Source organism: Pseudoalteromonas sp. AWH4_217 (assembly GCF_056161105.1).
Genome location: NZ_JBSWYM010000004.1, coordinates 173,014 through 230,684, shown reverse-complemented (window position 1 = coordinate 230,684; position 57,671 = coordinate 173,014). Strand labels below are relative to the sequence as shown.

The 57,671-nt window shown below is 44.2% G+C and carries 45 protein-coding genes, 1 other RNA gene and 4 pseudogenes (2 of these 50 only partly in view); 40 read left to right on the top strand and 10 right to left on the bottom strand.

Annotated features, from left to right (window positions below):
* The 9 genes from lpxD to ACXAH1_RS06185 all read left to right on the top strand — a co-directional run.
* A protein-coding gene (lpxD, locus tag ACXAH1_RS06225) for a UDP-3-O-(3-hydroxymyristoyl)glucosamine N-acyltransferase (RefSeq protein ID WP_475194885.1) crosses the window boundary here: on the top strand, nt 1-103 show its 3' end. Its footprint begins 938 nt before the window's first position; the window shows 103 of its 1,041 coding nt (coding positions 939-1,041); its start codon lies beyond the left edge, outside the window; the stop codon is at nt 101-103.
* A gap of 11 nt (nt 104-114) precedes the next feature.
* Nucleotides 115-567: a 3-hydroxyacyl-ACP dehydratase FabZ gene (fabZ, locus tag ACXAH1_RS06220; protein ID WP_054015673.1), complete on the top strand. Its 453-nt coding sequence runs from the start codon at nt 115-117 to the stop codon at nt 565-567.
* A 2-nt stretch (nt 568-569) separates the two neighbouring features.
* Nucleotides 570-1,340, top strand: coding sequence for an acyl-ACP--UDP-N-acetylglucosamine O-acyltransferase (gene lpxA / locus ACXAH1_RS06215; protein ID WP_475194880.1), 771 nt, complete (start codon nt 570-572; stop codon nt 1,338-1,340).
* A 100-nt stretch (nt 1,341-1,440) separates the two neighbouring features.
* The gene (gene lpxB / locus ACXAH1_RS06210) at nt 1,441-2,595 is read left to right on the top strand and encodes a lipid-A-disaccharide synthase (protein ID WP_475194878.1); all 1,155 of its coding nucleotides are present in this window, start codon (nt 1,441-1,443) and stop codon (nt 2,593-2,595) included.
* Nucleotides 2,585-3,178 carry a ribonuclease HII gene (rnhB, locus tag ACXAH1_RS06205; RefSeq protein ID WP_253048816.1) on the top strand — a complete coding sequence of 198 codons (594 nt, stop codon included), beginning with the start codon at nt 2,585-2,587 and terminating at the stop codon, nt 3,176-3,178. Before lpxB ends, rnhB begins: the two co-directional genes overlap by 11 nt.
* A 2-nt stretch (nt 3,179-3,180) precedes the next feature.
* The gene (dnaE, locus tag ACXAH1_RS06200) at nt 3,181-6,672 is read left to right on the top strand and encodes a DNA polymerase III subunit alpha (protein WP_475194874.1); all 3,492 of its coding nucleotides are present in this window, start codon (nt 3,181-3,183) and stop codon (nt 6,670-6,672) included.
* A 16-nt stretch (nt 6,673-6,688) separates the two neighbouring features.
* On the top strand, nt 6,689-7,645 hold the full coding sequence (accA, locus tag ACXAH1_RS06195; RefSeq protein WP_138546296.1) for an acetyl-CoA carboxylase carboxyl transferase subunit alpha: 957 nt from the start codon (nt 6,689-6,691) through the stop codon (nt 7,643-7,645).
* A gap of 101 nt (nt 7,646-7,746) precedes the next feature.
* Nucleotides 7,747-9,102, top strand: coding sequence for a tRNA lysidine(34) synthetase TilS (gene tilS / locus ACXAH1_RS06190; protein WP_475194866.1), 1,356 nt, complete (start codon nt 7,747-7,749; stop codon nt 9,100-9,102).
* Entirely contained in the window at nt 9,077-9,418 is a 342-nt protein-coding gene (locus ACXAH1_RS06185) for a hypothetical protein (RefSeq protein ID WP_475194864.1), read from the top strand. Before tilS ends, ACXAH1_RS06185 begins: the two co-directional genes overlap by 26 nt.
* Nucleotides 9,419-9,464: 46 nt before the next feature.
* Here ACXAH1_RS06185 and ACXAH1_RS06180 read toward each other — a convergent pair whose 3' ends face one another.
* Nucleotides 9,465-10,361: a GGDEF domain-containing protein gene (locus ACXAH1_RS06180; protein ID WP_138546299.1), complete on the bottom strand. Its 897-nt coding sequence runs from the start codon at nt 10,359-10,361 to the stop codon at nt 9,465-9,467.
* Nucleotides 10,362-10,567: 206 nt separating this feature from the next.
* Here ACXAH1_RS06180 and ACXAH1_RS06175 point away from each other — a divergent pair, with 206 nt between their 5' ends.
* Nucleotides 10,568-12,568, top strand: coding sequence for a monovalent cation:proton antiporter family protein (locus tag ACXAH1_RS06175; RefSeq protein ID WP_138550070.1), 2,001 nt, complete (start codon nt 10,568-10,570; stop codon nt 12,566-12,568).
* 5 nt (nt 12,569-12,573) lie between these two features.
* Here ACXAH1_RS06175 and ACXAH1_RS06170 read toward each other — a convergent pair whose 3' ends face one another.
* Nucleotides 12,574-13,719, bottom strand: coding sequence for a patatin-like phospholipase family protein (locus ACXAH1_RS06170; protein WP_475194860.1), 1,146 nt, complete (start codon nt 13,717-13,719; stop codon nt 12,574-12,576).
* Nucleotides 13,720-14,321: 602 nt separating this feature from the next.
* Here ACXAH1_RS06170 and ACXAH1_RS06165 point away from each other — a divergent pair.
* The 8 genes from ACXAH1_RS06165 to ACXAH1_RS06130 all read left to right on the top strand — a co-directional run bounded on the left by ACXAH1_RS06165 (nt 14,322) and on the right by ACXAH1_RS06130 (nt 24,733).
* Nucleotides 14,322-15,221, top strand: a complete 900-nt coding sequence (locus ACXAH1_RS06165) for a DUF3014 domain-containing protein (RefSeq protein ID WP_475194856.1) — start codon at nt 14,322-14,324, stop codon at nt 15,219-15,221.
* 158 nt (nt 15,222-15,379) lie between these two features.
* Nucleotides 15,380-15,476, top strand: an RNA gene (ffs, locus tag ACXAH1_RS06160) — signal recognition particle sRNA small type.
* 213 nt (nt 15,477-15,689) lie between these two features.
* A complete protein-coding gene (locus tag ACXAH1_RS06155; protein ID WP_475194854.1) occupies nt 15,690-16,238 on the top strand; it encodes a TnsA endonuclease N-terminal domain-containing protein in 549 nt (182 codons plus the stop codon).
* Nucleotides 16,228-18,069, top strand: coding sequence for a Mu transposase C-terminal domain-containing protein (locus ACXAH1_RS06150; protein ID WP_475194852.1), 1,842 nt, complete (start codon nt 16,228-16,230; stop codon nt 18,067-18,069). The genes ACXAH1_RS06155 and ACXAH1_RS06150 overlap by 11 nt, the downstream gene beginning before the upstream one ends.
* A 2-nt stretch (nt 18,070-18,071) precedes the next feature.
* Entirely contained in the window at nt 18,072-19,085 is a 1,014-nt protein-coding gene (locus tag ACXAH1_RS06145; RefSeq protein WP_475194850.1) for a TniB family NTP-binding protein, read from the top strand.
* A gap of 126 nt (nt 19,086-19,211) precedes the next feature.
* Nucleotides 19,212-23,531, top strand: a complete 4,320-nt coding sequence (locus tag ACXAH1_RS06140) for an NACHT domain-containing protein (RefSeq protein WP_475194848.1) — start codon at nt 19,212-19,214, stop codon at nt 23,529-23,531.
* Nucleotides 23,532-24,185, top strand: coding sequence for a hypothetical protein (locus ACXAH1_RS06135; protein ID WP_475194845.1), 654 nt, complete (start codon nt 23,532-23,534; stop codon nt 24,183-24,185).
* 233 nt (nt 24,186-24,418) lie between these two features.
* Nucleotides 24,419-24,733, top strand: coding sequence for a helix-turn-helix domain-containing protein (locus ACXAH1_RS06130; RefSeq protein ID WP_017216068.1), 315 nt, complete (start codon nt 24,419-24,421; stop codon nt 24,731-24,733).
* An 8-nt stretch (nt 24,734-24,741) separates the two neighbouring features.
* Here ACXAH1_RS06130 and ACXAH1_RS06125 read toward each other — a convergent pair whose 3' ends face one another.
* Nucleotides 24,742-25,428, bottom strand: coding sequence for a DNA-methyltransferase (locus tag ACXAH1_RS06125; protein WP_475194842.1), 687 nt, complete (start codon nt 25,426-25,428; stop codon nt 24,742-24,744).
* A gap of 455 nt (nt 25,429-25,883) precedes the next feature.
* Here ACXAH1_RS06125 and ACXAH1_RS06120 point away from each other — a divergent pair, with 455 nt between their 5' ends.
* From ACXAH1_RS06120 to ACXAH1_RS06075, 10 genes are all read left to right on the top strand, one after another.
* A complete protein-coding gene (locus tag ACXAH1_RS06120; RefSeq protein WP_475194838.1) occupies nt 25,884-27,062 on the top strand; it encodes a TniQ family protein in 1,179 nt (392 codons plus the stop codon).
* Nucleotides 27,063-27,065: 3 nt separating this feature from the next.
* The gene (locus tag ACXAH1_RS06115) at nt 27,066-29,117 is read left to right on the top strand and encodes a type I-F CRISPR-associated protein Csy2 (protein ID WP_475194832.1); all 2,052 of its coding nucleotides are present in this window, start codon (nt 27,066-27,068) and stop codon (nt 29,115-29,117) included.
* Complete coding sequence (csy3, locus tag ACXAH1_RS06110) at nt 29,117-30,139, top strand: type I-F CRISPR-associated protein Csy3 (RefSeq protein ID WP_475194827.1); 1,023 nt, start codon at nt 29,117-29,119, stop codon at nt 30,137-30,139. The genes ACXAH1_RS06115 and csy3 overlap by 1 nt, the downstream gene beginning before the upstream one ends.
* Nucleotides 30,136-30,738, top strand: a complete 603-nt coding sequence (cas6f, locus tag ACXAH1_RS06105) for a type I-F CRISPR-associated endoribonuclease Cas6/Csy4 (protein WP_475194825.1) — start codon at nt 30,136-30,138, stop codon at nt 30,736-30,738. Before csy3 ends, cas6f begins: the two co-directional genes overlap by 4 nt.
* Before the next feature lie 694 nt (nt 30,739-31,432).
* The gene (locus ACXAH1_RS06100; protein ID WP_475194822.1) at nt 31,433-35,137 is read left to right on the top strand and encodes an ATP-binding protein; all 3,705 of its coding nucleotides are present in this window, start codon (nt 31,433-31,435) and stop codon (nt 35,135-35,137) included.
* Nucleotides 35,130-35,780 carry a hypothetical protein gene (locus ACXAH1_RS06095; protein WP_475194820.1) on the top strand — a complete coding sequence of 217 codons (651 nt, stop codon included), beginning with the start codon at nt 35,130-35,132 and terminating at the stop codon, nt 35,778-35,780. The genes ACXAH1_RS06100 and ACXAH1_RS06095 overlap by 8 nt, the downstream gene beginning before the upstream one ends.
* A complete protein-coding gene (locus ACXAH1_RS06090) occupies nt 35,777-37,024 on the top strand; it encodes a hypothetical protein (RefSeq protein WP_475194817.1) in 1,248 nt (415 codons plus the stop codon). The genes ACXAH1_RS06095 and ACXAH1_RS06090 overlap by 4 nt, the downstream gene beginning before the upstream one ends.
* Complete coding sequence (locus tag ACXAH1_RS06085; protein WP_475194815.1) at nt 37,021-37,896, top strand: DUF7281 domain-containing protein; 876 nt, start codon at nt 37,021-37,023, stop codon at nt 37,894-37,896. Before ACXAH1_RS06090 ends, ACXAH1_RS06085 begins: the two co-directional genes overlap by 4 nt.
* A gap of 8 nt (nt 37,897-37,904) precedes the next feature.
* Nucleotides 37,905-38,744 (top strand): BrxR family helix-turn-helix transcriptional regulator, encoded by an 840-nt coding sequence (locus ACXAH1_RS06080; RefSeq protein WP_475194812.1) that lies wholly within the window; start codon nt 37,905-37,907, stop codon nt 38,742-38,744.
* 137 nt (nt 38,745-38,881) lie between these two features.
* On the top strand, nt 38,882-39,658 hold the full coding sequence (locus ACXAH1_RS06075; RefSeq protein WP_475194809.1) for an endonuclease domain-containing protein: 777 nt from the start codon (nt 38,882-38,884) through the stop codon (nt 39,656-39,658).
* Nucleotides 39,659-39,723: 65 nt separating this feature from the next.
* Here the strand turns inward: ACXAH1_RS06075 and ACXAH1_RS06070 are convergent, their stop codons facing one another.
* The 5 genes and pseudogenes from ACXAH1_RS06070 to ACXAH1_RS06050 all read right to left on the bottom strand — a co-directional run bounded on the left by ACXAH1_RS06070 (nt 39,724) and on the right by ACXAH1_RS06050 (nt 45,856).
* Nucleotides 39,724-40,569: a hypothetical protein gene (locus ACXAH1_RS06070; RefSeq protein WP_475194807.1), complete on the bottom strand. Its 846-nt coding sequence runs from the start codon at nt 40,567-40,569 to the stop codon at nt 39,724-39,726.
* 269 nt (nt 40,570-40,838) lie between these two features.
* The gene (locus ACXAH1_RS06065; protein ID WP_475195125.1) at nt 40,839-41,255 is read right to left on the bottom strand and encodes a HEPN domain-containing protein; all 417 of its coding nucleotides are present in this window, start codon (nt 41,253-41,255) and stop codon (nt 40,839-40,841) included.
* Between the two features lie 147 nt (nt 41,256-41,402).
* Nucleotides 41,403-42,017 (bottom strand): annotated as a pseudogene (locus ACXAH1_RS06060) (HEPN/Toprim-associated domain-containing protein); the annotation flags it as partial.
* Nucleotides 42,018-42,034: 17 nt separating this feature from the next.
* Complete coding sequence (locus tag ACXAH1_RS06055) at nt 42,035-44,077, bottom strand: hypothetical protein (RefSeq protein WP_475194802.1); 2,043 nt, start codon at nt 44,075-44,077, stop codon at nt 42,035-42,037.
* Nucleotides 44,078-44,959: 882 nt separating this feature from the next.
* Nucleotides 44,960-45,856 carry a hypothetical protein gene (locus tag ACXAH1_RS06050; protein ID WP_475194799.1) on the bottom strand — a complete coding sequence of 299 codons (897 nt, stop codon included), beginning with the start codon at nt 45,854-45,856 and terminating at the stop codon, nt 44,960-44,962.
* Between the two features lie 535 nt (nt 45,857-46,391).
* On the opposite strand from ACXAH1_RS06050, the gene ACXAH1_RS06045 reads away from it, so the two are divergent.
* From ACXAH1_RS06045 to ACXAH1_RS06035, 3 genes are all read left to right on the top strand, one after another.
* Complete coding sequence (locus ACXAH1_RS06045) at nt 46,392-47,390, top strand: sphingomyelin phosphodiesterase (protein ID WP_475194794.1); 999 nt, start codon at nt 46,392-46,394, stop codon at nt 47,388-47,390.
* A 1,042-nt stretch (nt 47,391-48,432) separates the two neighbouring features.
* A complete protein-coding gene (locus tag ACXAH1_RS06040; protein WP_475194792.1) occupies nt 48,433-48,909 on the top strand; it encodes a hypothetical protein in 477 nt (158 codons plus the stop codon).
* Between the two features lie 514 nt (nt 48,910-49,423).
* Nucleotides 49,424-49,807: a hypothetical protein gene (locus ACXAH1_RS06035; RefSeq protein ID WP_475194791.1), complete on the top strand. Its 384-nt coding sequence runs from the start codon at nt 49,424-49,426 to the stop codon at nt 49,805-49,807.
* Nucleotides 49,808-50,068: 261 nt separating this feature from the next.
* Here ACXAH1_RS06035 and ACXAH1_RS06030 read toward each other — a convergent pair.
* Nucleotides 50,069-50,268 (bottom strand): annotated as a pseudogene (locus tag ACXAH1_RS06030) (IS4 family transposase); the annotation flags it as partial.
* Nucleotides 50,269-50,883: 615 nt separating this feature from the next.
* Between ACXAH1_RS06030 and ACXAH1_RS06025 the strand changes: the two are divergent.
* Together ACXAH1_RS06025 and ACXAH1_RS06020 are read left to right on the top strand one after the other, a co-directional pair.
* Complete coding sequence (locus ACXAH1_RS06025; RefSeq protein WP_475194788.1) at nt 50,884-51,276, top strand: hypothetical protein; 393 nt, start codon at nt 50,884-50,886, stop codon at nt 51,274-51,276.
* A gap of 254 nt (nt 51,277-51,530) precedes the next feature.
* Nucleotides 51,531-51,938: a hypothetical protein gene (locus tag ACXAH1_RS06020; protein WP_475194786.1), complete on the top strand. Its 408-nt coding sequence runs from the start codon at nt 51,531-51,533 to the stop codon at nt 51,936-51,938.
* Nucleotides 51,939-52,044: 106 nt separating this feature from the next.
* On the opposite strand, the pseudogene ACXAH1_RS06015 reads toward ACXAH1_RS06020, so the two are convergent.
* Nucleotides 52,045-52,604: pseudogene (locus ACXAH1_RS06015) on the bottom strand (hypothetical protein).
* A gap of 124 nt (nt 52,605-52,728) precedes the next feature.
* Here ACXAH1_RS06015 and ACXAH1_RS06010 point away from each other — a divergent pair.
* The 7 genes and pseudogenes from ACXAH1_RS06010 to ACXAH1_RS05980 form a co-directional block, all read left to right on the top strand.
* Nucleotides 52,729-53,076, top strand: a complete 348-nt coding sequence (locus tag ACXAH1_RS06010) for a hypothetical protein (RefSeq protein WP_475194784.1) — start codon at nt 52,729-52,731, stop codon at nt 53,074-53,076.
* Nucleotides 53,077-53,519: 443 nt separating this feature from the next.
* A complete protein-coding gene (locus ACXAH1_RS06005; protein WP_475194781.1) occupies nt 53,520-54,290 on the top strand; it encodes a L,D-transpeptidase family protein in 771 nt (256 codons plus the stop codon).
* A gap of 93 nt (nt 54,291-54,383) precedes the next feature.
* Nucleotides 54,384-55,004: a hypothetical protein gene (locus tag ACXAH1_RS06000; protein WP_475194778.1), complete on the top strand. Its 621-nt coding sequence runs from the start codon at nt 54,384-54,386 to the stop codon at nt 55,002-55,004.
* 613 nt (nt 55,005-55,617) lie between these two features.
* On the top strand, nt 55,618-55,938 hold the full coding sequence (locus ACXAH1_RS05995) for a hypothetical protein (RefSeq protein WP_475194776.1): 321 nt from the start codon (nt 55,618-55,620) through the stop codon (nt 55,936-55,938).
* Between the two features lie 112 nt (nt 55,939-56,050).
* Complete coding sequence (locus tag ACXAH1_RS05990) at nt 56,051-56,581, top strand: hypothetical protein (protein WP_475194774.1); 531 nt, start codon at nt 56,051-56,053, stop codon at nt 56,579-56,581.
* Nucleotides 56,582-56,626: 45 nt separating this feature from the next.
* A pseudogene (locus ACXAH1_RS05985) lies at nt 56,627-57,112 on the top strand (DUF2947 family protein).
* 495 nt (nt 57,113-57,607) lie between these two features.
* Nucleotides 57,608-57,671, top strand: the 5' end (the start) of a protein-coding gene (locus ACXAH1_RS05980) for a hypothetical protein (RefSeq protein ID WP_253111266.1). Its footprint extends 254 nt past the window's final position; 64 of the gene's 318 nt are visible here — the first part of the coding sequence; its start codon is at nt 57,608-57,610; its stop codon lies beyond the right edge, outside the window.

The window sequence follows — 57,671 nt, the reverse complement described above, 5'->3', positions numbered from 1 at the left end:
GTGGCGTAAAAATATTGCTCACCTACGCAATCTTTCTGATTTTAAAGCGCGACTGAAAGCGCTGGAAAGCCTCACTGAACAGCTTAAACATACTGATAACTAAAGGATGTTATTTTGGCCAACGAATTAAATAGCTTCGATATTCAAGAAATCCTCAAGCTGCTACCACATCGTTACCCGATGTTGCTGGTAGACAAGGTCATTGACCACAAACCAGGTGAATACTTACACGCAGTTAAAAATGTGACTGCCAATGAGCCTATCTTTACTGGTCATTTCCCTGATCAGCCAATCTTCCCTGGCGTGATGATTTTAGAAGCACTGGCTCAGGCGACTGGCCTTCTGGGTTTTAAGACAGTCGAGAACCGCGGCGATAATGAACTATACTTGTTTGCAGCGATAGATAATGCGCGCTTCAAACAACCTGTTGTGCCTGGTGACACCATGCATTTACATGTTGAATTTGTTAAAGAGCGCCGCAATATTTGGAAATTTTCTGGTGTTGCTAAGGTCGACGGTAAGGTCGTATGTAGCGCTGAAATAATGTGTGCAAGAAGAGAGTTTTAAGTGTGATCCATCCTACTGCAATTATTGAGTCAGGTGCTCAGCTGGGCGAAAACGTATCGGTTGGTCCGTATAGCTATATCGGCAACGATGTGGTTATCGGGGATAACTGTAAAATTGAATCTCACGTGGTGATTAAAGGACCCAGCGTGATTGGTTCAGGCAACCACATTTTTCAGTTCGCGTCAGTGGGCGAAGCCTGTCAAGATAAAAAGTACAAGGATGAACCAACGAAACTCGTGATTGGTGATAACAACATTATTCGCGAGTGTGCCACTATTCATAGGGGTACGATTCAGGACAAGGGTATTACCCAGATTGGCAGCAATAATTTGTTTATGGCGTACACCCATGTTGCGCATGATGCTGTCATTGGCAGCAACGTGATTTTTGCTAATAACGCCAGTGTGGCTGGGCATGTTCATGTGGGCGACTTTGTCATTCTGGCCGGTAACTCCGGGGTACATCAGTTCTGTAAAATCGGCGCACATGCTTTTGTTGGCATGTACAGCGGCGTAAATCAGGATGTGCCGCCATTTGTTACAACCACGGGTACACCGGCCCGACCTGCCGCGATTAACTCAGAAGGGTTAAAGCGCCGAGGATATGAGTCGGATGAGATCATGGCTATTCGCCGGGCGTATAAAACGCTATTCCGTAAAGGGCTTAAGCTGGACGAAGCATTGGAAGCAATGCGTGAGGACGCAGCTAAGTTTGCTGGTGTACAGCAAATGATTGACTTTATTGCGACCTCAGAAAGAGGCCTGGTTCGTTAAATTTATATAACGGCCGATAACCTTTCTACATCGCATATCTGTATCTGATATACTAACGCCATACAGCCTGTATGGCGTTTTTTTATTCTAAAAGAATCACATGGCCAACGAAAAAGAAATTACGATAGGGATTGTTGCCGGCGAACTCTCTGGTGACATTCTAGGTGCCGGGCTAATCCATGCCCTGCGCGAACATTACCCAAATGCACGATTTATCGGTATTGCTGGTCCAAAAATGCTGGACGCGGGGTGTGAAACCTTATTCGATATGGAAGAGCTGGCCGTGATGGGCCTGGTAGAAGTACTGGGACGTTTGCCACGCTTGTTGAAAATACGCAAACAACTGGTCGAACATTTTATTGCACGTAAGCCAGATATTTACATTGGTATTGATGCGCCCGATTTTAACCTGCGTGTCGAAAAGCCTTTAAAAGCGGCCGGCATTAAAACCGTGCAATATGTGAGCCCATCAGTCTGGGCTTGGCGACAAAAGCGCATTTTTAAAATCGCAGAAGCAACCAACCTGGTGTTGTCTCTGTTGCCATTTGAAAAGGCGTTTTATGACAAGCACGACGTGCCCTGTACCTTCGTCGGCCATACACTGGCAGATGAAATTCCGCTGGATGTGGATGTGGCAGCTGCACGTGCGCAATTGGGTCTCAAAGACTCTGATACTGTTCTGGCTCTGTTGCCGGGCAGCCGCGGCTCAGAAGTGAGCCAGCTCAGTGAAACTTATCTGCTGACCGCCAAAGCGTTGGCAGACAAAATCCCAAACTTAAAAATTCTTGTCCCTTTGGTAAATGAAAAGCGCAAAGCTCAGTTTCAGGCTATTCAGGCCCAGGTAGCCCCCGAACTGAGAACGATTTTGCTGGATGGTCAGTCCTCGCTGGCTATGACCGCGGCCACTGCCGTTTTGTTGGCGTCCGGGACCGCCACGCTCGAAGCTATGCTCTATAAAAAGCCTATGGTGGTAGGATACAAGCTTAAGCCCTTAAGCTATTGGATTTTTAATACCTTTTTTACCTTCAACATTAAGCATTTTTCATTGCCAAACCTGTTAGCAGACGAAGCCCTGGTAGAAGAGTTTTTACAACAGGATTGTAACCCTGATGCACTCACGGATGCATTGCTACCTTTGCTGAAAGGAGATAACTCAGCGCTGATCCAAAGATTTTATGATATTCACCAGAATATTCGCCGTGACGCCAGTAAACAGGCGGCACTGGCCGTAGTGGAGTTAATTGATGCAAATTGAACGTCCTGATGTGCAATTTATTGCAGGCGTAGACGAAGTCGGTCGTGGTCCTTTAGTTGGTGATGTGGTGACGGCAGCCGTGATCCTGGATCCGGCCAACCCAATCGAAGGTTTGACGGATTCGAAAAAACTCACCGAGAAAAAGCGCTTGTTACTGGCACAAGAGATTAAGCAAAAAGCACTTTGCTATCATGTGGCACGTGCCACGGTCAGTGAGATTGACGAGCTTAATATTCTGCACGCCACTATGTTAGCCATGACGCGTGCCGTAGAAGGCTTAGCGGTGAAAGCGCAGTTTGTGTTTGTTGATGGCAACCGCTTACCTGAGCTGAGTGTGCCTGCGCAGGCTGTTGTTAAAGGAGACAGCCTGGTGGCTGAGATCAGTGCAGCATCTATACTTGCAAAAGTCACGCGGGATCAGGAAATGCTGGAGCTGGATAAGCAGTACCCACAATATGGCTTTGCGGCGCACAAAGGCTATCCAACGAAAGCGCACTTTGCTGCGCTGAGTGAGCATGGTGTCACACCGCACCACAGAACCAGTTTTAAACCCGTGCAGCGTATTCTGGCGGAGAAGCAGTAGTTATGGCAGTCCCTGAGTTTGTTCATTTAAGAGTACACAGTGATTTCTCGATGGTCGACGGGCTAGCGAAGACTAAGCCTATTGTGGCACGCGCCGCTGAGCTGGCCATGCCCGCATTTGCGATAACGGATCAGATGAACCTGTGTGGTCTGGTGCGGTTCTATGGCGCAGCGCATGGTGCGGGTATTAAACCGCTGGTTGGTGCCGATTTCTGGTTGAAGAGCGATCAGTTTCCGGATGAGCCCAGCCGCATCGTGGTACTGGCAAAAAACAACGAAGGCTACAAAAATCTGACGCTGCTGATCTCCGAGGCCTATTTACGGGGTCACGTATTTCACCGGCCCGTAATAGACAAAGCGTGGCTTGCAAAATACAAAGAAGGCCTGATCTTACTCTCTGGTGCCAAAGATGGTGATGTCGGTAAAGCACTACTCAAGGGCAACCCGCAATTGGTGGCCGAGACTGTAGAATTCTACGAGGCCCATTTTAGCGATCATTATTTTCTGGAGCTGCATCGCACCGGTCGCGAGCAGGAAGAAGAATACCTTCATGCAGCGGTTGCGCTTGCAGCTGAGCGAGGCTTGCCCGTTGTTGCAACCAACGAAGTGGTATTCCTGCACGAGCATGACTTTGAGCCGCACGAAATTCGCGTAGCGATCCACGACGGCTATACGCTGGAAGACAAAAACCGGCCGAGACGTTTCTCCAAAGAGCAGTATCTGAAAACCCCCGAGCAAATGCAGGAGCTATTCAGTGATATTCCGGAAGCGCTGCAAAACACGGTTGAGATAGCCAAACGCTGTAACGTCACCGTTCAGCTGGGCACCTACTTCCTGCCGGATTATCCGACCGGCGATTTAAAAATCGAAGACTTCCTGGTGAAGGTATCCCGCGATGGTCTGGAAGAGAGATTGCAGTTCTTATTCCCGGACGATGCTGAGCGAGCAGAAAAACGTGGCCCTTATGATGAGCGCCTGCAAATTGAGCTCGACGTAATCAACCAGATGGGGTTCCCTGGTTACTTCCTGATCGTAATGGAGTTCATCCAGTGGAGTAAGGATAATGATATTCCGGTGGGGCCGGGGCGGGGTTCCGGTGCAGGCTCCCTGGTGGCCTATGCACTAAAAATTACCGATCTGGATCCTCTGGAATTCGACCTGCTATTCGAACGTTTCCTTAACCCTGAACGTGTCTCGATGCCCGATTTCGACGTCGACTTCTGTATGGACCGCCGGGATGAAGTAATCGACCACGTATCTAAGCTATACGGCCGTCAGGCGGTGTCTCAGATCATTACCTTTGGTACCATGGCGGCCAAAGCGGTTATCCGAGACGTCGGCCGGGTGCTTGGTCATCCTTATGGTTTTGTAGATCGTATTTCTAAGCTTGTTCCTGGCGACCCGGGTATGACACTGGCCAAAGCATTTGAGGTGGAGCCGCGTCTGCCAGAAGTGTACGACGGCGATGAAGAAGTGCGTGAGCTGATCGACAAGTGTCGTATTCTTGAAGGTTGTACACGTAACGCTGGTAAGCACGCCGGGGGTGTCGTTATCTCGCCCACCAGTATTACCGACTTTGCAGCGCTGTATTGTGATGAAGAAGGTAAGTTCCCGGTTACCCAGTTTGATAAAAACGACGTAGAAACCGCAGGTCTGGTTAAATTCGACTTCCTCGGTCTGCGTACTTTAACCATCCTGCAGTGGGCGTTGGACATGACCAACGAGCGGCTGGTGCGCGATGGTATTGATCCGGTTGATATTGCAGCCATTCCGTTAGACGACCCGGCCAGCTTTGAAGTGCTGCTCAGAGCCGAAACCACCGCCGTTTTCCAGTTGGAATCGCGCGGGATGAAAGATCTGATCCGTCGTCTTAAGCCGGACTGTTTCGAAGATATGATAGCCTTGGTAGCCCTGTTCCGTCCGGGGCCGCTGCAATCGGGCATGGTAGATAACTTTATCGACCGTAAGCATGGTCGCGAAGACATCTCTTACCCTGATGCACAATACCAGCATGAGAGTCTGCAACCGATCCTGGAGCCGACCTACGGGATCATCCTGTATCAGGAGCAGGTAATGCAGATAGCCCAGGTTCTGGCGGGATACAGCCTGGGTGGCGCGGACTTGCTGCGTCGAGCTATGGGTAAGAAAAAGCCCGAGGAAATGGCCAAGCAGCGAACCACATTCGAAGACGGTGCGAAAGACAACGGCGTTGATGGCGAACTGGCAATGAAGATCTTCGATCTTGTAGAGAAGTTCGCGGGTTACGGCTTTAACAAATCTCACTCCGCTGCTTATGCACTGGTATCGTATCAGACGCTGTGGATGAAAACCCATTATCCGGCCGAGTTTATGGCAGCAGTAATGTCGGCGGATATGGATAACACCGATAAAATAGTCACCCTGGTGGATGAATGCGAAAACATGAAGTTGACGCTGCTGCCACCCGATGTCAATGCCGGTGTGTATAAGTTTGCGGTAAATCGCCAGGGTGAAATCGTCTATGGTATCGGCGCCATCAAAGGCGTGGGTGAAGGCCCGGTTGAAGCCATTCTCGAAGCCCGTGAACAGGGCGGCCCGTTTAAAGACTTATTCGATTTTTGTGCCCGGGTGGACCTTAAACGCCTCAACCGCAGGGTGATTGAAAAACTGATTTACGCAGGCGCACTGGACCAGTTGGGTCCGGAGAAAACCCAGCCAGGGCGTGCTACATTGCTTGCGAGCCTCAAAGATGCCATGAAGTCTGCCGAGCAGCATCACAAAGCTGAGTCTTTGGGTCAGAGCGACTTGTTTGGCCTGCTGGCGGTTGAGCCAGATGAAGTAGAGCAGGCATTTGTTAAAGCCCTTCCTCTATCGGACGATGAATGGTTGCAGGGCGAAAAAGACACGTTAGGCTTGTATCTGACCGGTCACCCCATAAATCAGTACAGAAAAGAGTTAAAAAATTACACCTCGGGTCGTCTAGTAGAATTACAGCCGACGAATCGCGATGTGCAATCGACGGCTGCTGGTTTGGTTATCAATGCAAGGGTGCTGATCAACAAAAAGGGCAAACGCTGGGGTCTGATAACTTTAGATGACAAGAGCGCACGAATTGATGTACGCTTATTCCCTGAACAGTTTGAAATGTACCAAGATATGCTGCAAATGAACCAAATCTTGGTAATATCCGGACAGGTCAGCTTTGATAACTTCTCCGGCGGCATTACAATGACCGCCAGAGAAGTCTGCACCATAGCTCAGGCCCGCGAAAAGCGGATCAGTGCGATAAGAATGACATTGAATATGGTGCAAATTGACGCGAATTTCATCGATAATCTGAAAAAAGTACTGGAACCGTATAAATTCGGTACGTGTCCGGTAAAAATCCAATATCAGCGCCCGGACGCGATAGCGGAAGTGACATTAGGTATGCAATGGTGTGTGACGCCCAGTGATGATCTCCTCAGACGGTTATCCAAGATGGCGGCGCAGGAAATAGAACTAGAATTTAATTAAACAGGTAGTTTAGAGCATGAGCCTCAATTATCTTGAATTTGAGCTTCCAATCGCAGAATTAGAAGCAAAAATCAATGAATTACAAAACGTAAGCCGCTCTGGCAGTCTTGATCTCAGCCTTGAAGAAGAGATCAGCCGCCTCAAGGAAAAAAGCGTAGAACAGACGAAAAAGATCTTCGACAATCTGGGTGCCTGGCAGGTATCTCAGCTTGCGCGTCATCCGCTTCGCCCTTATACACGCGATTATATCGAGCGTATTTTCACTGAATTTGACGAATTTGCGGGTGACCGTACATTTGCAAACGACCCGGCTATTCTGGGCGGTGTTGCACGATTAGACGACAAGCCAGTCATGGTTATCGGTCAGCAAAAAGGCCGCGACACAGCAGAAAAAATCAAGCGCAACTTTGGTATGCCGAAGCCTGAAGGCTATCGCAAAGCCTTACGCCTGATGGAAATGGCTGAGCGCTTCAAGATGCCAATCATCACCTTCATCGACACACCGGGTGCGTATCCGGGCGTTGGCGCTGAAGAGCGTGGTCAGAGTGAAGCAATTGCCCGCAACCTGAAAGTCATGGCTGCCCTGAAAGTGCCGACCATTTGTACTGTCATTGGTGAAGGTGGTTCTGGTGGCGCACTGGCGATTGGTGTGGGCGACCGCGTTAACATGCTTCAGTACAGCACTTACTCAGTGATTTCACCGGAAGGCTGTGCCTCTATCCTTTGGAAGAGTGCTGAAAAGGCACCTCTGGCCGCAGAAGCCATGGGTGTATCAGCGGCACGCGTTAAAGAGTTGGATCTCATCAATACCATCATTGATGAGCCTATGGGTGGCGCACATCGTAACTACGACACGATGGCGAAAAACCTTAAAGCTCAGCTTAAGCGCGATCTGGGCGAACTGGAAGCACTGAGCACAGAAGATATGCTGGAGCAACGTTACCAGCGTCTGATGTCATTTGGTTATTGCTAAGCCATTGTGACACAGCAAGACTGAAAAAAGCCGCATTGCGGCTTTTTTTGTACCTGCGAAATCGGGATAATACGACCTAAGTACCGACAACGTCCCTAATTATGATTCAGACCCCGCTTTATAAACGTTTTGCTGCCAGCCTGGATAAATTACTGGCTGATGAGGGAATGCACGCTACAACGCCTGCGGTAACGCGTGGCCTTACCGTTGCGCTCTCTGGTGGAGTCGATTCTGTGGTGCTGCTGCACTTATGCCGTCACTACGTGCAAGCTCATACCCATCTGACGTTACAGGCGATTTATGTTGACCATGGTTTGTCGCCTAACTCCGCTCAGTGGCGGGCATTTTGCCAGGCGCAATGCGATGCGCTGGCGGTCGACTTTACCCCAGCCTCGGTCAAAGTGGTGGCACAAAGCCGCCAAAGCCTCGAAGCGCAAGCCCGCACGGCACGCTATCAGGCACTGGATGCACAGGCATATCCACATCATGCATTAGTACTAGGGCAGCATGCGGATGATCAGGTTGAGACTTTCCTGCTGCGCCTGAAACGAGGTTCAGGTCTGAAAGGGCTGGGGGCGATGCATGCACGCACTGTGTTGCCATCCGGCCGGGTGTGTCTGAGACCTCTGTTAACCTCCCAGCGCGCTGACATAGAAGCGTTTGCGCACATGTTTGGGATCTCACATATCGAAGATGAATCTAACCTCAGCGACCGCTTTGACCGCAATTTCTTGCGTAATCAGGTATTGCCCTTGTTAAAATCCCGCTTTTCAGGGTTTGTGCCAAGCGTTATGCGCTCCGTTGAATTGTTACAGGGGCAACAGGCGCTGCTGGATGAAATCACCCAGACGGACCTGGCCTACTGTTCGAACGATAACAGCTTATGTATCGAGCGCCTTGGTGGATTTACGCTGTTGCGCCAGCAAAATCTGGTGCGAGCCTGGCTGGCGGAGCAGGGCGTTCAGATGCCTTCGCATAAGCAGCTTGAACAGATCCTCGGACAGGCACTTAACGCCAGAGCAGACGCACAAATGGCTGTTACTTTGCCTCAGGGGCAGGTTCGACGTTTCAAAGGCGCACTTTATTGGGTGATAGAACAACCAGCCTGGCGTGCAAGCCATGACATAGGTCAGACGCCGGTGGTGCTCGATGATGCCCATACTTTACAGGTGCAGCAGGGTAAAGGCGTGCGTGTACCTGCGCCAGATGAGCAAGTGTCAGTACGATTTAATTGTCTGAGCGAGAAAATTAAACCACTCGGACGAAGTGGCCGTAATACCCTGAAACACTGGCTAAAAGATTATGGTGTCCCAACCTGGGAGCGCAGCCGTGTGCCCCTGATTTACTACAACGACGAGCTGGTGCAGGTGGTGGGCTTTTTCGTTAATGAGGCGTATGCGTCGTCTCAGGGACTCAACTGGAAATTAGAAGATGCAAGAAACACAAAAGATCGGTGAATCGCTGGCGAACAAAGCTATCTGGGCAGTACTTGGCTGCGGTGCATTGTTTATAATCCTGGCGGTAAATGGTGGACTGAACATTGCCAATGTCGCGCTTAGCTTAAGTGTGGGTGGACTCAGTGCAGCACTGTTGCTGGCTTACTGGCACGGTAAAGGTGGCAGCTTTTTTATCTTTGGCCTGGGTGCGCCCATGCTGGCCATCATATTCAGTGATCTGCCAGACTTTTTGTCACTGGCCTGGGTGATCAACAGCTTCTTTGGTGGCTTTGCCCTGCTGCTGTTGCTTTACAAACTGACAGTGCTGCGCAAGTAAAGACCATATCGCGTTAGGGGACGTAATATGGTCGAGCTGTTGCAGGTTAAATTGTACGTGCGCAGTCTCGGCCTGCATCCTTGGCGCGATACAGCCCCTTATCCGCCCGCGAGAAAATCTCATTCGGACAATCCTGGCTGGTGGCCAGCGTAAAACCAATACTGGTTGTGACATCATGATTCTTCATGACAGTGCAGCACCTGACCGATGCCATAATACGTTCTGCAATTACTTTGTTGGTAGTAAAAGCTGGATCGTCAATCAGGATCGCAAACTCATCGCCGCCAAAACGGAACACAGTGTCTGTGGCCCGTACAGATGATTCCAGAATACGGGCAAACTCAATCAACACGTTGTCACCCATTTTATGGCCATAGAGGTCGTTCACTTGCTTAAAATTATCCAAATCCAACAGCATCAGGCTAAAATTGCAGTGGTGACGACGACTGCGCTCAAGTTTCTTCGCCAAAAACTCATTGAACTGGCTACGGTTTGATAATCCGGTCAGTGAGTCCTTGGTTGCCAGCTTTAACACACGCTGATACATCAGTGCATTTCTCAGCGGATACAGCAAGCAAGTGTGCAGCTGGACCAGCCTGGCCTGCAGTGCCTCACTCAGGCGATATTTACTGAAATACACAATCTGACCCAGATGCTGGTTGTTCAATTCCAGATCAAAGGTATAAGGGCTGAGCTGGTTGTTGCTCTGCTGCATTTGAAATACGCCTTCACTAGAGTGAAACTGGAGTCCGGCCAAATTTATTATACGCTTAATGTAACCAGCAAAGATGTCGAGTAGTCCATTTACATCCAGAGTTGTTTGCAGTTTTTCAGTCAGGCTCATCGGGTTTTCGGGGACATGCGACATTTGCATTTGCGCGTTAAACGGCAAAAAATCCCCGCGCGTCGGCGCCCGTTGAGTCAAAATATGGACATTTTCCATCTAATATTCCCCTAAAGTACAACATTCAGTCTGTTCTAAGCGAGTTTCATGCCAAAAATTTAAACTGGCTGAAAAACAGCTGCTTGCTATATTTAGTAGTGAATAAAAAATGCTCAACACTATTTTATTGACGCTTGGGAGGCGGTTTGCAGCAAAATTTTGCCGGGTTTTTAGGTGAGGATGTCACCAGTACATTAGTTGCCGCCCTGGAGGGTCAGTTTGCCGGGTTGATAGCGTTATTACTCTGTGCCGTTGCGCTGGTGTGGTCGTTCAAGCGTGTTGGGCTGCCGCCGATCCTGGCGTATCTGCTGACCGGCTTACTGGCAGGCAGTTATGGGTTTGGCTGGATAGACAACAGCCATGAGATCCAACTGATCGCCGAACTGGGGATCGTCTTCTTACTTTTTAGTTTGGGTCTGGAATTTTCAATTCCTAAACTGATGGCAATGCGCAGTGTGGTATTTGGTCTGGGAAGCTTACAGGTTCTGGTCACCACTGTGGTACTGGCGGTGATCTTAAAATATCTCGGCTTTAACTGGATAGAGGCACTGATCATTGCCAGTCTGATAGCCTTGTCGTCTACTGCGGTTGTGGTCAAAGAGCTTAAAGAGCGGGGCATATTAAACATACGCCGTGGCCAGCTGGCCGTAGGCGTATTACTTTTTCAGGATATTGCCGTTGTCCCTTTGCTTATCACCATTCCTTTATTAAGCCAGTCTGACAACCAGGTGCTGGTTGGGGCTTTAATCCTCGCGCTCGCTAAAGGGGCGTTTGTTTGCATGTTACTCTGGGCCATTGGAAAGTGGGTGCTGCCTAAAGTATTCAATGAAGTAGCGATGGCACGCACCGATGAATTATTCGTACTGACGACTTTGGTGGTAGCACTGTGTGCCGGGGCGCTGACCTATGCGTTTGGTCTGTCTATGGCTCTGGGCGCGTTTTTGGCCGGTATGATGCTCGGTGAGAGTCAGTACAGGCACCAGCTGGAAGCTGAAATTAGGCCGTTTCGCGATATTCTGATGGGGTTGTTCTTCGTCACTGTGGGCACGCAGTTAGATGTTTCTTATGTAATTCAGTCTTTTGTTTACATAATTCTGGTGCTTGCGTTACTCATAGTACTGAAGCTAAGCATTATTTTTCTACTTGCGCAGTTGATGGGAGAGCGCCGCAAAGATGCGTTTGCAGCGGGTATCTTGCTCTGGCAAATGGGGGAGTTTGGCTTTGTGCTGGTTGCTCTGGCCGGCAAGCATCAGCTACTCAGCGCTGAGGTAGCGTCGTTTCTGATAGCTCTGGGCGTGCTGTCTATGGCACTTACGCCATATTTGATCAGTGAAACAGACCGTCTTGTGAAGCTGCTACGCATTGACAGCGAAGGCCGGCCTGATCCGCACGAACAGGGGTTTATAACGTCAAGCAAAGTGAAAAACCATGTGGTGATTTTTGGGTATGCTCGTGTTGGTCAGACCATTGCCCGGTTTTTACGTCCGGAGGCCATTCCGTACATTGCGGTGGAGCGTAACCCGGCGATTGTACAGGAGGCCCTGACCGCCGGTGAGCCTGTGGTGTTTGGCGATCCAACCCAACAAGAGGTACTCAAGTCTGCCAATGTCAGCGAAGCCCGCCTGGTGATCATCTCACTGAATGACTTTGATAAAGCTCAGGCGGTTATTGATGCAGTGAAACGTTTTGCGCCAGAGGTAAAAATTCTCGTCAGAATGAAAGATGACACTCACCTTGAGGCCCTTAAGGAGCTGGGGGCGACAGAAGTGGTGCCCGAATCGCTGGAGGCCAGTCTGATGATGGTGTCGCATGTATTGTATATGTCGGGCGTGCCGATGCGGCGGATCCTTAAACGGGTGAGTATAGAGCGACAAAATCGCTACGAATATTTGCACGGCTTTTTTACCGGCGACAGCCAGGAAATGAAAGAATACGCAGGCCCGGAAGGCGCAAGCTACAGCTCAGACAGGCTGGAATACCTGCATGCAATCGCATTGCCAGACGACGCCTACGCTGTAGATAAGTCAATCGCAGAGCTGGACCTGGCGCGCCATAAAGTGGTGGTAAAAGCACTGCGGCGCAACGGAGAGGAAATTTCCATCCCCGATGAGGAAACCACCTTGTGCGCCAGTGATGTATTGCTGCTAAAGGGCAAGCCGCGCCGGGTAGAGCGGGCGGAACAATTCCTGTTAGACGGCCTGCCTTAGGCCCGTTAATCTAACTCCAGAAAAGCGCGTATCTCGTCTAACCTGTCTAAGCCATCCTGATAGCCATACTCAATCAACTGTCGGGTGTAGGCTTTTTCGAATAGCAGGTAACTGGTTAAACTCGACGGAGAGTGCCGTTTTACCCCGATAGAACGCAGTAACAGCTTGATGGCCATTGGCAGTTCATCGTAGTAGTGCAGCGCCAGTTCATTAAAGTTGTGAGTAGGGTTAACCACCAGAGTATTAATATGTTTGAGCTCTTTGTGTTTGTCTCTGGCAGGCAACAGGCCCACGGTGCGATTAACCCGCTCCAGTCGTTCAAGATCAGACTGCAGCGTGTCGCTGAATACACTATCAAGTAAATGACCTGCTACCACAGACATGCCCGGAAAATGCGGTTCGTAACCAATTGGCGTGGGTATTTTTGGCTGCTCCACACCAATGATAAAAATTTTTTCTGCCCCCAGATGAATTGACGGGCTGAGCGGTGACAGCTGGTGGATGGAACCGTCGCCATAGTAATGATGTCTTACTCGCACGCTGGGAAACACCATAGGAATTGCACTGGACGCCAACAGATGATCAAGCGTGATGTGATCGGGTACGCCAATACGTTTAGCGCGCTGCCAGGGGTGTGCATCTCTTGCCTGATAAAATGACACAGAGCGACCAGTCGAGTAACTGGATACAGTAACTGACAAGGCATCCAGATAACCACGCTGAATATGGCGGTCGATCCGAGAGAGATCGAGCACATCGCACAATAAATGGCGAAGAGGGGTGTTGTCGAGCAAGCTCGCTGGTGGCTGGTTAATGTATTCCGCCTGAAAACTTCGCATCATATTACCCAGAATATGGCCAAATGCCCCGATAAAACCGCTTTCATAAACCATATCGGTATGGAAGTTTTTCCAGATAGACTCCACTTTTCGAATGGCCAGATGCATATTCGAGGCATAGCAGGCAAGGCCCGCTGAGTTGATAGCGCCCGCCGATGTACCATTAATAATACGAAATGGCAGCGGTGCGGTTCTGGGCAGGCTGTGTGCCAGTGCCTTAAGTACACCAATCTGATAGGCCGCACGAGCGCCGCCACCGGTTAATAGCAGGGCCGTTTGAGGTCGTGAACGCGAGGTGTGATGTTGACTCATATGCTTCCTTAACCACTCAAATTTATTTGGCTGATTTGAGATTGCCACATCAGCCATCAAAGGTCAGACACTACTACTATAACGGTATGTTTAACTTAGTAAAACAGTAATACATCGCTTAATCGAAGCAAATTCATTGACGATTCATATTGAGCCCATATGCTCACTAACCTGTAATTGGTATTGCACCTTATCAGGGATGCGATATCTTTTACTATACTGATCCACTCAATTGAGTAGCTAGCCGGAAGGCAAGCGGGGCTCAGCGATATTCAGGCAAAAATGGCACGGCCTGATCGCAATGCATGTGAGCGTCCTGATACCGTGAGCGGCTGAGTTTATCCTCCTCATGGCGACCTGCTCATCTGGATTAGTATTGAATACTCACCAATACAGGAAGCACAGGTGAGTAGACGCGTTTAAAGATACCAAAAAAGCCACAGGTTGCAGGCGCAAAGGTCGTCAAAACGGCCATCAATAAGCTATAATCTTTTGTATATTATAGATTATTTTTGTTGTCTGGTGAGTGGCAGGCCGCTGTATCTGGTACTTTAATCACCCTAAGTGCAACAAATTCGTTTAGCAAATTTAATGGAGTTTCCATGTCAGAGCACAACTCAGCAGAATCCAGGAACAGCAAGCCTTCTAATAGCCACTTATTGCTTGCCGTAAGCGTGGTCGTGGCCCTCGTGATAGTGGCCATTTTTGTGCTTTCAAACCGGGACAATCAACAGGAAAACACAAAGTTTAAACAGGATGTTGTGGTGCCGGAGAAAACACCAATGGAAGTCGTTAATACCGCGCGCCCGGAGCCGCAGCCTCAGGTTGAAGAAGCTGTTGAGCCTGCACCGATTGTGGAGCCTGAGCCTATTCCTGAGCCAGAACCGCTGCCACAGCGCGAACCAGAGCAACCTGTTGCAACGCCGCTGCCCTCACTGGACGACAGCGACGTGGCCCTGAGCGAGCAAATTTCGAATTATCTAAGCGATACCGCAATGGATTTAGTGGTAACGGAAGACATGATCCGCCGCAGCGTGGTGTTTGTGGACAACCTGGCACAGGGTAAAGTGGCTAAAAAGCACTTCCCGGTCAGCAGGCCAACAGATAGCTTTATGGTCATTGAAGACGACATCATCATCACAGATCCAAACAGCTTTGAGCGTTATACACCTTACGTCAACATGCTAAATGCCATGAGCACAGCTCAGTTGATGCGTACTTACAACAAGTTCAGACCTCTGATCGGTGAAGCGTACGAAGAAATTGGCTACGAAGGGGGCGAGTTCGACCTGACTTTGCAAGAAGCCATAGGCGAGCTGCTGGAAACTCCAATCCCGGAAACCAGCCTGCCTTTACTACAAGAGTCAGTCACCTACAAATATGCCTATGCAGAATGGGAGCAACTGTCTGATGCACAAAAACTCTTCCTGCGTATGGGTCCGGAAAACATGAAAAAAATGAAAAAGCGCCTGCAAGACCTAAAAGCCGAGCTGGCCAAGTAACCCGAAAACAAAGTAAAAAACCCAACCAAACCAACAAAGCGCGTCTAATTGTATACTCACTATGCAGTTAGCCGGGCTTTTTAACATTTCCCCTTGCAACATGACGCGAAACTCGCGATAATCCTTCCCGCGCCAAACAAGGCCCTCAATGGTAGTCTTATTGGTCCTCTCGCAACGATAGTTCGTGAACCTGGTCAGGTCCGGAAGGAAGCAGCCACAGCGAATGACTCGTGTGCCGGGATGTGGCTGGTAAGACTGCCACCCAAACTCTCAGGTTTTGTTGTTTGAAGTGTAAGTCTGCAAATTTGTAGTAAAACCCCGCATAAAAATTGAAATATAACCCTGCATAGCCTACTTTTAAACCGTCTCACATATTCGGTGATGGTTATGATAAGGCACAAAATAAGTCGCTCCAGAGTCAAAAATCTAGTCAAGTTCGCAAGTCAAAAGAATAAAGCTACTTGCTTAGTGGAATCATTCTTAGAGTTCGATGCGTGCTTTCACTTTGAATACTCTCGTGAAATAAAAGCCTTTGAGGCTCAACCGTTAGTATTTGGATATGAATTCAATGGCAAGGTTTGCGGGTACACTCCTGATTTTTTGATAACGCATCACAAGAAGCCGCAAAAACTTATTGAAGTTAAACCCTTTAGTAAAATATCAAATCCTGAATTTAGAGCACGCTTTGCGCAAAAACAGTTAGTTGCCAAAGAGCAATTAGGCATTGAATTGATATTAGTTACCGATAAACAAATTCGTGTTTATCCAACCTTAGACAACTTAAAGTTGCTTCATCGTTACTCTGGCTTTCAGTCTTTAACCGATCTTCAGCTTTCCATCATTCAGCTACTTAATCAGTGGCGAAAACTTACCATTCAAGATTTGGTAGTAACCCTAAAAGCCTCCATCGGTGAGGTACTTGCCTCGGTATATCGTTTATTGTCTTTAGGCAGTGTTATTTCAGACTTAAACACAGAACTTACTTTAGAGTCGGTGATTTGGGCTGATGGAGTTTGAAGACGAGTTTAACTTTGAGGAAGCACCGCAAAAGTTAGCTGAAACCGCTAAAGCGGAAGAGCCTAACCCTCAACCTCGCGATTTAGAGTCACTGCCCAAGGAAGTACAGGCTGCTACACTTGCACGACTTAAATACGTTAAGTGGCTTAAACAGCGTTTAATTGGTGGTTGGACGCAGAAAAACTTAGCACCGCTACTGGCTGAAATGCCTGAATTTCAAGGGCAAGAAAAACCAAAGTGGCGCACGGTTGCTGGGTGGCACGCTGACTATATTAAAGCCGAGGAAGACATTCATGCTTTGATCCCAAAGCATCATCGCAAGGGCAACCGCCAAGCCCGCACCGACACAGACAAATTCTTTGAGCTAGCTCTAACTCGTTATTTAACCAGAGAAATGCCGTCTGTTGCGTCAGCGTATCGATACTATTGCGATCAAATTGTTTTAGAGAATGACAAAGTGTTAGGTGAGCCACTAAAGCCACTCACTTATAAAGCGTTTAAAAACCGCATTGATAACCTACCTCAGTATGAAGTGATGCTTGAACGCTATGGTAAACGCTTAGCCGATATTGAATACAATAAAGTAATGAGTCACAAAAGACCCACCAGAGTGCTTGAGCGTGTTGAAATAGACCATACACCACTGGATCTCATTCTATTGGACGATGAGCTTGATGTACCATTGGGAAGACCAACCTTAACCCTGCTCATTGATGTTTATAGTCACTGCGTTGTTGGCTTTTACCTTGGTTTTCAGAGTCCTGGTTATGATGCTGTGCGCAGAGCGATTAGCCATGCGATGAAACCCAAGAGTTACATGAAAGACGAATACCCTGATATCGTCAATGATTGGCCATGTTGCGGGAAGATAGAAACTTTAGTGGTTGATAATGGTGCCGAATTTTGGTGTCACTCATTAGAGCTTGCTTGTGAAGAGGTTGGGATAAATATTAGCTATAACCCTGTTGGCAAACCTTGGCTTAAACCCTTCGTTGAGCAGTTTTTTAAAACCATTAACGAAATGATGCTTTCGCCATTTCCCGGTAAAACATTCTCAAACATGCTCGCAAGGCATGATTATAACCCGAAAAAAGATGCCATATTGCGTTTTGGCACCTTCACTATGTTGTTTCATAAGTGGATTGTTGATGTATATCATAAAACGCCAGATGCAAGGTTTCGATACATTCCCAGTGCAGACTGGAACAAAGGGTTTGCTGCACTGCCTCCAGCCCAGTTAACGGAACAAGATGCAGACAAACTTGATGTTGTTATGTGTATGGCGAAAAAGGTCACTTTACGTAAAGGCGGAATTACCTATCTACATATCAGATATAATAGTGACGAATTAACTTTATATCGTAAACAATACACTCCTAAAAAAAGTATCAAGATAAAGGCAAAAATAAACTCAAATGACCTGTCTTATGTTTACCTCTATCTAGATTCACTAGAACATTATATTAAAGTGCCGAGCGTTGACCCAGAAGGCTATACAATAGGCTTGTCGCTGATCAGGCATAAAGTCCATCTTAAGTTTCACAGAGACTACATTCAAGGCAAAGTAGATCTACTGGGGCTTGCCAAGGCGCGTCTATTTATTGATGAGCGAGTGAAAGAAGAAGCGCGACAGCTTAAAAATGTAGGGTCAAAAACTAAGGTTACTGGCACCAAAGCAATTGCTAGGGCGCAGGGCGTGGACAATACTCAAGTCAAATCCATTGCTAAAATGTCTGAAACAAAGCAAGCCGAACCAACCCCCGCTGACACTAAGCCTAAAAACGATGATGATAACTGGGATGACTTTGTCTCAGATCTTGAAGCGTTTTAGTTATGCTGACCGAGGCTAAAAAGGCAAAACTCAATCAATTCAAATCAGTGTTTATCGAATACACTATACCAAAGACCATCATAAACGATTTCGACAAACTGCGTATGTACCATGACCTGGCAGGTGAAAAGCCATGTATGATGCTAAGTGGTGATACAGGATGTGGTAAGTCTGCATTGATTAAACATTACTATGATAACAACTCACCATATTTTGTTGATGGTAGGCGGAAAGTCCCGGTACTGCTGAGCCGAATACCGAGTAACCCATCTATTGAATCCACCTTAAAGCAGTTGCTGCACGACCTTGGACAGTTTGGTGCTAAATCTAGCAAACGACTTAAACATGGCAATGAGATAGCGCTGGCTGAAAGTTTAGTTGAGCAACTAAAGCGCTCAGGTACGGAGCTAATTATTATTGACGAGTTTCAAGAGCTTGTTGAAAACAACCTAGGTAAAAAGCGCCGAGACATTGCGAACCAGTTTAAATACATCAATGAAAAAGCGGGGATCTCCATTGTATTAGTCGGTATGCCTTGGATAGATCAAATAGCCGATGAGCCCCAGTGGTCATCACGTATTTTTATTCGCCGCTTTATTCCCTACTTTAAAATATCAGAGAAAAAAGAGCTTCAACTATTTATTCGTGTTCTTAAAGGGTTTGCAAATCGACTGCCATTTTCGGACAAACCCCGCTTTGAGGATTTGAATATTGCATTATCGCTTTTTGCCATTTCAAATGGTTGCCTTAGAAAGCTGAAAAACTTCTTAGACTCAGCACTTACTGAAGCGCTAATAAGCGATGCTGTAACCCTCAACAAGCAATGTTTAAGTTCTGCGTTTAAGGCATGGCGGCCAGAACTCGACAATGTATTTGAGATGAATGTTAATAAAATTCAAGGCTGTGAGGTGGAACAGTATTCCACGTTTAAACCCGATGGCCCTCAAGATGAAGACCCATTTATTGATACCCAGTTTTGTAAGAAAGTGCCACTGGTTCAGTTGTTGAAGAAGTGAATCATACAAACGTCAAAACGCAAAGGTTTGACTTTAGCTTAAGTAAATAAGATAACATTAAAAATCAACAGCCTTGAACTCACGAGTTAGTTTGTATTTCGCGTATATCAAAGCAGCAAGGAACTTATGGAAAACTACATAGACTTAAACAGAGCTTTTGCTTTGATACCTGAAAGTCAGGAAAGGGAATACCAAGATGAGTGGGGTTCTTTTCTTGGTAGTTCAAAGGAAAAAGGTTGGAGCGATGTACTAAAAGAATACCGTTGCGTCATACTTGCAGAGGCGGGAGCTGGCAAAACAGAAGAGTTTAGGCAACAGGCTTCCAATTTGATGAAACGAGGTGATACATCGTTTTTTATTCGTATCGAAGACATTGATAGCGACTTTGAGGATGCGTTTGAAATAGGTTCTCAGCAGGAATTTAGAGATTGGTTAGATGGTAGTGGCGAAGCTTGGTTTTTTTTAGACTCAGTCGATGAAGCTAGGTTAACAAACCCAAATGCTTTCAAAAAAGCTATTAATAGATTCGCCACATGCATCTCAAACGCTAAACACCGAGCGCATATATTTATTTCGAGTCGACCTTATGCGTGGAGGCCAAAAGAAGATAGAAGCATTGTAGATGATACATTATATCTACCTCAGTGCCAGAATACGAAAGAGTCTTCAGTCCATGATGGCTACGAGACAGAGAATGATCTTAGTGCGTTAACCGTGATGATGTTAAAGCCGCTAGATAGTGACAGAGTAAAAAGTTACTGTGAAGCGCGTGAGGCACAGAGTGTTGACTCCCTTCTAGAAGAAATAGAACGGTTAAATTTGTGGACCTTAGCAGAGCGGCCTTTCGATCTGGAAAACATTATTGATAAATGGCAAGAGGCAGGCGTTCTTGATAGTCGAATAGAGCTTTTAAAGCACAATATTAAATCAAAACTGACCGAACAGCATTCTGTTGATAGAGCCGACAGCCAACACTTGGTTTTGGAACAAGCTTTAAATGGGGCCCGTAAGCTAGCGGCAGCGGTTATACTAACTGATACCGCAGGCATTGTTATTCCAGGTTCAACATCAAAATTGAAAGGAATACAAGCCTGTGAAGTATTAAGTGACTGGGCTCCAAAAGATATTCGAGCACTTCTAGAATTGGGTATCTTCAATGATATTATTTACGATACGGTTAGATTCCGTCACAGAGAAATCAGAGAGTTATTAGCAGCAGAGTGGTTTGACTCTTTGCTGCAATCTGGAGCTGATAGAGGCTCAATCTCCGCGCTTTTTTTCAAGGAACAATACGGTGAAAAAATTATTACACCAAGGCTTCGCTCTGTTTTAAGCTGGTTAATTCTATTTGATGATAGCTTCTATCAGCAGGCAATAAGCATTGCACCAGAAATAGCTGTTGAAGGCGGCGATCCAGCCATATTACCACTACCTACACGAGAACGATTGTTAGAGAAGATTGTACTTGGAATTGCTACAAATGAAGATGACCGTGGCGCTAGAGACAATTCTTCAATAGCTAGAATTGCCAGAGAAGACTTAACACCTACAACGGTCGAATTAATAAAAGAGTATTTTGATAACGATGATGTCATTTTTTTTCTTGGGCGTTTAGTTTGGCAAGGAAAAATGGTTGATGCCTTAGTAATGTTTGAGAAGATTGCACTGGATGCTGACCGAGATATATATGCCAGAATCGCTAGCGTGAGGGCAATCGCAACATTAGCTGAACCCAACTATAGTGCAGAATTATGGGCCAAATTAAATTGCTCAGCTCATGCTATTGAGCAACGCCTATTAGCTGAACTACTGGAAGAGGCCTATCCTAATTTACACAATGTTGAACACCTACTAAATTCCCTTGAAGTAATTGAGTGTGATAAAAGAAAAAGTGACTCCTACTCTTTGCGCAATGCAATGGGTGACTTTATATGTAAAGTTACAATTGATAATAATGTTGAGGTGCTTAATAAGCTGCTAGATGGCTTTGATAGGCTGTTTAGGTGTGCACCATTCATAGACGATGAATATTGCAAGGTTTCAACCCGTTATGCTTGGTTGATTAGTTATGCTGCATTAATGTTAGAGAAATTGATCGAGTCAAAGTGCGAGCAGTTATTATCACAAAACGCTTTGTCCGTATTAATCTCTATTGCTCATGCGAAATCTTGGGGGTATAGCGAATATAGTGATTACAAGGATAGTTTGAATGCTCTAATACCGAAGTGGCCTGAATTAAATGATGCGCTTTATTGGGAGACATTGCATCAAGCTCGAACCTCTTATGAGAAAGAGGGAAAAGGGGGAGCTGAACTCTGGGGGGTGTCTAGTCACAATAGCTTTTGGGTATTTGACGAAAACTCATATTCAAGGCTATTGAAAAGTATTCCTAATTTAGAGTGCGAGGAAGAGCAGCTAGCTGCGTTAAGTACAGTGATAGATCTTTATTGGTGGCCTAATAAACCAAAGAAGATGTTAGACGATTTGAAAGTAGCAGCTCAGACTAACTCTTCCTTGCAAGGATTAATGCAAGTAAGGTTTGGTCCAACACTAACTGAAATTAGTGATACTCAAAGGCGACTTTATGCCAGCAGGAAAAGGCAAGAAGTTGTGGAAAAAAAAGAACAGCAGCAACGGCAAGAGTGGATAGAGAGGCTACGTAGTGCACCAAATCAACTCGTGGCGGAATCGCTTCTTAACAATGGTGAAATATCCAATAACATTGTATGGCTTTACTCCGAAATAGTTCAAGAAGGGCTAATTACGACAAGAGCAGGTGGAGCTGATTGGCAAAAGCTAATATCTGAGTTTGGTGAAAAAGTAGCAATGGAGTACCGAGCAATTGCTCAAAAGCTATGGCGCAGTTTCAATGTGCCTCTACAGTCAGAGCACAAATCGCATATAAATAGTCACTCTTATGCTCTTATTGTTGCCCTTGCTGGCCTTGAAATCGAATCGCGCGAGTCATCTGCATTCCCTCATAATCTTTCAGGTACTGAATTAAATCAAGCATTGAGGTTTTTAGGAAAAGAGCTCAATGGCTTCCCTAGTTGGCTTGAAGAGCTATTCAAAGTTTATCCATTAGATACGACTGAGGCGATGGCAAAAGAAGTCATCTGGGAGCTTGAATATGCCTCTAAAGATGACAAAGTGCACTACATATTAAGTAATATACTGCACCAAGCTCCATGGGTACATGAAGCTATTGCTCCCACGATATTCGACTGGCTATATGACAACCCGGAAAAAATCACTAAGTTTCCAGAGTATTGTGTTCAGATTATGGGCGGAGGGAAATATCCTAAAGGTGCACTCATCAAATTGGCAAAACGCGAAATATGCAGAGGAGTTCCCACTGAAATTAAGGCTCGTTGGTACGCCATGTGGGTCGACTGGGAAGCCGAACTCGCAATACCATGTCTTGAAATCTGGTTACAGGGATTATCTGATGAGGAAGCTAAAGTTGCCGCTGAAACTTTTGTAACTTATTTGGTTGGTGATAGAAGTGGTCGTGGGGGGATTGGCGGCATGGAATCATACATAACCCCTCAATACTTAAAACAACTTTATATTTTAGCGCATAGATTTATTCGAGCTGAAGATGATATTAATAGGCCTACAGGAGTGGCTTTTGCTAGTGGACTTCGAGACGATGCGCAAAATGCAAGAAGCCGCCTTTTCTCTCTACTATCTGAGTTACCAGGCAACGCTGCTTACAATGCAATGAAAGAGCTAGAACAAGAACATCCAGAACCTAATTACCGTCACTGGATGAAAAAGCAAGCATATAAACGAGCTGAAGCCGATGCCGAGTTAGAGCCATGGAGTTGTGAGCAAGTTTGCCAGTACGCTACCTATCAGTTGGTCACTCCTAGAACCCATAAGCAGTTGTTTGAATTGGGGGTTTTGAAACTGAAGAATATGAAAGTTTGGCTGGAGCAAGGAAACGATAGCCCATGGGAAACTTGGCAAAAGGCTGAGCAAGAAAATGAGGTACGCAACTTAGTAACTGGTTGGCTTAATCAAAATTGCCGAGAGCAATACACAACGGCTCAAGAGCCTGAGCTGGCAAATAATCAAAGAATGGACATTTGGTTGAACAGCAATTATGTCAATGCGCCAGTACCTATTGAATTAAAATTACTTGACAAAAACTGGTCAGGAAACCAATTGTGTGAGCGATTAAGAAACCAATTAGTTGGTGACTACCTCAGAGCCAATGGAGCATCTTGTGGTGTATTTCTCTTGGTTTCAGCCAATACAAATAAGAGTTGGCAAATAGATAACCAAAGTGTTTCTCTTGATGAATTACGTGATGCGCTGATGAATTATTGGACTTCAATATCCAAAGAATATCCAACAGTTAGTGCAATAGAAGTGATTGTCATAGACCTTAATCAGAGAGGGAAGGTTAGTAGTAGTGCCAAACGAATTAAAGAGGCTTAAATGAATTATAAGGAAAGAGCTGTTCATATTTTAGTAAGAAGGCTTAATTACCTATTGAAGCGCTTGGAAAACGAATTTTTTCATGTACATCCCAGTTTAGAGGAAAATAGGCAAACTACGAGCTTGGCTTTTACCTCTATTCTTAATGAAGCTGCAAACCTCCACGAGGCCGCATTTTGTAGCAGAGAATTTTGGCCTGAAATAACGAGATGGGGCAGTTCACAAGAGTGGAAATGGGAAGATATTAAGGTTCGGTTTACATATTGGCCTGTATTGGAGGTGCTAATGCCTTTTTCATTAGTTACAAATGACAAGTTGAAAATAGAAGGACGAGATGAAAACAACGCAACAAAACATCACGGGAAATTAGCATCATTTGAGGCTGCTTTAAATGCCAGCGCAGCTGCATGGTTTATTGTTTTGGAAAAGGCCCGAGAAGAAGAAGTTTTTTTGGGGGCGAGTGAAGTTGACGATTTAATGAAGCTGTTTGATTGTTATGATTTAATCACTTTTAGTGAGTCAGCTTATGGTCTTAAAGTCTCTAGACCTCTTGCTAACAAGGTGGAGTATCCAGTTGTACGCGGTTCTTCCGAAATACACCAAGCAAAAGAAGCTTTTCAAAATCGCTTTGATTTTTGGAAATCTAAACAATGAGAACAACTAAACTGAATTGATCTATGGAGATGTTGAGTTAACTCGTTTTTGAATATTACTCAAAGTGTTACAAAGGCCAGTCACTTGCTTGCCACATAGCAAACTCTCTGTTTCACAATAGCCCTCTACAATGGATATTTTTGAACATCTTACTTAACTAAGTATTCCTTAGTACCAAAGTGGCCGCTATACTAAGAGAATCTTAGCTATTGAAGTTAGTAGCTAAGGTAGTCATGGAATCACCAACGCCCTTACGTCTAAAAGAGGCCCGCAAAGCTGCTGGTTATACTCAGCAGCAACTAGGCATCGCTTTAGGTATGGAGCCCAACACGGCCAGCGCAAGAATGAACCAGTACGAAAAAGGTAAGCATGCACCAGACTTTACAACCATGAAGCGTATAGCAGATGAGTTGGGAGTGCCTGTAGCTTATTTTTATTGTGAAGAAGATGATTTGGCTGAATTGATTTGTGAGTTAGGTAAGCTCAATTCAGACTCTCGTAAAGCGCTCTTGGAGCACATTAGATTAAATAGAAATGAGGAACGCTAATCGCCAGATTATTTGCGTTCCTTTCTATCCCGCAGATAGGCATGAGCGTCATCAGAAATATCGCACCCTACACTGTTTCTATTGAGATTATTTGCTGCAATTAAGGATGCGCCAGAGCCAAAGAAAGGATCAGCAATAAGTTGGCCTTCAACACTGCTTTGTGAAACCAATACTTCAAATAAAGAAACGGGTTTTTCGGTAGGGTAACCTTTAAAAACCCTTTTATGGCAAAGTATGTCAGGGATGCTTAAGTCATTTAACTTTCGTTTTCCTTTTTCGAAAAAAAGGATGTATTCGTGACGGGCTCTATAGTGATACCCCATACCAATGGATACCTTATCCCAGATGATTGGTTTCCAAAATTTAAAGCCGACTTTTTCAGCTATTGGCTTGATAACAAACATAGTTTCTTGATCACAAAACAAATAAAAATGAGAGTTCTTCTTAAGCACGCGGTATATTTCGACAAGTAACTCTTCAAAGCGTGAATTAGGAAATATCGCAAACCAAGAATTGCTGGATGCTTTGCTATGTTTGAGCCTTGTAGTTGTTCCAACTTTGCGGTGTTTTTCTAGCGACTCATAGGGTGGGTCAGTGATAATTAAATCGACACTTTCGTTTGAAAGTGTCGATAACCATTTCACTGAATCGTTTTTATAAACTTTTAGTGATGATTTCAATTGAACGATCCGCATGTTCGCCCATTTGTGAATGCGGTTGATGCTTTACCTTTAGCTAGGTGTCGACAATCGATACAGTAGCTTTGATCGCCATCCGGATTACGAGCTGTTTTTCTCGCCGGAGTTTTTCCGAAGTTATTTGGGTAAGGGTGGTATACGTGTTCAGAACCATTAGCATCTGAGCAGTGCGGACATGATTTAAATTTTTGACCATTTTGGTCGTTTACGTGGATCATTCCACTATTTAGTTTCTTTCCACAACAATTGCAGGCCATCTAGACCTCCTTATTTTGATCTATGAGTTTTCACTAGTTTCAACCGCTTTCAATACATCCTTAGAGATAGCTAAGTTATAGCTATATTACGACTATGTAAATAATTGGGAGGTGATCTAAGTCAATAATGGTCTTTTGACAACTGGTTTTCATTCAGCTAAACCTATACTAAGTTTTCCTTAGTTTAGGTTTTAAATGCAATTCCTATCTCAAACAACTCCTTATCCCGACGAAACCATTGAAAGCTATTTGCTTCGTTTGTCACAAGACAATGGCTACCTTGGCTTTTCTGATATGGCTGATATTTTGTGGGACTGGCTGGTTACACAAGATCACGACCTGGAGGGGGCTTTTCCAAACGAGTTGCATTCGGTTGATGTGTATAAGGCATCGCAATCAAGTAACTTTCGGGTTCGTGCGCTGCGGTTGGTTGCACAGTTGTCTGGGGTTGAAGCGTCTGGGTTGCTTAATTTATGTTGGCTTCGCAGCAATACACAGTTTGGCGCTATCACGGCGGTTTCTCGTGGTGGGTTATTGGTGCCTCGTCAGTTGCTTCGCAAGTCTGGCATACCTGTTTGCACTGAATGTTTAAAGCAAGATACGCACATACCTTACCTCTGGCATTTAAGAGCCTATAAAGCTTGTCACAAGCACAATCAGCAATTAACTAGAATATGTGGGCAATGTGATGCTGAAATTGATTACAGAGCGTCTGAGGCGTTTTTAGAGTGTGAGTGTGGTGCTGCAATCAAGCAAGGCCCAAAGGCAAATCAAGCAGATTTTAAATTGGCAAATGCCCTTGCAACAAATGCCGTTGCAAAACTTGTCGGGCTTATGGCTTGGTTTAGTCAGTGGCGAGCTATTAGCTATGATGACCATGATTTTAGTGAGCTGTTTGTAAGCTACTTTTCTAACTGGCCCAGTGGATTTGAGGATGAACTAGGTAACACCGCTGAACTTGCGAAAGTAAAGCAGCTTAGGCCGTTTAACCACACACCATTTAATGATGTATTTGGTAGCTTGCTTAAAGACAGTAAACTGGCCTGCGCTGGCTCGCACGGCTACAACACGGTGCAGTTGGCCATCATTACATTTTTAACCAAGCTCGTTGAGCAAAACCCCAAGAAAAAGCACCCAAACTTGGGTGATCTTCTGCTCTCTATGCTCGGTGCCGCAGTAATTCTTGGCACAAGTACCGAGCAAGTGTTTAGGTTATACGAAGAGGGCTTTTTAGCAGCAGTTCAACCACCTAAAAAGAATACGTTTTTAAAGCCGAGCGATAGCGTGTTTTACCTCAGACAGGTCATTGAACTACAACAGTCTTTTGCACCGAACATGCCTAATAACCAACAACAATTTGTACCACCATGGTGATCAATGGAACTGCACACACTACTACAAAATACGCCAAGTAAAGAGCTTACCCAAACGCTACGAGCCGCATTTGCACCATACTCTGAACATATTGATATTACAGGGAGTGAACCTCAAGCATTGGTGATTTTAATTAACCTCACCTACAAGCGAAAAGACATTAAAGATTTAGCGAGTGTGAGTAGTGCCAAAGCTGCGCTACGCGATGAGCAACACCTTAAAACCTGTATTGATGAAGTAAAGTGGTATCACACCCATAATTTAAAATACCCCGATATTCGAGTTAGCCACCAAAGGCTAATGGCGCAAGTGGTTGATGATGGGCTTAGGGTAGTCAGTAGTAGCAGTTATCCAAGGCAATTTGGCTGGTCGCACGACAGCTCTAAAATTAATCATGCTAAGTTGTTTTTAACTGGCTTTGTTTGGCGTGGTGAATATATGTGTTTGGCGCAGCTGCTTGCAAAGCAAGAGGGTTTTTGGGTAGCGCAGTTTAGAGAGCTAGGATTACTAAAAAGAGATGTGATTGCCGTGTGTGAGCAAATAGCCGCGCAGCTCCCTAATGAAGACTTGCCCGAGCAAATTAGTAATTATACCCCTCAGTTACTTATTCCAATTGAACATGACTATTTGAGTGTATCGCCCGTTGTAAGTCATGCCGTTTTAGCTGCGCTGCAAATGGCAACTCGCAGCGGTTTGCTTAAACGCGGGGTCATTGAACACAATCGCCCTGCAAATGTTGGAGAGCTGCCAAGCGCACTGGGCGGCAGAGCGAACGTGCTTAAGTACTTTGCCAAAACCTATAGTGCGACTACCGTTAATGACTACTACAGCCAAGACGAACAACGGCTTTTTAATGTGGCGGCATTAAATAGCAAAACAGTGAGTGAGGCTTTGCTGGTGCTGTCAAAGTCAAAGCCATTTAATACGCTTAGGCAAAAGCGTTTGGCACGTATTGCTGCAACTAAGACGTTACGAACAGCACTTTATGGATGGTTAGAAAAATTTATCAAACTGGCGCAAAGTGAAGCGATAAATGATTCAGCTCCAGAGCCTGTAAAGCTTTTAGCCACGCAGGAATACAAACAATTAGAGCTTGTTTTAAGCCAAGAGCTAAACAGGCAGATGAGTGGACTTAAATACTTAAAGCGTTACGCTTATCACCCAGAACTAATGCCTATCTTAAAAGCACAACTTCGCTATGTGCTATCGCATCAAAATAACCAAGCAGATGAATTTGAGGCGGAGCATATTCAGTACGTGCATTGTCAGAAATTGCGAGTCTACAACGCCGAGGCAATGCCGAATCCTTACATAATGGGTATGCCATCAATCACCGCGCTTGAGGGTTTGGGGCATCAATTTCAACGCAAGCTGCAAAAGCTCTTAGGCAGTGGCGTACATGTGATTGGTGTGGCCGTGTATGTTCGCTCGTATCAATTGCACAACAACAAGCAGTTGCCAGAGCCCAACAAACTCAAAAAAGACGGTCAAAAGCGTGTACCGCTGCGTTCGGCAATTATGCAAATACCTAAGTGCGATATATGTTTTGATTTGGTGTTTAGGGTGCAAACCAACAATCAAGCTGTTGCTAACGACTTGTCTGAAAACCTGCTGAAAGCGGCATTTCCATCGCGCTATGCGGGTGGTACGCTTCATCCGCCATCGTTATATGATCAAGTTGATTGGTGCCAAGTTTATGCAAAACCACCGGCATTGTTTGAGCGTATTCGCTCGTTACCTAAAGGCGGTTCTTGGCTATATCCAACATCGGTTGAAGTGAGCAGTTTTGAGGAACTGGCTGAGCAGTTAACACTGCGACCCACTATGCGGCCAGCTGCACTGGGTTACTTAGCTCTTGAAGAGCCAAAGCCAAGGCAAGGCTCAATCACCAAGTTCCATTGCTATGTTGAGCCTGCTATTGGGTTGCTTGAATGTGTAGATGCGGTCACTGTTCGACTATCTGGTGCTCTGCATTTTTTTAATCACGGGTTTTGGGCCATGCATTGCAAAAAAGCATCTATGCTTATGAAAAAAGCCAAGTTTGAGTACGACTAATGAAACTCCCGCGCCAGCTCACATACACCCGCTCACTCTCGCCAGGTAAGGCGGTGTTTTTTTATAAAACATCCGAAAGCGACTTTGAGCCACTGCAAATTGAGCGGCAAAAAATCCGAGGTCAAAAGTCAGGGTTCGCCGAAGCCTACAAAAAGGAAGCCACTCCTAAAGAGCTAGCACCGCAAGATTTGGCCTTTGGTAATCCGCACACTATAGAGCTTTGCTATGTGCCACCCACGGTGCAAGAACTCTATTGCCGGTTTTCACTCAGAGTAGAAGCAAACAGCCTAGAACCAAATGTATGTGGTGAGCCAAAAGTAAGTTATTGGCTCACACGTTTTATGAGCACCTACAAGCAGCATGGTGGCTTTAGGGAGTTGGCAAAGCGCTACGCCAAAAACATTCTTATGTGTGAGTGGCTATGGCGAAACAAAACATCACCCAATGTAGATTTAGAGATAGTTGGCGAAGGGTTTGACCCTATCAGCATCACCAAAGCAAACCGTTTACGCTGGGATGGCAATTGGCGTGAAACTGAAGATGCCCTACATACGCTCACAGAAGTGATACAAACGGGGTTAGAAGACCCTTACAGCTTTTGTTTTTTAGAAGTAACGGCCAAGCTCGATACCTACTTTGGGCAAGAGATTTACCCAAGCCAATCATTCGCAGAAAGCGATGATGTCGCAAGAGCTTACGCTTACACTCAAATCGCTGATAAAGACGCGGCCTGCTTTCATTCTCAAAAGGTGGGAGCTGCCATTCAAATGATTGATGACTGGTACGACGAAGATACGAACAAGCGATTGAGAATTCATGAATACGGCGCTGACTACAAAAACGTGATTGCCAGACGCAGGCCAAGCAACCATCTAGACTTTTATTCACTGCTACAAAAAGTGGCGCTATACGTAAAAGAAATGGAGCAAAACGGCCTAAAAAACCAAGAGCAAGCCAGCCATATTCACTACATAGCAGCAGTTTTAATCAAAGGCGGGTTATTCCAAAGGACCAAAGAATGAGCCGAGCATATTTCACCATTACTTACCTACCAACAAATTGTGATGTAACCCTATTAGCAGGCCGCTGTATTGGCATATTGCACGGTTTTATGAACAAACGAAGCTGCAACCACATTGGTGTAAGCTTCCCTAAATGGACCGACAAACATCTAGGCAATCAGATAGCTTTTGTGAGTGAAGATAAAACCACACTTAAAAACCTAAGCCAGCAAAACTACTTTGAAATGATGGCCCACGACAAGCTATTTGAAATATCTGCTATCAAGCCCGTACCAGCAGATGCCCCAGAAGTTCGCATTATCCGTGACCAAAGCCTAGGTAAATTATTAATGGGTGAAAAACGCCGCCGAATGGAGCGCGCAAAACGCAGAGCCGAAGCTCGCGGTGAAGAATATATCCCACAGTATGTACCTGACGATAAAGAAATTAGCCCATTTCATAAAATCCCCATCGCCAGCAAAAGCAATCAAAACGACTTTGTACTGCACTTAAGGTTAGAGCCAACAGAATCAATACACTACACCTTTAATAGCTATGGCTTTGCAACAAACGAAGAGCACACAGGCAGTGTTCCGCTACTAGCTTTTAAATCTGAATAGCTTTAAGAATGCTGTATATCAAAGAGTTAAGAGCAGACTTGGAAACAAAAGTTATTTGCTAAAAGTAGGTTTAATTGCATGGAATTTATAAAGTTTTAGGCTAACTTTAATAGTGACCTGCCGCATAGGCAGCTGGAAATTAGCGTCGAGGGGAATATTGTGCCTAAGAAACGTGACCTGCCGCATAGGCAGCTAAAAATCTATGAAATTTGGTCAACAGCTTGTTGACCTATTAACCTGCCGAATAGGCAGCTGAAATTAGGCCAGGAAGTAAACAACCACATCGTATGACATACAACTGCCGAAAAGGCAGGGCTAACTTCAAAATATCTCAGCAAATGCTGGGATATTTTCATTCACTAAAGGTGAGTAAATGCATTCATTACGAGTTCAAGAGTGGTAGGTTTCTTCAGGCGAATGGTAGAAGACAAGTCTCTACCAATCATCCACCGCCAAACTATCAATATCTAGATTTGGCGCGACACATCAAGTCTAAAAGTACATTTAATTAAATCTGCCCAACTTTAAGTCTGCTTACCACCTTAAAAGCGTCAACTTTTCATATGTTTATGAATTGTCGACTGTCTGGTTTAGATGTCGTTCAGTTATTTTTTGTTTGTTATTCCACCATTTTTTGGTTATATATTGATTCGATGTACATTGATTCAGTATACATGATCAAGGATAACGATTTATGAAATCTGCACTGCTGCGTATTATAACCAATCAGAGCGTATTCCCTTCACTGACGGAAATTTCCGTACTGGGACACACCAACATCACCGGCACAAACGGAGCTGGCAAAACCTCATCTCTCGTGCTTATACCTGTTTTCTATGGCATTGATCCGAACTATATGGTCAAGGAGAAATCAAAAAATTTCCAGGACTTTTACCTCTCAAAAGCGCGAAGTTTTGTCATTTTCGAATACCAACGTCAAGAGCAGCTCATTTGTGTTGTAGTGTATCAACACAACAACGCCTTGCATTACCGGTTTGTCATGGGGGATGCGAACTCTACGCTGTTCACAGAACAAAACAAGGCGAAGTTGAACAGTGCAGAAAACATTGACCGTTGGCTGGCTGAACATGTCGCGCAGACAACCGAAGTCTCACGGCAAATCAAAACAATTAAAGATTACTGCGCCATCATTCAACATAATCTATCTCATTTGTCTCCTATAAAAGCTAGGCAGTCAGGACTCAAAGATCTGGCTGACAAGTATTCCTTCTGTCGCCCGGGGCAATCAATGCGGCATATCGAACGGCTGACTTCCGTCATGCTAAAGAAAACAAAGCTGATGGAAGGATTAAAAAACATGATTGCTGATTGCTTTATTGATAGTCAGTTGGATGTTGGAAAAGCCCCGTACAATGCGAACGACACTTTAACTATTGATGCGCTAAGCGCGCTAAAAGGTATGATGTCGAGCCAACGCGAATTCGAAGCCGCCATTCAGGCATATGACGACATTAAAGTAGTATGGTCCACCTTATTGCGACTGAACGATGAACTGGACAGCCATCGTGCCACAATTACCAGCGAGCAAACTAAAACACAATCCCAGCTCGGAGAACTCAGAGCCCAGCTTACAAACGACAAGAGGCAGTTTGACGCCAGCATTAGCGGCAAACAAGCTACAGTGATTGAGCTACAGAGTACATGTGACCATCTGACTAAAGCTCTAGATAAACTCTACCAGGAACGCGATGAATATGATGCCCTTGATCTGGATGATAAAGCCGCGGCCTACAACGAGTTGAACAGCCTTGTGAGCTGCGCGCAGGAGGCAAAAGACCACCATAAGGTACTACTGGAATCGGTCGAGGCCGAAGATAGCGCCTATCAAGCACAACGATCAAACGTGATTGCTAAAGAATCTCAACGGCGCGAAGAAATCGAAGGCAAAATCTCCACAATCGAGAGGGAGAAGACCAATCACCTGGTGCATGTTAATGAGCAGGCCCAGGAGATTGAACGAGAAACAAACGAGGCCATTAAGCAATACGAAGTGACACGCAACGGCAAGCGTAACGAACTCGTGTTGGCGATCAATCAAGCTGCCAGAGACGAAGAAAAAGCTAATCACGAAACACAAGAAGAGAAGGGGGCCCTTGATAAGATCCAGAAGCAACGGGACGCCATAGACGAAGAGGCATCCCGGCTAGACGATCATGAAGGACAAACTCAGTATCAACTGGACGACACAGAGAGTACAATCACAGATCACAAAAACCATCTTCGTGGACTAAAGCAAAAATTAAGCGAATGCGAAGAGACTATTGAAAGTGTACAGAGCTTGCTGCACCCGAATAAAAACAGCTTGCGCGCATACCTTAGTGAAAATGTACCCGACTGGCGTCAAACCTTCGGCCGATTGCTGAGTGTTGAAGCACTGAACAACACACAGTTAAATCCCACTATTGTCGAAAGCAATGACCCAGGTAGTATCTTCGGGCTGAAGCTGAAAACTGAACAGGCGGAACTGCCCGATTACGCTCAACCCAATGAACAACTTGAACAACGCGTCAAGCTGCTCTTGCGTGACAAAGACGCGCTCCTGACGCAGGTAGGCGCCTGTGAACAAGACATTTTAACCACAACCGCACAGATCCACAAATTAAACACAGAACTCAGCCGCATCAAAAATAAACAGCAGAGCTTACGGAGAAATGGCCAACAACTACGCCTAGAACGCGAACGTCTCGAAATGGATTTTAAAAATGCAATGAAAGTGCGCCTTGATAAAGCCAGCCAGGTACTCACGGCTGCAGAACAGAATCTGGAGACTTTCGACACCGAAACAAACGAAACAACCGAAATAATAAGTTCGAACGGCAACAAAAGAAAGCAGGAATACTGCATCCGGGAGAGCATCAGAACCGCTGAATTTGAAGCCGCGATAAAGCTCCTCGATACTCAGATAGACGAAAGCAAAAAGCTGGAAAAAGAACAACTCACTGAACTCAAAACCGTTTATGACGGCATGTTACGAAGCAAAAATATTGACGACAAAGCGGTTACAAAAGCCAAGAAGCGGGCCGATGAGCTGGCTGCCCAGGTAGAAAACGTCAGGGGGTATCGTAAAATCCTTGAGGAGTTCAATCTGTGGAAGGAGACACGATGGGCTACAGTTGAAGAAAAAGAACATAATCAATACAAGAACCAGGCTAAGCTGCGCGAAGAAGAGGCGTTGCTAAGAGCGCTTAAAAGTGAATGCTATATTCAGCTTGAAAAACTGAGTAACGAGTGCGAAAAAATGGAAGGCAACCTAAACACATACAAAGCAAATCTTGCTGATATTGAAGGCCGCCAAAGAGACTTAGAAGAGCAAATTAAACAAACCCCGTTTGATCACCCTCCTGAGGTCCGAGGTGAAGAAACACCATTAGCACTGCTGCTTACTCAAAGCACGGATGTCTGCAATAACAGCCGCAAGCTAACCACAAAAATCAAACAGGCGATACATACGGCCAACGAAATATTATCTGAAGGGAACGCCCGAAACGCGATCTCTGAGGCCTGGGTCCAATACAAGCTAGAATACGATAAATTGCGCATGCCTGGCTCGGAAAGGGACCGAGTGTTTGATCGCGCAGAAGCACTCGAGCGTCTGGTCCGGGAAAGCATTCCCAATATTACCAAATTACAACTTGAAAATATGAAGATGTTAGGACAACGCTACGTGCGCTTTTACGAATCATTGAAAGCTCTGAATCTGAAAGTAAAAAGCGTTTCAAGCATGCTCGGGGAGCGAATGAACACCAGCAATAAATTCCCCGGAATAACAGACATTCGCGTGTTGCTGAAATCAAAATTTGAGGAATTCGAAATTTGGCATATTCTGCAACAATTGACGCGGGTATGGAATGAATGGGCACAAGCCGGACAAACAGAATTACCGGACGACACATTGCTACAAGCCGCGAGCAGCACGGTTGAAGCTATGAAAAACGGTGGCATGCGTAGGTTCCAAAATGATACCGTCAGCCATTACATTGAAATGCACCTATGCTTTTCCGAGAACGGTAACGCGCCTGTCATCATCAAAAATGACGAGCAGCTTGTCCATAGCTCGTCAACCGGCCTAACCGAGTTGGCCCTTCTTGCTGTTTTTGGCGGGATGACCCGTTTCCTGTGTAACGATAACGACGTACAAATACACTGGCCAATGGACGAAATGGGCCGCTTACATGATGAAAACATTACTCGTATTTTCAACTTCATGGACAACGAAAAAATCACGCTTTTCTGCGCTGAGCCCAAATTAAACCAAGTTCACCGCCAGCGCTTCACAAACAAGTACCGTGCAGTGCGCGGCAAAGGAATTGAGCGCTTTCAATATGCTGAAGGCCAATCCCGCAACCGTATTCTAGATGAGGAGCTGACTCATGCCTGAACATTTCATCGACTTTGAAAACACCGCAACATCTCTATTAACCGGACAAGTTGTTTGCGCTATTAGTGACCAAGATGCTCATTCATATCTTCGTGACGAAAGACATTTTGAGGACATGGATATCTACCTTCATCGGCTTGGTCGGCAAATCCGTAAAACGTCAGACGGCCAAGGTTTCTACCTTATATACAACTCTTTGGATAATGGCCACCAGAATGATGCTCAACAGCATTTTAATGTCTTTGCAGGCAAGCTCGACGGTCTTATCGCTTGGTTGCGTCTGTACCGTAGCCTATCAGGCGAGGCTAAACCGGTGGAATATGGGGACACCATCCGTGAATCTGAGCTGCTCGGCGCAATCGAAGACTCTGCGCCACTGGAGACACAACTCTCCATTGTCGCTCAAAAGCTGAACCCAAACAGTGTAAAACAAAACACGAAAGGAAAACTGACTTCAACGCTGAACTATCTCCGCGATGAGCAGTTTCTGACTCCTGTCGGCGGGAGAGCGGGGACAGTGTACAGAGCAACCGCAAAGTGGTCACTTCTTTACGAACAGCTTGAGTTTATCCGCCAGCAAGACGGTCTGCTGATCACCGATACGCACGAAAAAGACGAAGAGCAAATAGAGTTTAACCTATGAACGCAGAACTGGAAGAAACGAAAAAGGCGATCTCCGCATTGAAAAATCATGCAGCGCCGGTGAGCAACGCCTGCGTTAATAATCACGGACAGCTCGAAGATACAGACGACAATAATGCGACCGTACAAGCCCTGCTTAAACATAAACTGGCATACCCTTCTGACATCGCAGCGGGGATCCAGATCCACGGTAAAGTGAGGGGGCTATTTAACCACGTCTCAGCGCGCGTGCAGTTTCGTGCACACCATGCAACCTTTGCCGGACTCGTAGATGAACTGGAAAACAGCATTTATATATACCAACACGCCAGAAATCGCGGCAGCGATCTGCAGTCCCCGGAAATAGATATTCAAGATAAGGTTGTGGAAATCTCCGAATTACTTACAGAGGCGGTTTCCATGTTTCACTTTTTGGTGAGTGATGAGTTCAGCTTGACGCCTAGCATTGCTGAACGGGTTCGGCTGACAAAGCGTTGCATCGACCAACTGGAACAATTCACTACATTATTTAGGGAACTGGAAGTTGAAAAACTACGCGCCCGGGTAGGCCACGACATTTTTCTCGAGCGGCAACTGATGAAACGCTTAAAGCGCATTGTCGACGACAATGTTACAAGCATGGCCGAAATTGGCCGGCGGCTTCATCACATGCTTAATAAGTTCATTCGAGATGAGCGCATACAGCAGCTTAACGGACTTATTGATACTTTCAGTGCACACTATGCCCGGGAGCCTGGCTACACCCCTAATATCTCCGGCATGGACAGTCTTCCAGAATTTTTCCATTTAACAGCCCCATTATTCACCACTGGTTACGCAGACATCGATTCTGCAATTGATGGAGACGTTCTTGAGGGCATGGCTATCAAGGCTCTGAAAAAAAAACAGCAGGCCGAGAAACCTAAAGGGCCAAACTCAGAGCTCCCCGTTATCGATACCAGAGGCGAACAAGGAGAGGCTGAAACCTTAGACCCCGTATTTGCTTGCGCAGAGGAGTTCATCGAAGCATTGATGAACAGTAAGCGCATCCGCCACTTGTCCGCCATGGAGCAACACGGAAAACTGGAGGTCCCTGCATCTCCCGCTGACTGGATGATGACACTGATGAACTATTATGATGCGCAAAAAGAAGCAATAAACCAGATCTGGGACGCGCAAGTACAAGACTTACCTGATATCGTTTACTCCGGAACAAGTGACGTCACCGATATCATTTTCATTCGCAGAACGAGACCTTTCGCATGAAACTTACAAGAAAAGGGATCAAGACAATCCAGGAACTGCTTGTCAAGCGTGAACCAAGCTTGCCGGACTCAACGGCCTCGCACGCGTTTTTGAAAAATATTCCTGACACCGGCCCTATGGGTATTGTGCGAGGCAAACGAATATTCCTCACCAGCGAAGAAGTTAGGCGCATTGCAATTGCGTATACACAATGTCTTGGCCACCCGGTCCACACATACAACCTCAACGCTGATAATTATCTTGATGGCGCGAGACAGACCGCACAGGAAAAAGTCGCTACAGCTACTGGCCCGTTCGCCGGGCTGATGCACATGGCTTACCCGTCACCGAGAGGGATCCCTTTTGTTCAAGGTCATAACCCAGTCACCCCTCCAGGCACCTTCCTTTTTGCAGAACCAGCGGCACTGGATATGACCCAAATAAACCATGCACTCATCGTAGAAAATGGCACGCCATTCAGGCTCTGGGATCGAATAAGACATATTATGCCTGGTCGCGATGAAACGCTTATTCTGTATCGAGGACACGATAAGGCAGCAAAACTCGTACTAGAACTATTGGAAAAAGAACACGCTAATTGCACCTTCACAGTCTTTTTTGACTTTGATGGGGCTGGGCTGGAAAAGGCTGAGCAATTTGCGAACTTGGGTGCTCGTCAAGTAATCTTGCCTTCAGAGGGCGCAGCACTAGATGTTAAAATGAATAAAAAGGCTGAATTCACCAAACAACGTCATCAATTATATGGTGTTATTAACCGAGAACGATATCCAAGTCTGACCAGAGCCGGAAACCGCATTAAGGATTCAGAATTTGCTATTACTCAAGAGACATTGATCTCTAATAGTGTTCAGTTGAGAGTTTACCCTCTTTAAGGATTACAATGAAAGACCTGAAGCCCCTGAACAAAATAACAACCTCCCGGTTTGCCATCATTGAACGACTCTTATACTGGGAAGGAGAGGTCAACGCCACGCGCCTTGCTCCATTGTTTGGCATTACTCTTGGCAACGCCACACATATTGTAGCTAAATACCGTGAGCGACACCCAGAAGCACTCATTTACAACCGCAGCGTAAAAGCATTCGAGACTGGGCCTACATTCGAACTGCATTACGCTAGCCCTCGTTGGCAAGAATATGAAGCGTTCCTCCTCAACAACCAAAATACTTATCAAGACAATGTATGGGCTGTTGATGCTGCAACATTTGCTCGCGCCCACCTCGCAACACCTGATCATGCGATCATGCAGATACTCGCAAAGGCCATTCGGCACTCCTTGAGCGTGTCTGTGAAATATTATTCAATGAAGAATCCTGAGGGGATTGAGCGTATTATCCATCCTCGCGCTGTTGCATATAGCGGTTTACGGTGGCATTGTCGAGCTTATGATGAGCTAAATCAGCAATTTCGTGACTTTAACCTTGGTAGGTTTACCATAGGAAAAATAATTGGTAAGTCAATAGTACGTTCAGAAGATGAACTATGGGACCGTTACATCAAATTGGAGATCGGTCCGCACCCAGATCTGGAACCAGCACAGCAACGGCTTGTTATGATGGATAAACCGCACCCTGAGCAATTTACGATCACAACTCGTGCGGCTATGGCAAACTACCTGTTAGATTATTACCAAATAGCACATCATCCCTGCCAGCACCTACCACATGTTCGCCCTTTAATATTGCTGAATTTCGACAGAGTAAAAGATTACTTGTTCTAAATTATATCGTTAGCATAGCGAAGTTAGGGTTTGAATATGAGTTTGATGGTAAAGTTTGCGGTTACACACGGATTTTTTGATGACTACACTGCCTTTAGCAACGCTCACTTTCAAAATTACCAATATAGAGGTAGTGTATGATTGATAGTAATAAAGAAGTTGAGCTAACGGAAGGTTACGAAACTCGATGGCTATTTACGCCTGATGAAAAATGTGATGGGAAATTTCTTAACGGGAAGAAGTGCACTAGGAATGCAAAAGTTTATTCTACAGTTGGAAACTTCTGCAACTCACATCTCCCTGAAAATATTAGATTACTAGTAGAGGAAAGAATAGAGCGTAAAGAACACGAAATCGATTTATGGCAGTCTTCAGTGCAGAACAAGATTATATCTTTCTATCAAGAACTGTCGCTTTATAGAAAGGTGCCTCCACCAGAAGAAGCTGCTTGCCTCTTATTATCAGAACTACAGGGAGGGCAGTGTTTTATGTGTTGGGCGACAGGCAATATATTTAAATCAAATGACCACTTGGTGAAAGATCACTGCCATTCAACAGGTATGGTTAGGGCTTTATTATGCCGCAGTTGTAATGTTCTAGAAGGTAAATCTACGGATAAGATGTGGCGTACATATAGAAAATTTGCCCCAGCTAATGGGTGGTATTGTAGATACTTCGGGTATGGTCAGCAATGGAATGAATGTGATAGTGACCCTTTGCACACCAGAGCTACAATGAAAGATTTAGGTTTTGCAGAGGGCTCTTTTCGCGAATATTATCGAAATAAGACTTTGCTAGAAAAATACCGCAAGGCAGCTTCAAATTTGCCCCAGACTAATATAACTATTGAATGTCAGCAACGATTCGATTTAGTGGGAAGATCTATCCCATTAAACTTGAATAAGAAAAGCTAGCTACATTAATGTGTTAACACATTAATGTAGCTAGCTCATATCTAATTCGTGTTAGGACTTTTGCCCTAAACCTGTGGGCATTTTCTATTGACCACTACATATCGATTCCTGATCGTCCGAATAGTATCACCAAGAATGAGTTTATCTTCAGGAAAATCTAAAACTACATTGATAATGTCTGCCATAGCTTGATTGCTGAATCTAAATCCGATAGGTAGCTGATTTAGTTCATCAAATTGGGCATCAAACGCAAGAACAAAATCTTTATGGTCTGATGCTCTTCCATCTAGTACCGCATCAGGGATTTCAACATGTTGTGGTATTGGTTGAAGCTCTTCAAACTCACCAATGGCTTCTACGACATCAGCCCGTGAAGGCCAGTATTTAAGATCATATTGGTACGCAAGACTTTCAAGCTCATCTTTAACGTAAGCCCCGAAAAGATAGTTATGCTCTCCGCCTTGCACCAACGAATCGACTGCTGTTTGATAATCATGCCGGCGAAAACCAGATAACTCATACAATTCACTCTGGCGTCTTAGCATATCGGCCAGACGACATGAAAGCTCCGAGATATCTTCTTGTAATTTGAGTAGCTCACGCCTATTGGTTCTAGCTTGGATAAACTCTTCCTTCGCAAAATCTTCGCTCATCCAGATATGTTCCAATGTCAACCAAACAGCTTCAGCATTCGGCCTTTCTGATTCGCAAATGATTGCTAGTTTGTCAGCGTAACCAAACCGATTAATTAGCTCGTTGTAAACCCTTTCAAGGTTTGATGCCTGGTCAATCATCCGTTGCATAAGTGACCAGCGGTTCATCCAAAGCTTATTCTCTCGGTTATCTTCAAGTTCCCTTTCTATAAAAGCTACGCAAAAATCCGTTGGTGAGTTTGTAGGTAATTTCGTCACGATAAGCACCTTTAGTTTCTGTATTTTCGTACTAAGTTATCACTTAGTAAAACGAGTTACCGTGTCTCAATACTTTTATTTATTGGCCTTCAGACACGCACACCATCAGTCATTGAAATGGACAATTTCGAGTTACAGCTTTAGATCTTATGCTCAGTTATCAAATTAAAAATAGTAATGTATAAAATATAAACTGATAGCTATTTGTCAGCACATCTGCTGACACTATCTACTCGGAATCAACCAATAACCCATCAATAATTTGCATATCAATATGTTTGATTATGCCATATACCAAATTCAATAAGGCTCTTTACATCGTCTTGAGAAATTGCTACCACAGAACCATCCGTCTTCTTACCGTTCCTATGCACAATGTCATGCCTCTTTAACACAGAAGGGCGCAAATCGGATAGCTTGTCTTCTGGGAAGTTGCAAAGAAGAACGTCATTGTATAAGTCTTTAATCGTATCGACATTGTGAAATGAAATCTTATCAATCTCATCGTTTAGCGTTTTATCAAGCGTATCTAAAAACTTAAAGACATCCTTTCGGGCAATCTTATCCTTAAATGATTGATATGATTCAACAAACCTACGTTTGATTGCACTGCGATTTAGAACATGGCATTTCATGGTATCAGACAAGTATGCTTCCATTGCAGTAATTACACTCGCGAACACCATCCTTTGTAGCACTTTATTTTCCGAGGAGGCGTTAAGGGTTGATAGCTCATCTAATGACAGTTTTAAATGCTCATGAAACTGTGTCTCACCAGCTTGAACTTGCGCAATGTCATTGAAATCATCAACCCAACCACCATTTATTAAATCAGTAATAACAAGCTCACACGCATCATCATCATTACTTATTTCCAGTAGCGCTACAGCATATGTTTCAACATACCTACATGGAAACGTTGCGCCAGCAAAACCTTGATTATCGCCGTAGACTCCCGATAAAGAAGAAAGCATAAACGATAGTAAAGGCTCATTTTCTATACGCACCTTTTGGTCGTATATACCTTGTTCCAGATTATCCTTATCCTTTGATAACACTAATGGCAGTGCAAGCAACCAGTCTTTGAACTCATGTACTTGGATAACTTCCAGCTCCGAAGTGATCTCTTCGATCATAACAACGTGAAATTGCTCTGGTTTCTTTTTCTGATTTTCACGATGCCATTGAAGAGACTCCTTCATCTCTTCAATCTAGAGCATTCGGGTATCGTTAAAGTCTCTTTCGGCAGAACGAAGGTCATGTCCAGCAAGTTTCAAGCGTCGGCGTAGCGTCCTTACATCAACTCGATAGCCAATGAAACTTTTCGAATCGTCTTCCTCTGTTATCTCTCTCACTCGGTCTTGCTTCGAAAAATACCACTCATCATAAGTATTCTTCCACGAGAGCAACTCATGATTTTTAATATTAAGACCTGCGTAGCTTCTCACCTTGATCTCCTTACGATTTACATTGCTACCTTAATCTGTACTGCTTCTTTCTCGTAATCAGCAGATTTAACGACACGGAATCTATGCTCGCGTTCCATGGTTGCCAGTGGGTCCACTTGTTTAATTATCAATCTCCTCTTCGTGATTTTATACGATTCATCAGAGATATAAGGTAGGTTGATATCGCTATACTCAAATGAATCTTCACCTTCATTTAACTGAGGCGGATTACACAAGTAAGTTTTGAGATTATCTTTTAACTCATTTATATTGCCATATAGCTCATACCATGCAATATCCTTAAACTCTCCCTTTTCTGTAGGAACAGACATAATTCTAATCTTCGGTGATTCAAAGTAATATTTCAGGATTTTCTCATCTACTACTGGAACCCCGTTAAATTTATGCCCGACTAAGATCTGACTACTATTCACTATACATTGAGTAAATTTGTACTCTTTCGCTGTATCAAACTCCCATCCGAGCCTGTCGAATATTTGTGCAAGATTTTCTTTCAAAAACTCCGTTTTACGTACCACTTGATTACTAGCATGAGACAGAATTTGAGTAGTACGATATTTGGATATTGGTGAATCAGTCGTCACGATTGATTTTGACTCACCAACAATAACCAAATCACCAATACGGACTAGCAAGTCAAACTCTTCTTCTCCAGACTCAAGTTTGATTCTCTTCCCAACTGCTTCGTCAAAATCTTCGATCAAAGGATTCATTTTAAGTTGTTCATTGAGCAACTCAACTACCGTTTTTTCATATGTATAGCCCTTATCTTCAAGATTTATCTCAAATGAAGAAAACCAGTGTTCAACGAGTCGATTCAATGACGGTGAAGCTAACGCACTTACCAAAATTGCATATTCATTCCTGCATGTTTTGATCAATGGTTCACACCACAAATCACTAGTTTGTAGTGATGTAGCCGTTAAGAAATCCAATATCCTTGATACTTTCTCAGCCCCAATATTGGTTGCTTTTTTCAAAGCCAAACGTAACGATTGCGATGAAACAGTTGGGCAGAACTCCAATAATCGGTTTAAATTAAGAGCAGTATCATCTTCTGGAAATTTCTCATAGAGACTATTTGCCATAAGCATTAAACATCTCATAACTTCAAGCGCTTCGTAAATACTAAAACCCTTTCCATGATCTTTAGTCAACCAGTCATTCGGAAAGTACTTTTGAATGTCAAATACTTGTAGCTGCCATTGAGTATTCCATGTAATCAGCTTATCTCCAGCATCACGTACAGCAACAGCAAAGGCTACTCGCTTCTTATTTTGACGCTTAACCTTCACGAACTTATCATTTATGAATAACTTTTGTAGTTCAGGGCTAGTTGCAATGAGTGATTTTTGGCTACTTAGTCGATTCTTGCGGACAGCACTAGCTTCGAAGTGAACCTCAAAAGGAGTAAATGGCTGCTTAACACAAAAATACTTCAATTCTTTATTGAGATCTTCAATGTCATAATCAGACCAGATGATGCATTGCCATAAGTGTTCATAGGACGAATATAAATTAGACAACCAAGACTCCCGCTGGATAAAGTCCATTATATCTAACGCATTCTCGGACGAGGTTATTCTTTGATTCTTATCAATGTTTCTCTGACACTCTCGAATAGCGAGTTGCCAGCCATCGACAGCACCATGGACAATCTCTTGTAAACTCAGTGGATTCTCAGCAATGCCAGATTCGATCATTACTCCTTGAGTTGTAGTGGGTGGCTTTTGTACTGCTCGTTTAAATGCAACAGCTAACTCTCTATTAGAAATAGCCACATACGCTAACATCAACTTTTCATAAGTCGTTTTAGGTGCATGGTTATAAAGTTCAACAAGTTTGGAACGCACCTCGCCAAGTAAGCTATCGATCATAAGACCAGCTTCATATACCCTTTTATCGCGAGCTGTAGCCTGAACCTTGACTTTATCCCACTCGCGATTCCATTTTTTCAAATGGAACTCTCTTCGAGTAGGAGGGGCAAGCTCGTCTTTGGTTATCTTCTCGACAAAAACGTTTTTAATTTCTTCACTCATGAGGTCTAATATCCTTAACTTTCGTACGCCTTATGATATCAGCCACTTGCATACAAATAAATCAGTGACATACGTGAGTTTTGAGCTATTGGTTGCTGATAAACAATAGATACAGTAACTGATTTTGCCAGATACATGGAACGGATAATTCTTGGCAGCTTGTGCCAATTAAGCAGTTTGGGTTACAACGCACAAAGCTGGCTTATGTATGAATAACCACCGAGTTAGTCGATACTTCGTGTCATAATTAAAATTTTGGTAAACTTGGACTTTCACTTGTACATTGCAAATTATTCGAAGCACGTAACGGAGCATTAATGAGTTATGCTAATGGTCCGCTTCTGACACTAAACGGACTTTGAAAAGAACACTAAAATGCGTCATTTTTTGTATCCTTTCACTTCACTTTTATGCCAAGTTAGACTTCAATCATAAAGCTAAGCTATTGAAGTAATCAGGTCGATTTATGCAAACTTAGACTACAAACTCCAGGTTTGTTGTTTCTCAGTCTTAAAATCTCTCAATCTTATTCCAAAGCGATATTTTTTAAACGCGCACAAAACTTTTCTGGCTCTCTGTCATTTGCATTTTTCATATAAATCAGCACTCTCCAAAACATCGCTATTAGCTGACTCATATCTGATTGGCTACTCCAGATTAGGACGCTTACCCACAATGTTCGGATCAATGAATTACTGATTTTGCTTTAAATTAACGCTAATTCACGGGGCGAGTTTAGCTAGAAAAAATGACAGCAGGGTATGCATTGACAGATAGACTTATTTTCAGGGGAGTCATTAAGGCGCAATTCTCATGCATCAGAAGTGCGCCTTATCATAGGTTAATTGGTTAGCTAGTTGCTAACCATGACAGGCGTGTCGGTTAATAACACTCTACCGCAACGGTATTCCAGGTATTTGGGCTACCATCAACGTATTTGTTGCAAATGCCTTTGGCAAACAGGTTTTCCAGGTGGTAGCCAAAGCTGGTGAAGTGGACCAGGTTGCCGAAGAAGGGGAACTGGCCATAGAATTGTAGCTCGGCGAGCATGTCGTCGAGGTTGTAATTCGTTTGCTCTGCAATAAAGCTCTGATCAATGGCTTGCAGGTTGATGATGGTTGGATCCGGGAAGCCAGGAACGACGACATGCAGGTATTCTTCATCATATTTACCATCGTAAAACTTCACTGTTTTCATCATTTCTGTTGGCGACAGCTGAGTCATGGCTAGTCTGAAGTCAGTGACTTCAAACACTTCGCGCGTCAGGTTTCGGTTCACGTAAATTTTGCCGGGTAAGACATCGTGTAGTGCACGCATCACAGCTTGTTCGTCGTCGGTAACGGCTTGTGCCAGCGCATAGTCAGGGAATCTGGCATTGGTAAAGCGCTCATAAGATTCTTTGACCATACCCATAAAGAATGCAACCGTTTGCTGGCGGGCGATGATGTGTGCCTGTTCTTCAGTAACCGTTCTGGACATCAACAATGCGGCTTTTTTACCTGCATAGAAGCTCACCAGATTCTGGGTGATTGAATACACCGCAGCATTCGATGAGTTTTTAGGGTTACCACCCTGATGAATGCGAGTGCCATCGGCATAGTCAAAAATAGTACTCAGGTCAAAGCGACCGTTTTCTTCATTTTCACGCGCTTGTGCATTCCATTGAAACAGATCATGAGAAGCGAGGCCCATTACACCGATATCGACAACCCGGATTGGCTTTTTAGCCAGGGCCGGCAGGGAGAACAGCAACAGCAGCAGTACAGAGAGTATTTTCATGGTTATATTTTCCTTAAATGCAAATGAGAGTGATTATACTAATTGTTTTCGTCGTGTGGATCAACGCAAGTGTTTATGTAAAGTCTGGTTGAACTTTGGTTGTTGATTGATACAAGAGCGGGCTGTTAAGTGTGATTGTTTTTTTGAAGCGTTTGCAGGCAGAGATTATTCTTAACGCATAAGTGTGTACTCACTCTCTTTTTCACTTTCATTTATTGGGTTGTCAGGCTTGCTGTTGACCTCACTTGCTTTTAAATACTCCATTTCAAAAAATACCTTTTGACGAAGTGCCGAATATTCACAGTGCCAATTGAAGCGTGTGAACGAGTTCAGGTGTCATTGGTAAGTCTTAAATCAGCAATGTATATCTCAAAAAACCTTCATCAGAATAGCGGGTTAGTGCAATGGAAGCGTCACTTTTAGTCACTAAGGTGTGCAGCGAAATTTTTTACTCATCCGGGTTACTTATGCTGTGGGCCTGTCTGGGTAATGCCTTAATAAAGACAAAAATAACAACGAACTACCGGAGAATAAGATGAAAGTTAAGCACCTGATGCTTTGTGCATTGATGTTGTTGAGTACACACAGTATGGCCGATTCACTCAAAGTTATGGCCTACAATATTATGCAACTCAATGTACAAGACTGGGACCAGCAAAACCGGGCAGAACGTTTGCCCAGTGTGCTGGCATCGTTGAGTGACCGCCCGGATGTGATCCTGATAAGCGAGGCCTTTAACAATGATGCAGAGCAGGCGCTGGCTGCATTGTCTGCGATTTACCCCTACCAGACACCTAACGTCGGGCTGGATTGTAGCGGCAGTGGCTGGGATGGTTTAACGGGGAACTGTTCAAACAGCCCGTTTGTGATCCGAGGCGGTGTGGTGATCTTGTCTAAGTATCCAATCCTCAAGCAAAAAGCACACGTGTTTAAAAACAGCCTGAACGGCAGCTGGGATTATCTGGCAAACAAAGGGTTTGCCTACGTAGAGATAGAAAAAGACAATCAACGTTATCACCTGATAGGCACGCACTTGCAGGCAACTCACGACGGCGACACCGCTCAGGAGCACCGCGTGCGTATGGGCCAGCTAAACGAAATTCAGTCATTTATTGAGGCAGAAAACATCCCTGCCAGCGAGCCTGTTATCATCGGTGGTGATATGAACGTGGAGTGGAGCAAACAGCAGGAAGTCGCGGATATGCTTGCAACAGCGCATGCGCAATTAAACTTTCAGACGCCAGAGGTAGGGTCATTCCCGGCAAAACACAACTGGTTCACCAAGGCTAATGCATATTACTTTGACTACAGCCTGGATTACAACGATACGCTGGATTACGTTTTCTGGCATAGTGACCACAAACAACCCAGCAATGCGCCAAGCATGACGGTACGTTATCCAAAAGCACAACAAAACTGGTACTGGAGCTACCTGCGCGGCAACTGGAACCTAAGCAGCGGTCGCTACTACCATAACGGCTACTTTAACGAGCTATCTGATCACTACCCGGTACAAGTTAACTTTGAGTTTTAATGCATGTTAGAAACTGCCTTACTCAACGTTTTGCTGAGTAAGGCAGGCCAAGCAAAGCAGACTACGCTTTAGTGCCTCGTTGTAAGCGAACCAAACAAATAACTCCTTCATCCCGGGCTCTCCTCAAATACAAGCCAGTTGTATCCATAAAACGCAAAACTGACAGCCTCAACCGTCATCTCAGTCACGTATGAGTTATAAACCTCGCGTTTTTTTCTTATATAGACGAGCCGTATAATCAAGTCCGTCATCCCGGACACTTGCGAGCCGGGAACTGTACAAAGACTGCACAGTTATATTCGCCAAAAGCATAACTAACAGCCCCAATCGTCATCCCGGGTGCTTACGAGTCGGAAACTGCATAAAGGCTGCACTGTTGTATCCTGCAAAATGCAAGACTACCAAACCCAACCGTCATCCCGGACGCTTGCGAGCCGGGAGCTGCACAAAGATTGCACAGTTATATTCGCCAAAAGCAAAACTAACAGCCCCAACCGTCATCCCGGACGCTTGCGAGCCTGGATCTACACAAAGACTGCACAGTTGTATCCGGCAAAATGCAAGACTACCAAACCCAACCGTCATCCCGGACGCTTGCGAGCCGGGATCTACACAAAAGCTGCACAGTTGTATCCGCCAATTTGCAGACTATCAACTCTGCCGTCACCTAGGACGCTTGCGAGCCGGAATAAACTCAACCAGGTCACTATTCCTAAATGGTAAAGAGTACCTCAATCTCAGTTGCTGATTATTTATACAGGTATAAGTAAATGTGGTCAGTTCCCAGATCAAATTTCTCGCTTTCTCCGTGTTTGAGAGGCTCGTTTAAGTGAAACACAGGTTTAAGTTTAATAGATTCAGAAGGTTAGTGGTTTTGCATAACGGGGCCTCAAGTCTCGCTATAAACAAGGCTCGGTATCAACAAAGCCATTTTGGCTTGAGCAACTAGTACAATGGTGGTAGGTTATTGTTCTTATTAGGAATAAAGTGATTTGTACGGTTTTATGAGCTGGATTTAACCGGTATCCACGCGGATACACTGTTGTGTGTAAAGGGAAACGATGGAAAAATAAAACAAGCGCTAAGGATAAATTCAAGGATTAGGATTTCACTTCCATTTTTTTCTTATGAAATCAGTGCTGATGACCTACTAAATAGTAAATCGGTTGATGAAAGGATATCTCAATTAGAAAAAGTAAGAACAGACCTTATGGATGCTGTTGTTGCTGTTGAATCTCTTCAAACGGAAGCAGAAAAATCAAAAATTGATGTTCAAAAGTTAAATGAGCAATTAGAAAAATTAAAAGAAGATAAAGAGACAACAGAAAATTTATTGAAAGTGCCAGAGGAATCCTTTGCGCGCGTATTAGACAAAGCGTCTAGCAAAGCACAATGGCGCGGTTTAATTTTTGGTTTTCTTTTAGGCATAGTCGCGAGTTTGGCGGCAACTGCTATTTTGGAATTTGTACAAGAGCCAACGGATACACATAACAATGGCACTCAAGCGGAAACAAAATAGTTGGCTGGTTTCGCTTCGCTCACAGTTTAGCCAACTATTTGTTCCGCTTGGTGCGGATGTTACATGGCTTTGAAGAAATAATGACTAAGATAGCACTCATAGCAATTATATTTGGTGCATGTGGATGTTACTTTTTGCACTTCCACACTGAAACCGGATGCAGTGTCAGAAACGGAAAATGGGCTTCAGCTCAGGCGAGCTGCATAACTCGTGCATGCTATGAGTCATCTGAATGCGGTACGTGGGCTAACCCAATCCAGTGGTGTGAAAACCTTGAATCTGGGGCTTCAATCTCAGAGGTATACTTTCAACTAGGGCAACCGAAGGAAGTGCGTGGCACTACCTATTTTTGGTCAGCCTCTAAAGGCGGTATCAGTGATATCATTGCTACCATCAAAAATGATAAATTGGAGGAACTTGTTTGTGACGCCATGTAACAATCCCCGGCAGCAACGTTCGCTTCGCTCACTGGATCTCCTTACGTCGGCTGCTGCTGGGTGTCGTTAGCTGTTTTATGAATAAAGCACTGTATTTGAGTATTGTTTTCTTACTACCAATCATATTTTATCCGCTCGGGTTAAATTACCTTCAAGATATTTGGATTTGGTATTACGTCCCATTTGGGGCTGTTTATGCGATTTATGTTTGGTTTAAGCCCACAGAGAATATTACAAAGTATATTGTGGCAACACCGCTAGTGTTTTTATTGGTTTTGTTTCCAGGTATTTTGGTCCCTTATGGTTTTAATAGTGGTGTTGGTGCTGCATTTGAATTCTTACCTGTAATGCTTATTGTTGCTATACCTATAGGTTTTATAACTGGTTTACTATATGTGGTCTTAGCTTTGTTAATTTTAAAAGGCTTCGTTAAATTTGGTTATGGCTTCCAAAAAAGCTAACAAACGCATGGACTAATAAAGCTTGGCTTGGTTCGTGCCTCACCAATTATAGCCAAGCTTTATTAGCCCGTTATGTGAGGCGCTGGGGGATCCCCTCATAATTGAGCTCTCCGAGCTGATGAATCAAGCGTATGTATTCGCGTATAGCCCAGTATAACTGTTCTCCTGTCATAGCATAATCGTTTCGTCACCTAACCTACTTACCAAGTCTGACAGTAAACAACACAGCACGATTTCTGGTTGTATATACTTTGAACTTTCGTTGCCAAGCAGTCGGCCCATACGTTTAATGTTGTATTTTACAGCGACAGAGCCTGTTATATTTCGACCCAGCTCAGTAAGAGAAAGTTGATAGCTATCGAGCAAAGTTTCGGTTGCCAGCATTAATGAGTCAAGGCACCGCGCATGAATTTGGGGCAGTTTTTTCTGAGCATATCGTGTAGGATAGTGGTATCACACATGGTGTTGTTATCTATTTGGTTTTTGGCGAAATAAATTAGATCAAACAATGCTGTGCGTGTCCATCACATTGATTTTAATTATGATTATCTGGGGGCTTCAGACTGAGGCGTTATACATATTGGGAGTATTTGTATTTTTATTCGTGGAATTAAAAGTCAGTTAAACCTTAAACCACACTTTTATGCTGAGTCTGCAAAGGTAGGTGGTGTTGGTTGTTTACTTGGTGGCAGTCTTGCATTCTATCTTATTTTTGTTATTAGTTCGTATTTTGGCATAGAAAGTGACGTACCGATGAGGCAATATGGGCAAACGGTTATAGTTGCACTTCTTGTGGGTTTTTTAATCACATTGCTCGTTTGCCTTTACGTAATTTGTGCACTTACAGCATTACTTTACTATGGAATTAAATACAATAAAGGCTATATAACGAAGTCAGAGCTTAAAGACATTGCATTTAAGAGCTTATATCCACAACGCTGGCAAAAAGGATTGTGAAAATATGTATAAAAAGTGCTTCAACCATGGACAAAAAAACAGCAGGCTTGTGCTCCTTCGTCGCTAATTTTAGCCTGCTATTTTGTGCCGTTTACGGCAAGCGTTAGGTGAAAACTAGAATGAGAGTATTGATCGTAATTTTATTTTTGTCACTAAGCTCTACAGCGGTGGCTGAGACTATTCCGTGCTGGAAAAACCCTGACACAATACCTGGAACAAAACAGATTGCGGTGTTAAAGACGCACCTTTTACCCATAAACTTAGAAACTCCCGAGCAGGATCTTAAGGAAAGAGTATCTCACGAAGATTATCGCTTCATAGCGATCGGCAGCTTTGGCATCGACTATCCTGGCCTCAATAATAAAGAGCTGCTGTGCACTTATGGGTTCCGCTACATCACCGGTACTTCAGATGCGTTGGAAAGCAAGGAGCATGGAAGTCTTATTCAGGCCTTTAAGGGCTATGCAGTAAAGTACAACACCAAATTGGAGGGCATGCTAAGTGGCAAGTAAAGCACCTAATACCAATTTCACTTAATACCTGTTCAATTTGACGGAGCAAATATGACACTAACTGTGTTAAAAATTTCTCATTTAGAACAACTAAATAGCAAAATTTTTGCCTTGTTATCGTACATATTTTCTCGCCTCAAAATAGAACACTTAATTAAGCAAGTTGGTATAACAAAGTCAGCCAGAGGGACCAAAAAACCGCCGCTTCGCTCTGGTTTTTCGGGCCCAGCTGGCGACGTTAGGTTTCAGAACCCATGCGAATAAAGCGTCTCAATCATTATGCAGATTTAGTATGTCGAATGTTCGTCGGCTGGCGCATGGGTGATGATCTAGAAGTAATGTCTGACTTACCAGGTGGAACCATTACAGTTAATCTTCTAACTGGTCAGTCACATCACTCAATAAATGGCAATCTGAATCTTCATATTGGCGAAGAAATTCAAGCCTGGCTTCAGCAGCAAAGTGCTAAAGAGGGTATCGATATATCCAAGGTTAATAGCGCCATTCTAGAAGTTGATATAGACACTAGCAAAGTGGCTACCAATAAGAAGAAGTTCGTACTATTTCACTTCGCCTGCCGAAGCAACATCAGGACAAGTGACGCCACATATGCAGCAAACGTTATTGAAGCTCAACAGTGGCATACAAGGCTAGCAACCTAACAAACGCCTTAAGGTAATCGGACACTTAAAGGTTGGTTTGTGCGCGTGCCTCTCAAAGTTTAACCAACCTTTATTTAGCCGGTTAGGCGGGGGCTGGAGGAGCCCCTCATAATTGAGGCTTCCCGAGTTGACGTATCAAGCGCACGTATTCACGTATAGCCCAGCGCAGTTGATTCCCCGTCATAACATAATCGCTTCGTCGCCTAACCTCTTTGCCAAGCCTAACAGTCGACAGCACAGCACGCTCTCTGATTGTATTTGCCTGGAACTTTCGTTGCCAATTTGAGTGTTGGGCAGTTTGATGCCTGCCTGTTTTTGATGAGCGCCTGTCAGTACGGCCTTTTTGTTTGGCTATATATAAATGAAGATGGCAGCTAATTGGGTTTTTTCGGCTAAGCTTTACCTCTCCAATATAACGTCCACGGGGATTGGCTTATGGATAAAGTGCCTGATTTACAGGCCAATGTTGCCAAGCAGTCGGTCCATACGTTTAATGTTGTGCTTGGCAGCGACAGGTCACTTCATATCTCGACTCAGCTCTGTAAGTGGGTGTAGATTGCAATCGAGCAAAGTTTCGGTTGTTAGCATTAATGATTCAAGGCACCTAGCATGAATTTGAGAACAGTTTTTTCTGAGTATATCGTGTAGGATTGTGGTATCACGCATGGTGTTTTTACCCATTTAGTTTTTGGCGAAAAAAATTAGATCAAACAATGCAGTGCGTGTCCATGACATTGATTTTAAATATGATTATCTAGGGATTTCTCAAAGGCGGGTGTTGTAAGCACTAATGAACTCTGAACAATATAAAAGTATTTGCGAACAACCAAACGTTTTTCGCTTACAAGACTTGAAAGAAACCCTAGATGTTTTGCGCAAAGCAAGTATGTCTGAGGCTGCTTTAATTGCAGAAGCAATTTTGAATAAAAAAGTTGAGAAACCACCTTTGCATCAAGGTAACTATCTAACAGACTTTATTGCTTTAGAATTATCATTTGATGAAATTGATGCAGTAGTAGATACAGTTTTTGATGCTGAAGCTAGTTCCATTCAAGGTAATGGTGAGCCTACTTCAAAAACGGAAATCTATGTCCACTTGGTAAACTTGTGGTCAAATTATCGTGAGAGTGTAGCGTAAAGTGCTTATATCAAGCGTTCCATGGTGGGGAAAAAAGCTTGGTTTACGCTCATTCTCCACTAATCCTAGCCAAGTATTTTCGCACCTCTTATCATGCCGTTAGTAATCTGTAAGGAGGTAGGATGAACATCGCTAACACATTAAACGTCACCGTGTTAGCAAGCTGCCAATCCAAACGTCTGAAATTGTGCTTGGCTGCGACAGGTCACTTCATATCTCGACTCAGCTCTGCAAGTGAAAGTTGATTGCTATCGAGCAAAGTCTCAGTTGTTAGCATTAATGAGTCAAGGCACCGAGCATGAATTTGGAGGCAGTTTTTTCTGAGCATATCGTGTAGGATAGTGATATCACTCATGGTGTTGTTATCTATTTGGTTTTTGGCGTAACAAATTAGATTAAACAATGCTGTACGTGTCCATCACATTGATTCTAAAGGTGATTGCTTGGGGATTCCTCAGATTAAGGCGTTAGGTGCCAAAGGGATTTTAATATTGAGAATTTTTAAATACTTTACCGTAGTAGTATTGCTTATTGGAATTGTTTGTATATATCTGTTCATGCGGCCGATTTGGGTTCCTATGTATCAAAAAGTAGTTGGGAAACAGACTGTTTCAGATGTAGTAAGTAAATACGAAAGTGAAACGAATAACAGACTTATGCCTTTTTTCCAAAAAGCAGGTGTTCAATACCCACCTTCACAAGTCACTTTGCTAGCAATTAAAGACACTAAACAACTGGAATTGTGGGTAACGTACGAAAATAAACAAGTCTATATTCGATCATATCCAATTCTGGCTGCAAGTGGAGTTCTTGGCCCCAAACTGAAAGAAGGCGACAAACAAGTTCCAGAAGGTATCTACAGCTTGGAGTATATGAACCCAAATAGCGCTTTCCATTTATCAATGAAATTAAACTATCCCAATCAATTTGACTTAAAAAATGCTCAAATGGAGGGAAGGACTGAACCAGGTACGAATATATTCATTCATGGGAAAGCGGTTTCTATAGGCTGCTTGGCTATGGGGGATGAAGTTATAGAAGAGTTGTTTATCTTAACTACTTTAGTAGGTAAAAACTCTGTCTCTGTTGCAATTGCACCTTCAGATCCCAGAAAAGATGATATTCTAAAGTTAGCGTCAGGTAAGCCAGAATGGGTAAAGGAACTGTACATTGATCTTTCAAACTATTTTGGGAAGTTTCAGTATGGCATATAGCAAAGTGCTTAAGTCGATCCCTGCATTTACTGGGACGCAAACACGTGGCGGCTTCGCCATTTATGCCCCCTAACTTAGCGTTGAAATTTAGTGATGAAATTTAGAATTTTAACGTTAATTTTTGTCTTATTAGCATCGACTAAATTGATTGGTTGTTCTGGAGAAACACGTATTACTTCGCCAGATGAAAATCGTGAGGCCTCCGTTCGGAGTGACTCAGGAATATTAGTTCTTTCAATACTGGATGCAGGTGGTGAAAATTTATATACGGTTAATACTGGGGCTAGTGATTTCCAACATTGGTCTATCGAGTGGTTAAATAATTCAGAATTACTATTAAGAAGTAGCGATATAGGGCCAGTACTTTTCGTAAATCAACCCGATGGTTCATGGGAAAAAGTAAACCCATTGAAAAAATTATCCCCTGATGGGCTAGAAGTTATTTACACATATTGGAACAACTACAAAGAAAAAACACTGAGTCTCAATATCTTGGAAGCTCATGGCGATGCAGAGGCGGCTTTTATTGTTAAGCAAAAAATTGAAACTCAGATCGTAGTCTTGGATTTAGTAAATTGCGCACAGTGGCAAGGAAATAATAATTTTGTCATTAAGGCAGGTAAAGGTGAGCGTATATTTACAAAAGATCAGGATGGCACTTGGGTCGAGAAAATGGCTAACAACAAGTTGCTTAAAAAGACGCCTTTAGTTTAGCGTTTTCTGACAACATGTGGTTATAAAATTACATTGGTGTATACATTTAATCTAGCGCAGTTGCCTTCCTTCATAACATAATCGCTTGAACCTAACCTTTTTGCCAAGCCTGACAGTCGACAAAGCGACACCAACTAATATGGTTGTGTGGACGTATGGTTGTGTGGACACCCAGTGTTGCTTACTCGCGCACATCGGCCCAGTCGGCCTGCAAGGTCGGTTTGGGATTAGCACCACATATCACTGTATGGAAGTGGTAAATAGCAAGTCGGTCGTTATACATGGCGATGCTGCCAAGCTGCTAAACCAAACGCCTGAAATTGTGCTTCACTGCGATAGGGTTCTTCATATTTCGACCCAGCTCAGTAAGTGTGAGTTGGTTGCTATTGAGCAAAGTCTCAGTTGTTAGCATTAATGAGTCAAGGCGCCGGGCATGAATTTGGAGGCAGTTTTTTCTGAGCATATCGTGTAGGATAGTGATATCACTCATGGTGTTGTTATCTATTTGGTTTTTGGAGAAATAAATTAGATAAAACAATGCAGTACGTATCCATCACATTGATTCTAAAGATGATTACCTGGGGATTACTTAAATTTGGGCGTTAACTGTCATTTGGATATACCGCTAGGCACTGCTAACTCAAAGCTGTACGAGAAGAACGGACTGACTCACTACAAAATCAGCCCCATCTTCGGCATGCAAATCAACTTCTTCCTTGATGCGCCTGTAAATAAGCTTCGGATAGAAAACGGCAACATCATTTATGACTCAGGGTTTTACAAGCTCAAACTTGAGTTCATAGAGCAAGAACATGCAATATATAAACTTCGTATCAAACCAGTCTACTTCTGGGTTTTGCCTTTTGGCATTACATTTTGCGAAATATCAAAACCAAACAAAGAAGCTCTGTTTTCAGCAATAGTAAACAGTTAACAAGCCAGTTAAGTCTGACCCAGTATGTGCCGCTGGGTTGGCACAAGGGCGCCATCGAGTGTAGTGGCGCTAATTGGGCAGCCTATTAAGGCGTTACATTGCGAGGTAAAGTATGCAGAAAGCATCACGATTCATGCCCCAGTATGAGCCTAAAAAGGTAAGTAAATTACTGATAATTACTTTTTTCGTAATAGCGGTGGCAATCCTTATTTATCAGCCTTTGTACTTGCTAGTGATTGCAGGGGCCGGTTTATTGGTAACGGCCTGGGGCGCAATAAATCAGCCTAAAGTTGAAGGATATTATCAAAATTTAGGTAACGAGCGTATTGGTTTATCTATCTGTGAATTTGCTAGGGAGTTTGATCCAAAGGTTGTAGATACCTGGATTATTCGAGCAGTTTATGAACAGCTTCAAGCTGCACTTCCAACTAAGGAAAATGTTCCTATAAAGGCCTCCGATAGTCTGTTCGATACGTTGATGCTTGACGAATATGATCTCGAACTAGATTTAGCCGAAGAAATTGCGCAAAGAACTAACCGAAGTCTTGAGGGCTACGAAAGTAATCCTTATTACGGGAAGGTAACAACGGCACGGAATTTGGTGCTGTTTTTTAATCATCAGGCTCGAGTCAGTGCAACGTAACAAGTTGGTCAAGCTTGGTTCCGCCCGGCTGCTTACCAAAGCATTATGTTTAAGAGGTATGTAATGACCAAAGAGATTTCCGGAGTGTTTTATAATGACCCTAAAATGCCGTCAAAGGATCTCGCACAGGTTGATATCCTTAGTAAAAGAGAGTGCATTGAGAAGTGGAACGAATATGTTAGTGCAGTCAGTCGCCATTTCATGCAAATGAATTGTGATGAGTGGCCAGCCAAGATCGTTGCCGCGAAAACGTGTTGGTATCATTGGCAAGAAAGTTGGAATAACGATAATTTCTTGTAGTTTAGCAATCACTTGGAAAGTGTTGGCATTCCAGAACACAGCCCTCTCTTTGTGTTTTGGATGAAAGAAATAGGTATCAGAACTAGTTGGGGAGTTTTCAGAAGAAATTGGGGAAATTTTCTATATGAAGACGAAGGCTGTATTTTGGTTCTTGCTCAAAGAGAAGAATCCTTAGTATTGAGTAACGGCGCTGCTTGGTTAGGGAAACGTGGTGAGCCTAAAACATTGTAGTCGTATACACCGTGCGGTTATTCTTTATGCAGGCGAGCCGCATAATCAGTCCGTCATCCCGGGCGCTTGCGAGCCGGGATCTACCTTAGCACCACTCAGTTTTGTTTCGTGATAGCCACAATTAATCTGGCTGTGTAAGTGTTGCCTGGCAAAAGAATATATCGGTGAGGCGACTCTGCCAATACAATATGCAAGGGGGGAGTAAGTCATGCTATGTCGAAACCACAACATCTTGCCAAATAGGAAAATAGTGGGTCTAATAATACGCATAAATCACGTTGTTCGGGATGGAATGAGTCACGTTGTAACGGTTTAAGTCACAAACGGTTCAAAACAGAAGTTACTCATCAAAAGCAAATTCCCACAGCATAAACCACACCAGCCGGATACGGCGCGCAGGGAATGGCCCAGTTCAACAAGCGCTTATGCGTACTGCGTACGCATGAATACTAAATAGTTATGCTCACAAAGCATTCCTCAATAACGGATTTACCAATGAAAAAAATACTACATTTATCAATCATGGCCTTAGTTTCTCTACCTGCATTAGCTGCTAGAA

Bases quoted from the DNA above. Each gene is read 5' to 3' on its own strand.
- cas6f (WP_475194825.1), top strand. From the start codon at position 30,136: ATGAGCCGAGCATATTTCACCATTACTTACCTACCAACAAATTGTGAT.
- ACXAH1_RS06000 (WP_475194778.1), top strand. From the start codon at position 54,384: ATGAAATTTAGAATTTTAACGTTAATTTTTGTCTTATTAGCATCGACT.
- ACXAH1_RS06010 (WP_475194784.1), top strand. From the start codon at position 52,729: ATGAACTCTGAACAATATAAAAGTATTTGCGAACAACCAAACGTTTTT.
- ACXAH1_RS06080 (WP_475194812.1), top strand. From the start codon at position 37,905: ATGAAAGACCTGAAGCCCCTGAACAAAATAACAACCTCCCGGTTTGCC.
- ACXAH1_RS06120 (WP_475194838.1), top strand. From the start codon at position 25,884: ATGCAATTCCTATCTCAAACAACTCCTTATCCCGACGAAACCATTGAA.
- ACXAH1_RS06145 (WP_475194850.1), top strand. From the start codon at position 18,072: ATGCTGACCGAGGCTAAAAAGGCAAAACTCAATCAATTCAAATCAGTG.
- tilS (WP_475194866.1), top strand. From the start codon at position 7,747: ATGATTCAGACCCCGCTTTATAAACGTTTTGCTGCCAGCCTGGATAAA.
- ACXAH1_RS06170 (WP_475194860.1), bottom strand. From the start codon at position 13,719: ATGAGTCAACATCACACCTCGCGTTCACGACCTCAAACGGCCCTGCTA.
- ACXAH1_RS06100 (WP_475194822.1), top strand. From the start codon at position 31,433: ATGAAATCTGCACTGCTGCGTATTATAACCAATCAGAGCGTATTCCCT.
- ACXAH1_RS06020 (WP_475194786.1), top strand. From the start codon at position 51,531: ATGCGAATAAAGCGTCTCAATCATTATGCAGATTTAGTATGTCGAATG.
- ACXAH1_RS06045 (WP_475194794.1), top strand. From the start codon at position 46,392: ATGAAAGTTAAGCACCTGATGCTTTGTGCATTGATGTTGTTGAGTACA.
- ACXAH1_RS06025 (WP_475194788.1), top strand. From the start codon at position 50,884: ATGAGAGTATTGATCGTAATTTTATTTTTGTCACTAAGCTCTACAGCG.
- rnhB (WP_253048816.1), top strand. From the start codon at position 2,585: ATGCAAATTGAACGTCCTGATGTGCAATTTATTGCAGGCGTAGACGAA.
- ACXAH1_RS06090 (WP_475194817.1), top strand. From the start codon at position 35,777: ATGAACGCAGAACTGGAAGAAACGAAAAAGGCGATCTCCGCATTGAAA.
- ACXAH1_RS06135 (WP_475194845.1), top strand. From the start codon at position 23,532: ATGAATTATAAGGAAAGAGCTGTTCATATTTTAGTAAGAAGGCTTAAT.
- ACXAH1_RS06140 (WP_475194848.1), top strand. From the start codon at position 19,212: ATGGAAAACTACATAGACTTAAACAGAGCTTTTGCTTTGATACCTGAA.
- ACXAH1_RS06125 (WP_475194842.1), bottom strand. From the start codon at position 25,428: ATGCGGATCGTTCAATTGAAATCATCACTAAAAGTTTATAAAAACGAT.
- ACXAH1_RS06065 (WP_475195125.1), bottom strand. From the start codon at position 41,255: ATGGTGTTCGCGAGTGTAATTACTGCAATGGAAGCATACTTGTCTGAT.
- ACXAH1_RS06165 (WP_475194856.1), top strand. From the start codon at position 14,322: ATGTCAGAGCACAACTCAGCAGAATCCAGGAACAGCAAGCCTTCTAAT.
- dnaE (WP_475194874.1), top strand. From the start codon at position 3,181: ATGGCAGTCCCTGAGTTTGTTCATTTAAGAGTACACAGTGATTTCTCG.
- ACXAH1_RS05990 (WP_475194774.1), top strand. From the start codon at position 56,051: ATGCAGAAAGCATCACGATTCATGCCCCAGTATGAGCCTAAAAAGGTA.
- ACXAH1_RS06050 (WP_475194799.1), bottom strand. From the start codon at position 45,856: ATGAAAATACTCTCTGTACTGCTGCTGTTGCTGTTCTCCCTGCCGGCC.
- ACXAH1_RS06115 (WP_475194832.1), top strand. From the start codon at position 27,066: ATGGAACTGCACACACTACTACAAAATACGCCAAGTAAAGAGCTTACC.
- csy3 (WP_475194827.1), top strand. From the start codon at position 29,117: ATGAAACTCCCGCGCCAGCTCACATACACCCGCTCACTCTCGCCAGGT.
- ACXAH1_RS06130 (WP_017216068.1), top strand. From the start codon at position 24,419: ATGGAATCACCAACGCCCTTACGTCTAAAAGAGGCCCGCAAAGCTGCT.
- ACXAH1_RS06055 (WP_475194802.1), bottom strand. From the start codon at position 44,077: ATGAGTGAAGAAATTAAAAACGTTTTTGTCGAGAAGATAACCAAAGAC.
- ACXAH1_RS06150 (WP_475194852.1), top strand. From the start codon at position 16,228: ATGGAGTTTGAAGACGAGTTTAACTTTGAGGAAGCACCGCAAAAGTTA.
- lpxB (WP_475194878.1), top strand. From the start codon at position 1,441: ATGGCCAACGAAAAAGAAATTACGATAGGGATTGTTGCCGGCGAACTC.
- ACXAH1_RS06085 (WP_475194815.1), top strand. From the start codon at position 37,021: ATGAAACTTACAAGAAAAGGGATCAAGACAATCCAGGAACTGCTTGTC.
- ACXAH1_RS06180 (WP_138546299.1), bottom strand. From the start codon at position 10,361: ATGGAAAATGTCCATATTTTGACTCAACGGGCGCCGACGCGCGGGGAT.
- ACXAH1_RS06035 (WP_475194791.1), top strand. From the start codon at position 49,424: ATGAATAAAGCACTGTATTTGAGTATTGTTTTCTTACTACCAATCATA.
- accA (WP_138546296.1), top strand. From the start codon at position 6,689: ATGAGCCTCAATTATCTTGAATTTGAGCTTCCAATCGCAGAATTAGAA.
- ACXAH1_RS06075 (WP_475194809.1), top strand. From the start codon at position 38,882: ATGATTGATAGTAATAAAGAAGTTGAGCTAACGGAAGGTTACGAAACT.
- ACXAH1_RS06095 (WP_475194820.1), top strand. From the start codon at position 35,130: ATGCCTGAACATTTCATCGACTTTGAAAACACCGCAACATCTCTATTA.
- ACXAH1_RS06185 (WP_475194864.1), top strand. From the start codon at position 9,077: ATGCAAGAAACACAAAAGATCGGTGAATCGCTGGCGAACAAAGCTATC.